The sequence below is a fragment of the Massilia agrisoli genome, assembly GCF_020831365.1.
Taxonomy (GTDB): domain Bacteria; phylum Pseudomonadota; class Gammaproteobacteria; order Burkholderiales; family Burkholderiaceae_D; genus Telluria_A; species Telluria_A agrisoli.
The window spans coordinates 55,529-112,083 of sequence record NZ_JAJHPV010000012.1; the positions used below are offsets into that span (position 1 = coordinate 55,529).

The following is a 56,555-nucleotide window of genomic DNA, read 5'->3' on the forward strand; positions in this document are numbered from 1 at the left end:
CCTCACCATCATCGGCTGGGTGGCGATGTGGCGGCCAGTCCAGGTGTTCCTGTATGACTGGTGGCCGTTGAAGGGGCGTATCAGGGTGCTGGAAAACCTGCGCTTTGCCCGTGTCAGCGTGGTGCAGGGCTGACGTCAGCGCCGCCTTCTTCGCGGCCGGGGATCGAACCACGGTCACGCGTGTCTAGCTTGAATGGACCCCGTGACCACAGCTGGGGTGCACCAAAAGCCAGGCGGGAGAGTCAAAGGGCGCGACGAACAGAGGAGCACAATGCAAGGGTTTGATTTCGGCAGCTATCCAATCGGCGTCAATTTCCTCATCTTCAGCGCTGCTGCGGGCATGGTGTGGATTGCCGGTGCCCGGCTCGCACGCTACGCCGACCAGATCGCCCGCGCGACCGGCATCGGCAGCGGCATTATCGGGCTGGTATTGCTTGGCGGTATAACCTCGCTGCCCGAGATTGCCGTGGGCGTGTTTGCGGCCTATTCCGGCACCCCTGCCCTGGCGGTCAATAACCTGCTCGGGGGTATCGCGATGCAAAAGGCGATTCTTGCCGGGGTCGACGGATTCATCGGCAGGGAAGCATTGACTGTCATCGCCGCAACACCCGGCTTGCTGCTGCAGGGGGCATTCAGCACGCTGTTGCTGGTGATCGTTGCCGTTGCCATCGTTACCAAGGACTACCTGGTCGGCGGCGCGGGGCTATGGTCCTGGGCCCTCCTGCTGGCATATGGCTTCTCGGTCTGGAAGATATCTGTGGCCAGCTCACGGCTCCCATGGCAGTTGCGTGAGGGCCTCAAGCCTGCCGAGGAGCCGGCCGCCCCGGTAATCGAGGAAGGCGCGCGAGGCGGGCGCTCGCTGCGCGGCGTCGCCCGCGGCACCATCGTGGCCGCGCTCGTTATCCTGGCCGCGGGTTTCGCGCTTAGTTCCACCGCCGACGCAATCGCCGACCAGTCGGGCCTCGGCGCGAATTTCATTGGCGCCGCATTGCTCGCGCTGGCCACGTCACTGCCCGAACTGAGCACCGTTATCGCTGCAATGCGGTTGCGCCGCTATGAGATGGCGATTGCAGACATCATGGGTACCAGCATGTTCAACGTGATGCTGATATTCCTTGTCGACGCAGTCTACCGCGGGCCACCGGTACTCAGCCTGGCGGGCGACTTTTCCCTGCTCGCCGCGCTGTTGTGCATCCTGATGGCGATGATTTACCTGATCGGCCTGGTCGAACGCAACAACCGCACGATTGCCCGCTTTGGCGTCGATTCGCTCGTCATTCTCGCGGTGTACGCCGGGGGCATGATGCTGTTGTTCCAGCTGCGCTGATGGCAGCCTCGCTAGCCGTGAGCATGCCGCGGCCGGTGAGTCAGCCGCGGGGTCAGGTGCGCAATCTTGTCCCACGCCCCATAGTGGGTCTTGATCCGCCCGGGCGGATACGACAACAGCACCAGTGCGGCGCCGAGGAGCAGCGAGGCCCCCGTGGCCATGCCTGAATATCCCTCAAGTACCCAGGGCGCCAGCATCAGCCATGCCCCGAAGCCGATGTTGGCAAAGCGCAGTGGCCGCGCCATCTCTCCCCACGCCATGATGCTGAAGGTGATGACCAGCGATCCGATAATGTGGTCGTTGTCGGCGGCCTGCCCTGCCGTACCGAACAGCACCCGCGTAAACATCAGTACCACGCCTGCCAGGGTGCACAGCGCAAGGGTCCACGGAACGCTGACCCCGGTCAGCAGCATTTCGCGCAATATGGTCCGGGCCGGCGCCGCAAAGTTGTCGGAGTAATCGGCGTTTCCGCCTTCCATCGTGTCACCGCGCAGCAGCACATACCACCATGGCCGCCCTTGCAGCCGGCGCGCTTTCAGGAACTGCAGGGTCGCCAGGATTTCGTCGAACGAATACGGGATCTGCAGCAGCATGGCCAGCGCGCCCACCAGGCACAAGGTGCACCATGTGCCGATTACCACCGGTTGGATGATGATGAAGAACACGCTGACCGCACCAAGGGGCACGATCAGGATGCCAAACAGCAGTACCAGCCACGGCATGGTGCGTCATCGGCGCTTGTCGCCAATGACGCCGGTGACGATCTCAAGCGCGTACACCGTTGCGCCGAGCCCGGCGTCGGATACCGGCCACGCTTCCGATACAGATGAGGTGATAATGCGCTCAGTGCCTGTGCCAAAGAACGGGTCCCATGCGGCATCGATATGGCCCAGCTGATACGCCGCCAGGTAGCGCGAGATGAACAGCCCGACGAACGCCAGCGCGATGATCGGCAGTCGGTTGGTCCAGCCCGACGGGCTGTAATCCCAGCCGGGCGGCGCGTCCGGTCCGCTGACCCTGGCGACCGGGCTGATGCCTGGCGCAGGCGGCACCGCCACCGCAAATATGATCAGCAGCGAGCCCACAATGGTGTCGCTGGCGTACGCGGCCGCGCTCGGGGTCCACAGCACGATCGGAGCGTACAGCAGCCACAGTCCGAGCGCGGCCGTTGCCCAGCGCGCCCAGCCGGCGTCGCGTGACAGCGACAGTGTGGCGAACAGTACCACCAGCGCGCCGGTCAGCATCTCGCTGGCCGTCATCCAGGTGGCGGAATAGGCGAGGCCGCGCCCGTTAGGGGCCAGTAGCGCGCCCTGCTCCATCCACTGCTGCGCGAGGCCGAGCGCGAACGGACTGGCGATCAGCCACAGGCCCAGTGCAATGTTCGCGAAATGGCACCACAGGGTGCGCTGGTGTTCAGTTCGGTCGAGGCGCTGGTACTCGGCCAGCACGCGGGCGCCGCCGTGGCCCGTGTCGGGCGCGGCTTCCATCCACAGCGGCAGCGGGATCTTGTTGCGCTGGTACCAGCCTGCCGGGTCGGCGCGCAGCCGCGCGATCATGGCCTGGAGCCCGCGCCGAAGGGTATGCTGCGGCCGCCATCCGAGCATGGATTCTGCGCGGGAAATGTCGAGCTCGTAGTGGTCGTCGGCAAGTTGAACCATGAATGGCCGGATGAATGGCTGCACGCCGCGGTCAATTGCGTCGGGCACCACCGCCTCGGCCTTGGTTTCCAGCCAGGCGCCGGCCGCGGCCACGGTTTTCGGGATCGAACGCGTCTCCCATTGCTCGCCGTGCAGGAGCCAGGCGATCAGGTTTTGTAGTGCCTCGTAGCTTTCGGTGGCCGGTTCGCCGACCAGCAAGGTTGTCTCCGGCGGCAACTGCCGGCGCCGGTCGAGCGCGGCCCGGAATGCGTCAGCCACGTCGTCGATATGTACGAATGCCTGGCCGTGAGAGGCGTCGCCCGGGAATATACGGCTGAGCATCTGGCGCTCGAAGATGCGCTGGATCTGGTTGGCCAGCGATGGCACCTCGCAGTCGTCGGTGTAGACGCCGGCAAGCCGCAGCGTCAGCGCAGGGATCTTGCCGTGCTCGAGCGCCACGATGCGTTCCGCCGCCACCTTCGATTCCGGATACGGCCAGGCCGGCGCTAGCGGCGAGGTTTCGCTGATGGGATGGCCCGGCGCCCCCGGCGCATGGACCAGCATGGTGCTGGCATAGACAAACTGTTCGACCTCGAACCCCTGGAGTGCCCGCAGCAGGTTCTGCGTCCCTTCGACGTTGACCGACTCATACAGGGGATTGGGTTCGCCGGAAAAGTCGTAAAACGCGGCAAGGTGGATCACGGACGCCAGCCTGCCCTCGTATCGCTCGCGCAAGGCGGCGAAGGCCGCGGCGAGTCCCTCCTCGGACGTGATGTCGGCATTGATGCAGGCGTCGCCCTTGCATTCGCGCTCGAAGCCAACCACCGTGTAGGCGTCGGCCAGCCGGGCCGCGATGGCGCGCCCGATCCGCCCTTCCGATCCGGTAACCAATACGACAGGTTTATCTGAAGCCATGCATCGCCTCCCGCGGCACGCTACCCGTTCCTTTCAGTATAGCGCCGCAAATGCGTGTGACATTGATGGCGGCGTGGATACCGGATGCAACTTTTTCGGCGCCGCGATGACAGTATCCGCGTGGAACCGGCATACAGGCAGTCCGGCCTGCTACCATCAAGGCCTCCAGACTTGAACAAGGATACGCCGGATGCGCACTGAAAAAGAAAAGATGCTGGCAGAAGAGCCCTACAACTCGCTCGACCCGCAGTTGGTCGAGGAGCGCCTCCGGGCACGCGAACTGTGCCAGCAGTTGAATGCCCTCTCCCCGCGCGCTCCAGAGGCGCAGCGGCAGGAACTTGTGTCCAGCTTGTTCGGCGCGTCGACCAATGCGTATGTCACCCCGCCGTTCGCCTGCGACTACGGCACCAATATCGAATTGGGCAACGGTGTCTACTTCAATTTCAACTGCGTCGTGCTGGATGTGGCCAAGGTCGTCATCGGGAACAATGTGATGTTCGGCCCGGCAGTGCAAATCTACACCGCCACCCATCCGATGGATCGTGTCGAGCGGCGCAGCGGGGTCGAATCCGGCAAGGCGATTCGCATCGGCAACGACGTCTGGATCGGGGGCGCGGCGGTCATTTGCCCAGGCGTCAGCATCGGTGACGGCGCCGTGATTGGCGCAGGCAGCGTGGTGGTGAGGGATATTCCAGCGGGCGTTTTTGCGGCAGGAAATCCCTGCAAAGTGATTCGGAGCTTATAGCACCGCCGCTACGACTGCAGTTTCCCAATCATGTGGTCGAGCACCCTGGTGTGCTCGTGCTGCGGGCTGAACAAGATAACCTCGGCATCTTCGTCAACCCTGACACTGTGTCCCGGCGGCCAATAGAAAATGTCGTTTGCGCGAACCGCTTCTTGTGACCCGTCCGCATAGCTGACGGTCACCGCCCCCTTGATGACGTAGCCCCAGTGCGGCGACTGGCACAGGTCGCCTTCAAGTCCGCGCAGCAAGGGGGCGATGTCCATTCCTGCCGGCAGCGAGAAAAACTCGCCGCTGATCTTGCCGTAGCCAGTGGCGTCGCCGAAGTCGGTCAGCTGGCGCGCTGCGACGCCTGGCCCGCCGATTTTGACCGGGATTTCTTGTTTGGCGATATGCATGGTGCCCGTCCTTTCCTGCGCATGCGGCGGCCAGATGGCGCCAGTGGCATGGCAATTCCCAGTCTAGGTCACCCACGCTGGAAAACAATCATGCATTCTGCTGGCTCGGGCCCGCTGCCCGCGCGGCGCCCCGTAGTCGCCCTCTTACAAGTTGCCAGCATGCGTGCCGATACGCTACGGCTGAGCTTAAGGCAATAATCGGGAACCACCACCAACGAGGCAAGGCGAATGAGCGATCAACTGCGCGATGAAGCACTGCTGGCCCTGGGCCGCCAGTTGCAGGCCTCCGGCTACCGCTTCACCACGATCACGCAGGCGAACCACCGCAGGGTCAACGACAGGCCGGAAAACGCCTGGGCGCGCAAGCTTGCCGATGTGCTCGGCTGGAGCCGGCCTTTCCGCGACGGCACGCTCGATGCCGGCACCGTCGGGTTGATGCGCGCCGCCGGCATCCTGGCCGCGCATGGAGATGGCTGGAAAAGCACCTTGCGCGCCTCCACCATCGGCGACCAGTTGTTCTTCCATTCAGCCTACCCGACATCAAGCGACGATGCGGTCTTTTTCGGCCCCGACACCTACCGCTTCGTGCGCGCCCTCGACGCCTGCCTGGCCGTGCCGGGCAACCCGGTCATGCGCGCGGTCGATATCGGCTGCGGCAGCGGACCCGGCGCCCTCGCCGTGGCGCGCCGCTTCCCCGCAGCGCAGGTCATCGGCGCGGACATCAACGAAAGCGCCCTGCGGCTCACGCGCATCAACAGCCAGCTGGCCGGCGCCGGCAATGTCGTTACCAAACACAGCAACCTGCTCGCTGGCCTCGACGGCGAGTTCGACCTGATCATTTCCAACCCGCCCTATGTACAGGACCCTGACGAGCTGCCTTACCGCCACGGCGGCGGCGAGTTTGGCGCGGGCTTGTCGCTGGCCATTGTCGATGCGGCGATCGAGCGGCTCGCAACAGGCGGCGCCCTGCTGCTGTACACCGGAGTCGCCATCGTTGACGGCGCCGACCTGTTCCAGCGCCAAGCCGGCGCCCGGCTCGACCGCGCAGGCTTCAACTGGGCCTACGAGGAGATCGACCCCGACATTTTCGGGTCCGAACTGTCGAGCGAGGCGTATGCCACGGCCGACCGCCTCGCCGCGGTCCTGTTGCGCGCCGAACGTCCGCAGCATTGAGCGATTCTCTCGCGGGTGCTTTTCAGCTATGATTTCGAGATGACAAGCACTACCCCAGACGATACTCCAGCGCAAGCACCTGTCCCATCGGCGGACGAGGACGCGGCCGTACGCGTGCTGCGCCAGTTCCGCATCGTATTTAACACCGTGAAAGCCCACTTTCGCCAGGTAGAGCGCGATACCGGCGTCGGCGGCGCACAGCTGTGGGCGCTGAGCGAGATCCGTGCGACGCCGGGCATCGGCGTCAATGACCTCGCGCGTGCCCTCGACGTGCATCAGTCGACCGCCAGCAACCTGGTCAAAAGCCTGCTCGACCGCGGCCTGGTGAAGGCCGACCGCAGCGGCCGCGATCGCCGCATCGTGCTGCTGTCGCTGCTGCCGGCCGGCGCCGCCGTGCTCGATTCGGCCCCCGCCCCGTTCGCCGGTGTCTTGCCGGGTGCGCTCGCCGGCCTCGACCTGGCCACGCTGAACCGCCTGGAGACCGACCTGGCCACCGTGATCTCGCTGTTGCGCGCCGATCCGGCCGGCGCCAAGGTCCCGCTGTCCGAACTGTAAAGCCTGCTAGCGCGCGGCGGCGTGGCCCTTGTCGGGCGCCGCGCGCGACGCCAGCACCTTGTCGATCCGCAAACCGTCGAGGTCGACGATCTCGAACTGCCAGCCGCCCCAGGCGCAGGTTTCCCCCGTCGTCGGTATATCGCCCAGCAACAGCAGCATCATCCCGCTGAGCGTGTTGTAGCGGCCTCGGCTTTCCTCCGGCAATTCGCCAAGGTCGAGGCAGTCCTTCAGTTCCGGAATCGGGATCAGGCCGTCGAGCAGCCACGAGCCGTCGTCGCGCCGCACCGCCCAGGCGTCCTCGCCATGGTGGGTCTTGAACTCGCCGGTAATCGATTCAAGCACATCCTGCAGTGTGACAATGCCTTGCACCTGCCCGTACTCATCGACGATGAAAGCCAGCTGCATGCCGGACGACTGGAAGTTCTCCAGCAATTCCATGCCGGTCAGCGACTCCGGCAGGTAGACCGGTTGCTCCAGGTTGCCGGCCAGCTCGGGGCGTTCGCCGCGCAGCACCTGCGCCAGCATCTGGCGCGCCGTGGCCACGCCCAGGATCTCGTCCCATCCGCCCCGAACCACCGGGAAGCGTGAGTGCGGGCTCGCCTCCAGCCGCCTGAGGTTGCTGTCGATATCGTCATTCACGTCAAGGCACACCACCTCGCCGCGCGGCACCATGAACGACGAGATCTGGCGGTCGTCGAGGCGGAACAGGTTGCGCACCATGCGGTGCTCCTTGTGCTCGATGATGCCCGCTTCGGAACCTTCTTCGAGGATCATGTGCAGGTCGTCCTCCGTCATCGGCTTCTGGCTCGAATCCTGTACGCCCAGCAGCCGCAGGATCAGCTGCGTGGACGAGGCCAGCAGCACGACGAAAGGCTTGGCGACGATGGCCAGCACCTGCATCGGGCGCGCCACGGCGCGGGCCAGCGGTTCGGGGTTGATCTGTCCGAGCCGCTTCGGCACCAGTTCGCCGAGGACGATCGTAAAGTAGGTAATTGCGATGACCACCAGTGCGCTTGCCGTGTAGGACGACGCGGCCGCCGGCATGCCCAGCGATTGAAGCCAGGCCGCCAGCGGCGCCGCCAGCGTCGCCTCGCCCACCACCCCATTCAGGATGCCGATCGAGGTAATGCCGATTTGCACGGTCGACAGGAATTTGGTCGGCTCATCGCCCAGGTCGATGGCCACCTGGGCGCCGCCGTCCCCCGCGTTTGCCAGCTTCATCAGCCGTCCCTTGCGTGCGGTGACCAGGGCGATTTCCGACATGGCAAACAGGCCGTTCAGAATGATCAGGCCGAACAGGAGCGCAATTTCCATGGCAAATTCCAAGGGTGGGCCTGGGCCCGTGAATGGCGATTGTACCAACAGTCTCCCGCAGCCTCGTGCGCGGCGCGCATAAAAAAGCCCCCGGCATAGCCGGGGGCAGGAGGCCCGGTAACACACCTCATCGCAGTGTCGTAGCAATCAAAGCGCTTGAATTGCCCACCAGCACATTGTGCCTCAAACACATATTGGTGGCAATCATATTTGTCCAAATGTATAATACCGTGATGATTTTCTTACACTATTTAGTGCGGAGCCAGGGTAAAGACAGCGCGCACAACGTGCGCTTTCGATGCCGTATGGCGCCGCCGCCTTGCCGATGACCCTGACCGGCCCGGGCCCAATTCCTGAAGAAACGCAGCGTTTCATCCTGCTCGCGATCCCGTCCGTTCCCTACCTCGAGGCACTGCTGCTGCTACGCGGCGCACCCCAACTGTCGTGGGACGCCGAACAGGTGGCGCGCCGCCTGTACCTGAACGAGAAAGGGGCGCAAGGCCTGCTGGACCAACTGTACGCGGCCGGCGTCGTCAGCGCGGACGGAAGCAGCTTCTGCTATGCTCCGCAAAGCGAACAAATGCGTTCGATGATCGACGGCCTCGCGGAAATCTATTCCCGCAACCTGATCGGGGTCAGCAACCTGATCCACTCGAAGGCGAATACAAAAGCGCAGCAGTTTGCCGACGCCTTCGTGTTCCGAAAACCACCGGAGAACAACTGATGGCGACAAGCCCCCGTTCCAGGCGCATGCGCGTACTGGCCTCTAGCACCGGCCATGCCGCTCTGCTTGCCGCACTTTTCGCAAGCCAGCTGCCGGCCAGCGCCGCGCCAGTGAAACAGCGCACGAAGGCGCAATCCGACACTGTCGATTTCGCCAAACTGGCCCAGCACCGCCCGCGCAAGTGCGCCCCTGACGTCGCGGCGGTGGCCGGGCCGGCCGGCTGGAAGGAGGCAGCGCCCCAGTGTGTCTGGCAGGGCCGGCTGCAGATGCGGCGCTGGCAGGCCAACGCCGTCCAGGGCGCCTGCGTATCGCGCGCGGCCGGCTGGCTGGCGTGGCAGCGCCCGCGGGTCGGCGTGGCGCCGGTGTCGCCTGGCGCGGCCTGGCACAGCGGATGGAAGTCGCACTACCTGGCCGGTCCGGCCGAAGGTGAAATACAGCGTATCGCCACTGTCGAAATGCGCGAGCCTGGCGTCTGGACGGCAACCGAATGGACATGGTCGCCCTCCCCGCGTCCGGCCACCCGCGCCTGGCAAGAGGGGCGCTGGCGGCTGATTGCGCAGGTAGCGTCGACAGTGCGCGCCGCCGAAGGCGCGCCAGCGGGGCCGCTGCGCCAGGCATGGGAAAAGAACCTCAAGGGCCGGCCCGGCGAAATCGCGCCGGACGGCTGGCGCTGGAGCAGCGAAGGCAAATGCCTGCGCATGGCGCCGATGGCGCCGGCCAGCGTCCCATTGCCGCTGCCGCATGCGCGCGAAGACGCCCGCCTCGAACAGCGCGCCGCGATGCAGATCCAGCTGGCGCGGCGCTACCCTGGCGCCACCTTCCTGATGCCGTTCCGGCTGCTCGATGCACCGGCCGCGGCGCCGCGCTCCGGCGCCAAGTATGCAGCCATCTGGACCGAGCGCACCAACGTCACTGGCCAGCTGTGGATTCCGCAAAAGTCGGGCGAACCGGCCGTGCGCGCCCAGGTCAGCACCTCGCTGCCGGCGCGCTACGACACGCCGTCCGGGCTGGCCGCCAGCAGCGGTGCGCTGCGCGCCATCGAGGGCGAACTGAGCGGCATTGCCGATACCTGGAGTGCCGACCATGAGCGATAGGATCTTTGAACTGGCGCCCTGGCTGTTTTCGCCACTGGCCATCATCGGCGCCGGCCTGCTGCTGGCCCAGCTGATCGGCCTCGGGCTGGCGTCGCGCGGGCTACCCAAGTTGTACGGCGCCGTGATCGCCGGCCTGCTGGTCGGGGTGAGCGGGCTGGGGCTGGTCGACTCGTTCCTGCTGTCGCAATTCCAGGAGCTGTTCAACGCTGCCACTGCGCTGGTGCTGTTCGAGGTCGGCCGCAAGATGGACCTGCAGTGGCTATGGCGCAGCGGGCGCGAAGGCATGAGCCTGGTGCTTGCCAGCGTCCTGCGCGGCGCCGTCAGCTTCGCCTGCCTGCTCGCCTTCGGCCTTCCCGGCGGCGACGCCGCGTTCATCGCGGTGGTGCTGATCGCCGCCAGCCCGATCATCTTCGCGTCGATGGCGGGCGACTCCAACGCCAGCGGCGTCGCCACCTTTGCGGGGGCCAACATGGTCGGCATCGGCAACGTCATCGCGCTGCTCGCACTGGGGCCGGCGTTCGCCTGGATCAAGATGCAGGACCCGGCGTCCGGCGGCTTCGGCGCCGAGCTGGGCGGGCAACTGACCAAGCTGGCGCTGGGCGCCGTTATCGCCGGGGTTTGCTATGGCCTGTATGCGGTCGCTACCCGCGTCACCCGCGCCCCTGCACGCCAGCGCCCTGCCATGCTGCTGGCCGCGCTGCTGATGGACCTGGGACTGTGCTCGGTCACCGCGTCGAGCGCGTTGTTGTCGCTGCTGCTGATGGGCCTCATGCTGCGCAACGCAGAAAAGCGCGACAACGTGTTCCAGGCACAGCTCAAAACCGGGCAGGACATCGGTTATGCGCTGCTGTTCATGATGTCGGCGGCCCTGGTCGAGATCCAGCAGCTGATAAACCCGGCCGTGCTGGGACTGGCGCTGCTGATTTTTGCGCTGCGCATCGGCATCACGCGGGTCGCCCTGATCGGCAGCAGCGCGTGGAGCGCGCGCAAGAAAAACGCCATGGCGGTGTCGATGTGCTCCCTGGTCAGTTTCGGCACCCTGATGGTCGATAACTCCCTCGGCATCTACACCGGCCTTGGGCCGGCGGGGGCGCAGGTGATCGCGTCGCTGCTGGCACTGAATGTCCTGATCGCCCCTGCCCTCACCTGGTGGGGACTGAAGATCGCGGGCGAAACGCACGAGGAGGAAGACTAAATGACCGATAAGGCCGAACAGATCATCTCGCTGGAGGAAGCGCAGGCACGGGCCGTATCGGGCACCGGGCCGGCATTCCTGCCGCCGTTCGCCAACTCGCGCATGGGGTCGATGGGCATCGAGCTGGAGCTGATGGTGCTCGACCGCCTGACTTACGACCTGCTGCCGGCAGCCCCCGATATCCTGCGCCTGCTCGACCAGCGCAAGAAGGAATGGGTCGCGACGCCCGAAATCACCACCTCGATGCTGGAAGTGGCGACCTCGATCCTCGACGGCTACGACCAGGCCGCCGCGCAGGTCGAGGAGATCCGCGCGGCCGTGCGCAGCGCCGCCTTCCAGGTGGGCGCGGCCATTTCGGGCGGCGGCGCCCACCCGTTCCAGAAATGGGCCGAGCAGCGCATCTACCCGAAGGAGCGCTACCGGGCCTCGGCCAAGAAGTTTGGCTACCTGGCCAAGCTGTTTACCGTCTTCGGCATGCACGTGCATATCGGCGTGCCTGACGGGGACGAAGCGATCCGCATCGCGGCCTGGCTGACCCAGCGCGCACCGCTGTTTATCGCGCTGTCGGCCAACTCGCCGTGCTGGCAGGGAGAGGATTCGGGCTTTTGCAGCGCGCGCAGCAATGTGGTGGGCGCCTTCCCGATGAGCGGCACGATGCCGTCCGAGATCCGCAGCTGGAGCGGGTTCGAGGAATATTTCGACCGCCTGGCGGGGCACGGCATCGTCGGCTCGATCAAGGACTTCTACTGGGACGTGCGGCCGAAGCCCGAATACGGCACCGTCGAACTGCGCGTGCTCGACACGCCGCTGCGCCCGGCCCACGCGGCCGCGCTGGCAAGCTACGCGCGCGAGCTATGCATCGAAGCCCACGGCCGGCCCGGCGCCTGGCCATCGGACAGCAGCCGCGAGCTGTATGCGTGGAACCGCTTCAACGCCGCCAAGGAAGGCGTCAGCGCGATCTGGATCGATCCGGAGAACGGCGCGCGCCTGCCGGTGTCGGAGGTCGTCGAGAACGACCTGCAGCGCCTGGCGGGCGTGTCGCTCGATCCCGGCTTTGGCACCGCGTGCGAGGTAATCCGCGAGCTGATGGCCAAAGGCGGCCAGGCGCGCTGGCTGACCGCGCACATGGACGCCGGCTCCGGCGTCAACGATATAGCGCGGGTGGCCAGCGAAATGTTCGACCTGCCCGATGAACGGGTGGGCAAGCTTAAGCCTTGACTGTCACCGCCGCGGCGAGGTCGTCGAGGATCGGGCAGTCGGGCCGGTCGTCGCCGTGGCAGGCGCTGGCGAGGTTTTCCAGCGTGCGCCGCATCGCCTGCATGTCGGCGATCTTGCGGTCCAGCTCCGCGATGTGCTCCCTGGCCAGCATGCGCACATCGTGGCTGGCGCGGTGCTTGTCCTGCCACAGGGCCAGCAGCGCGCGGATCTGCTCCAGCGAAAAGCCAAGCTCGCGCCCGCGATGGATAAACTGCAGCATCTGCACCTCGCGCACCGAGTACACGCGGTAACCCGAGCCGGTGCGTTTCGCCTCGCCCGTCAGGCCGATCGCCTCGTAGTGGCGGATCATCTTGGCCGATACGCCCGAGGCCTTCGCCGCTTCACCGATATTCATGCCGCCCCCTTCCAGCGCCGCAGCAGCAGCGCGTTACTCACCACGGATACACTCGAAAACGCCATCGCCGCACCGGCGATCATCGGGTTGAGCAGGCCGAATGCGGCCAGCGGCACCCCGACAGCGTTGAACACAAAGGCCCAGAACAGGTTCTGGCGGATCTTGGCGTAGGTGCGGCGCGAAATGTCGATCGCATCGGCCAGCAGGCGCGGATCGCCGCGCATCAGCGTCACGCCAGCCGTGTGCATCGCCACGTCGGTGCCGCCGCCCATCGCGATGCCGATATCGGCCGCCGCCAGCGCGGGCGCGTCGTTGATACCGTCGCCCACCATCGCCACCCGCCTTCCTTTCGCCCGCAGCTGCGCGATGACGTCCGCCTTCCCTTCCGGGAGCACCTGCGCATGGACTTCGTCGATGCCCAGCTGGCCGGCGATGTGGCTGGCGCTGCCGTGGTTGTCGCCGGTGAGCATCACGGTGCGGATATTGGCCGCCTTCAGGGCGCGCACCGCTTCCGCGCTTTCGGGCTTGAGCGCGTCACCGAAGGCCAGCATGCCGACCAGTTTCGCCTCTGGCCTGGTTTGCGCCAGCCAGGACACGGTTTCGCCGGCCTGTTCGTGGCGCGCTGCCGCCTCCGCCAGGCCATCCACGGCGACGCCGAAGCGTTCCAGCAGGCGGCCGTTGCCAAGCGCATAGCTTGCGCCTGCCACCGTTGCCGTCACCCCGTGGCCAGGCACCGCCTGCACGTCGCTGGCCGCGGCGATGGCCATGCCGTTCGCCGCATCGCCCACCGCGCGCGCCAGCGGGTGTTCGCTGCCGCGCTGCACGGCAGCCGACAAGGCCAGCAGAGTGTCGTGGTCGCCGTCTGCCGCGAGGTGCGCGGTCAGGCGCGGCTTGCCCGCGGTGAGCGTGCCGGTCTTGTCGAACGCGACGATTTCGACGCCGTGCAGCAGTTCAAGCGCCTCGGCGTCCTTGATCAGGATGCCGCGGCGCGCGGCCACGCCGGTGCCGGCCATGATGGCCGTTGGCGTCGCCAGGCCAAGCGCGCATGGGCAGGCGATCACCAGCACCGCGACGGCGTTGAGCAGCGCGCCGCTCCAGTCGCCGTTGTACAGCCACCAGCCGATAAACGCAGCCAGCGCAATGACCACGACAGCCGGCACGAACACCGCGCTGACCTTGTCCACCAGCCGCTGCACCGGCGCCTTGGCCGCCTGCGCGTCTTCCACCGCGCGGATGATGCGCGCCAGGGTCGATTCGGCGCCCAGCGCCGTGGCGCGCGCCACCACCAGCCCTTCGCCGTTGACCGCGCCGCCGATCACCGTGTCGCCGCTGCCTTTCGTCACCGGCATGCTTTCGCCTGTCAGCATCGATTCGTCCGCGTGGGTGGCGCCCTCGATGATGACGCCGTCCATCGGCACCCGCTCGCCGGGCCGGATGACCACTTCGTCGCCGATGCGCAGCGCCTCGACCGCGATGTCGCGCTCGGCGCCGTCCTTACGCACACGCGCGGTGGCCGGACGCAGCGCCTGCAGCGCGCGGATCGCTTCGGTGGTCTGGCGCTTGGCGCGCGCTTCCAGCCACTTGCCGAGGCGGACCAGGGTGATGACGACTGCGGCCGCCTCGAAATACAGGTGCCCGGCGCCATTCAGCCATTCGAACACGCTCAGGCCGTAAGCCGCCGAGGTGCCGAGGGCGACCAGCAGGTCCATGTTGCCGGTGCGGGCCAGCAGCGCCTTCCAGGCGGCGCGGTAGAACCGCGCGCCGATCCAGAACTGCACCGGGGTCGCCAGCATCAGCTGCACCCAGCCAGGCAGCATCAGGTGCGCGCCGAACAGTTCCGCGGCCATCGGCACCACCAGCGGCAAGGTCAGCGCGATGGCGATGCCGATTTGCCAGGCGTCGCGCGCGACCGGATCCGGACCGGCGGCCGCAGCCTGTCCGCCGGCAGCCGGGGTGGCGGTATAGCCGGCGCGGGCGACCGCCTCCACCAGCGCCGCGGTATCGGCCGCGCCGGCGGTGCGCACGACCGCGCGCTCGGTGGCGAGGTTGACGCTGGCGTCGAGTACGCCCGGCACCGCGCGCAGGGCCTTCTCGACCCGTCCGGCGCACGACGCGCAGGTCATGCCGCCGATCGCCAGGCTGGTCTCCATGCTCGGCACCGCATAGCCGGCGGCTTTGACGGCGTCCGCCACCTGGGCGGCGCTGAGGCCGCCATCGGCGCTCAGGCGCGCCGATTCATTGGCAAGGTTGACCGACACCGAATGCACGCCCGGCAGCGCGGCCAGGGCGCGCTCCACCCGGCCGACGCACGATGCGCAGCTCATGCCTTCGATCGGCACGTTCATTTCCCTGATGGTCGTTGTGTTCATTTCTTTCTCCAATTGATTCTTGACACCAGCATCGACCTTCCCATCATTGTAAGGTCAAGGGAAATTTTTTGTGGCCAAGGCTTGACCTTCCCACGGTGGCAAGGTGCATCATGCTGTCTTCACCAATCTTCCTGGAGCACGAGATGATCAAACTGAGCATTCCAGACATGAGCTGTGGCCATTGCACGGGGGTTATCAATAAAACCGTCAAGGAGCTGGATGCGGGAGCGGCCGTGGAATTTGACCTTACTTCCCGCACAGCAACAATTAACACCAGTGCCGACCCGGCGGAGGTGTGCGATGCGCTGGAAGCGGCCGGCTATCCTGCTGCTCTCGTGCAACACTAACGACAGCCGAAGTCGTGTTACACTGCGCCACCATGAAAGCCCTGAAGTCATTTCTCGTCTGGATCTTGCTGCTCGCACTCCCCCTGCAGGGATTTGCCGCGGCATCCATGTCCATGTGCGAGCCGGGGCCGATGAAGGTGGCAGCGGCCGATGGCCATCGCGCCGGCCCGGGCATGTCCAGTGCCATGGGCTGCGACCATCACAAGGCGCAGCAGTCCGATGACACCAAGACGGGCGGCATGGCCAAGTGCAGCACCTGCGCCTCCTGTTCGGTGGGCGCCGCGATCTTCACCCCGCTTGCGCCCCTTGGCCAGTTCAGTTCCCACGGCGCCGAGCGCATACCCTACGTTGCCGCCCATGATACCGGCTGCATTCATGGGACGCTCGAGCGCCCGCCTCACACCTTCTCCTGACATCTGCCGGCGGCAATGCGCCCGCCTTTGCTATTGAACAGATCCCCCTGCGCGGCGACGCGCATGCCGGGACGTCGCAACTGACGAGAGAATTTCATGAATAAACTGATCCGCTTCGCCCTGCCGGCCATGCTGGCCCTGGGCGCCCAGTTGCCTGCCGCCGCACTCGCGCAGGACAAGGCACTGCTGGCGCCGGCCGATGCCGCCGCCCCGGCCGCACCGCTCGCCTATGACTCGGCGTTTGCCGGCTACCGCTCGGACAAGGACAACCCCGCCGTGGGCTGGAAAGAAAGCAACGAGCGTGTGACCCAGCCGCATGACGAGCATGCCGGACACGACATGGGCGCGATGAAGCACGGCCACCACGGCCACGCAGCCACGCCTGCCCCGGCGCCGGCGCCGGCGGCTTCCCCTGCCCCGGCCCCCAAGGCGAACGATCCGCACCACGGCCACCAACACAAGGAATGAGCATGCCCAAATTGATGACATCGCGTACCGTGGCCGCTGCCGCGGTGGCGGTATTCCTGTCCGGCTGCGCGTCGTTCAGCGCCGATGGCGGCTACGGCGAGGTGCAGAAGCTGGCGCAGGCGCGCAACGCCACCCCGGTTCCCGCGGCGAAGCCGGTTGCCGGCGACGCCACGGCGGAACGCCAGCTGGCCGAGCTGCTGGCAAAGCCGCTCACCGTCGAGAGCGCCGTCCAGATTGCCTTGAATAACAACCGCGGCCTGCAGGCGTCCTACGCCGAGCTGGGCGTGGCCGAGTCCGACCTGGTCCAGGCAGGGCGCGTCGCCAACCCGGTGTTCAGTTTCGGCCGCGTCAAGGGCCATGAAGGCATCGAGCTGGAGCGCACCCTGTCGCTGCCGCTGATGGGCCTGCTTACCATGCCGATCACGCTGCCGCTGGAAAAGCGCCGCTTCGAGCAAGCCCAGATGCGCACCGCCGGCGAACTGCTGCGCGTGGCCGACGAAACCCGCCGCGCTTACTACAGCGCGGTGGCGGCCGAGCAAAGCGCCGCCTACATGGAGCAGGTCAAGGAATCTGCCGACGCCAGCGCCGAACTGGCGCGCCGCATGGCTGCGGCCGGCAACTGGAGCAAGCTGCAGCAGTCGCGCGAGCAGGCTTTCTATGCTGACGCGGTGGCGCAGCTGGCCCGCGCGCGGCAGGCAAAAGTAGCCGAGCGCGAACGCCTGACCCGCCTGATGGGCTTGTGGGGCAAGCAGGCGCAGTTCCAGCTGCCGGACCGCCTGCCCGAGCTGCCAGCGGCGCCCCGCGAGCTGACGGACGCCGAAGCGCAGGCAATGAGCAACCGGCTCGACATGCTGATGGCGCAGAAGGAACTGGCCGGCCTGGCGTCGTCGCTGGGCCTGACGCGCGCCACCCGCTTCGTCAACCTGCTCGACCTGTCCTACCTGCACAACACGACGCCGGACGGCGAGCGTGAAAAGGGTTACGAGATCGAGTTCCAGATCCCGCTGTTCGACTGGGGTACCTCGCGCGTGACCAAGGCCGAATCGCTGTACATGCAGGCCGTGCACCGGGCCGCGGCGTCGGCCATCGACGCCCGTTCCGAGGTGCGCGAGTCTTACCTCGCCTACCGCACCGCGTATGACCTGGCGCGCCACTACCGCGACGAGATCGTGCCGCTCAAGAAGCGCATCTCCGACGAGCAGCTGCTGCGCTACAACGGCATGCTGATCGGCGTATTCGAACTGCTGGCCGACGCGCGCGACCAGATCATGAGCGTCAACGCCGCCATCGAAGCGCAGCGCGACTACTGGGTGGCCGATTCGGCCCTGCACGCTGCGATGACCGGCACCGGCGGCAACGCCCCGGCCGCCCGCGCCAGCGCCGCGCCAGCCGCTTCCGCTGCGCCACAACATTAAGCTGGAAAGGTAGAGAACATGGTTTCACGTAGAGATTTCTTCCGCAACGCGGGCGTTGCCGCGGTCAGTACCGCCGTCGTCAGCCGGGTCGGAGCGGCATCGCTCCCCGAGGCGGTCATCATGGAAAGCGCCGCCACCCAGGCGCCGCTGGCCCCGCCCAACGGCCGTCCGTACAATCCGGTCGTCACCCTGAATGGCTGGACGCTTCCGTGGCGCATGAAGGACGGCGTCAAGGAATTCCACCTGGTGGCCGAGCCGGTGGTGCGCGAGATTGCGCCCGGCATGAAAGCCAACCTGTGGGGCTACAACGGCCAGTCGCCAGGCCCCACCATCGAGGTGGTCGAGGGCGACCGCGTGCGCATCTTTGTCACCAACAAGCTGCCGGAGCACACCAGTATCCACTGGCACGGCCAACGCCTGCCGAATGGCATGGATGGCGTGACCGGCATCACCCAGCCGGCTATTCCGGTGGGAAAAACCTTCGTGTATGAATTCGTGGCGCGCCGTCCCGGCACCTTCATGTACCACCCGCACGCGGACGAAATGACGCAAATGGCGATGGGCATGATGGGCTTCTGGGTCACCCACCCGAAGAATCCCGCGTTCCAGAAGGTCGACCGCGATTTCTGCTTCCTGCTGAACGCCTATGACATCGACCCGGGCAGCTTCACGCCGAAGGTCAACACGATGCTCGACTTTAACCTGTGGACGTTCAACAGCCGCGCCTTCCCCGGGATCGATCCGATGGTGGTCGGGCTGAACGACAAGGTGCGCATCCGGGTCGGCAACCTGACCATGACCAATCACCCGATCCACCTGCACGGCCACGAGTTTGTGGTGACCGGCACCGATGGCGGCTGGACGCCGCCGGCGTCGCGCTGGCCGGAAGTCACCACCGACATCGCGGTAGGCCAGATGCGCGCGATCGAGTTCGTGGCCAATGAACCTGGCGACTGGGCTTTCCATTGCCACAAGTCGCACCATACGATGAACGCGATGGGCCACGACGTGCCGACCCTGATCGGGGTCGAGCAGCGCGATGTGCTTGGCAAGATCAACAAGCTGGTTCCCGACTATATGATCATGGGCGACAAGGGCATGGCCGACATGGGCGAGATGGAAATGCCGCTGCCGGACAATACCCTGCCAATGATGACCGGCACCGGCCCCTTCGGCGGCGTCGGCATGGGCGGCATGTTTACCACGGTCAAGGTGCGCAAAGGATTGGCGCGCAACGACTACAAGGACCCGGGCTGGTACAAGCATCCCGCCGGTACCGTGGCGTATGAGTGGAAGGATGGAACGGCGGCGTTGCCGGAACCGGTGCGGGCGCCGGACACCAAGGCCATGGCGGCCAAGCCGGGCGAAAAGGTCCTGAAAGTCGTCAAACCGGTCAACCACAGCGGGCACTAAGCCGTTTTAGACGTATTGAACAAGTAAAGGAGTACTGATGAAATTTTCAACCCTGGTTTTCGCCGCAGCAGTGGCCCTTCCCTTCGCTGGCGCCGCAATGGCCCAGCCAGCGCCGGCCGCCGCCGCTGCCGCCGCGCCGGTGGCCCTGGTCGCCGGTGAGGTGAAAAAAATTAACAAGGAAACGGGCAAGATGACCATCAAGCACGGCCCACTGGTCAGCCTGGACATGCCGGCAATGACGATGGTGTTCCGGGTCAAGGACCCGGCCATGCTGGATCAGGTAAAAGTTGGTGACAAGATCAACTTTGCCGTCGAGCGCGCCAACGGCGCGATGACGGTGACCCAGCTCGAAGCCGCCAAGTAATCACCGCCACCACCAGCCGCTGGCGCCGCCGCGCTACGGCTTGCCAAGGGTAAGCTGGATCAGCTTGCCTTTGGCAGTTTCATCTTCATTCAGCGTCAGCAGGATACGGCCCTGCGGATCTTCCACCAGCGAGGTCACCTGGCCTGACAGGCTGGTATCGCCCGCCCCCCTGTTGTAGCCCGGCAGCATGGCCGAGATATTGGTCCAGTGGTCGCCGCCATCGTTCGACCACGCCAGGTAAGGCCTTGCGTTCGCCTTGTCGAAACCACCCACCACCAGCACGTTCGGCTTGCCCTTGAGCGCGAGGAAACGCTGCACGTACGGATACATGGCAGCGCCCTCGATCGGGTGCCGGATCACGAACTTGAACGAGCGGCCGCCGTCGTCGCTGCGCAGCAGGCCGCCTTCGACGCCGGCAAACACGCGCGCGGTGCCGTCGATCGAGTCGATAAACTGGATGTTGCGGTTTTCCAGTTCCGGCACCGTGATCGCCAGTTCTTCCTGCGACACCAGGCGCGATCCGTCGGCGCTCAGCTGGTAGGCGCGGATGAAGGCATCGTCGAGCGGGCATTCGCCCCCCACCAGCAGGCGGCTGCCGACCACGTGGAACGACTGGTGGTAGCAGGTCATCGAGTCGAACTGGCCCAGCAGCACGCGCCAGGTCGCCGCTTTATTGTCCGACACGAACAGGTTGAGGCCCGCGCCAGGATTGCTGAACAGGCGGGTGCCAACCATTTTCAGCTCGTCCATCCACAACGTGTAGCAGTACTGCTCGTAGCACGCGCGCAAGGACTGGTCTTGTGCCGCGAAGGCGGCCCCGGCGGCGTCCAGCGCGCACAGCGCGTGCTCCTGCTTGCCGCTTGCCGCGTCTTCGTACCAGGGCTGGAACAGCCACAAGCTGTCGCCCAGCGGCCTGAGCGTGGGCGCGCGTTGCGGGGCCATGTCGTTGAAGGGGGCCAGCCCGCACGGGCCGAGCGCCACGGTGCTCCATTGCGAGGCCGCCGTCACGGGCAAGCCGGTGCGCACGACCGCCGTGCCTTCGGTGGCCGAGTTGGACATGCCGATGTAGGCGCTGCCCTTGTAGAAAGCGATGTTTTGCATGCCGCGCGTGTGGCTCGCCAGCACGTCGATGCGGGTTACCGGATCGGCCACGAAGTTGGCCTCTCCGCCGCAGCCGGCCAGTAAAGCGCACGCGATAACAGTAGCTGTTGAAAAATTGTTCCTGCGAATCATGGCCACTCCAGCTCATCAATAAGATGGCGCTATTCTCGGGCGTTCGGCAGGTGGTTTCCATTGTTGTTGTGTCGGCGGAGTGTCGCGAAAATGTAAGCTTTTACGGCCACCCCGCCACCGATGACGTCGCGACGGCCGGGTTACAAGTCGATCTTGCCGTGCTCGGCCGGATCGACCTTGGGCGGCTCGCCGGTGATGGCGGCCTTGGCCATCGCAAACAGCGACACCATCCTGCTCGATGCGGTGTCCCAGAACTCGGCGCTGTGCGGCACCACGCGCACCAGCGCCACGTGGACATCGTCCGGGCCGTTCGGGAACCAGGCTTCGACAAACGGATTCCACAGCTCGTGGATCTTGGCGCGGTCCACTACCCGCTCGGCGCGGCCGCTGACGGACACGTACAGGCCGTCTTTCGGCTCGGCAAAACTGACGTTCACTTCGGGCGTAGCGGCAATGTCTTCCCACAGCCCGGTATTGATCGAGGTGAAAAACCACAGGTTGCCGGACTTGTCCATGTCCTGGTTGGTCATCGGCGTCGCCACCAGGTGGCCATGCTTGTCGGTTGTCGTAAACATCGCGAAACGGACCGACGCGATCTTGTCAGATAACTCCTTGACGTTATGGGCAGAATTGGTTGGGTACATAGACACTCCTTCAAGTTTGGCATGGACAAGCCGCTATCCTGACCCTTTACCACCTTTTCATCTGTGTGCGTCCTAACTTAGGTCAACGATTCCTCAAGACAGGTTTGCCATTTCGTCAAATTTGAATAATAATGAGAACAATTCGCATTTCACTCTCAACCTTTAAAGATGATGAACCACACTCTCCGCCCAACCCGCACCGCCGCAGCCGTCCACCTTGCCCTCGCCTCCCTCCTGTGCGGCAACGCATTTGCCCAGTCGTCCGAGCAAACCTTGCAAGAGGTTAAAATCGTTGGCGCCAGCGAAGCGGGCTATAACGTCGTGTCGACCTCGACCGCGATGAAAACCGACACCCTGCTGCGCGACACGCCACAGGCGATCACGGTGCTCAGCAAGGAGCTGCTGCGCGACCAGGCAGTCCAGAGCATGACCGACGTGGTGCGCTATGTGCCGGGTATCAATCCTTCCCAGGGCGAAGGCAACCGCGACGCCGCCATCTTCCGCGGCAACAACTCGACCAGCGACTTCTACATCGACGGCATCCGCGACGACGTCCAGTACTTCCGCGACTTCTACAACATCGACAGCGTCGAAGCGATCCGCGGTTCGAATGCCATGATCTTCGGCCGCGGCGGTTCGGGCGGCGTGATCAACCGGGTCAGCAAGCAGCCGCAATGGGCCGCCGTCCGCCAGGGTTCGGTCACCCTCGGCTCGTGGGACAACCGCCGCGCCACCGCCGACCTCGGCCAGGCGATCAACGACAGCATGGCCTTCCGCGTCAACGCGATGGTCGAGGATTCGGGCAGCTTCCGCGACGGCGTCAAGGTCGAACGCAAGGGCGTCAACCCTACCCTGGCCATTCGCGCGGGCAAGAACACCAGCGTCGTGCTTGGCTACGAGCACTTCCAGGACGAGCGTACTGCCGACCGCGGCATCAGCTCGCAAAACGGCCGCCCGTTCGAGACCGACGAATCGACCTTCTTCGGCAATGCCGAACTGAGCCCGACCTGGTCGCGCGTCAACGCATTCACCGCCGTCATCGACCACGACTTCGGCAATGGCGTCTCGCTGCGCAACCGCACCCGCGCCGCCGACTATGACAAGTTCTACCAGAACGTGTTTGCATCCGGCCCGGTACTGCCGGCAGGCACGGTAGCGATTGGCGCGTACAGCAACGCCACCCAGCGCGACAACCTGTTCAACCAGACCGACCTGAGCTACGCGATGACTACCGGCAGCGTCAAGCACAAGCTGCTAGTGGGCGCCGAGTTCGGCCGCCAGGAGACCAACAACCTGCGCCTGACCGGTTACAACCCGGACGGCAGCACGGCGCGCTCGGTTGCGGCGGCCAATCCGGTGTTCACCGGCCCGATCGTGTTCGCGCCATCGGCAACGGACGCCCACAACCACGGCGTTGCCAAGGTGGCGTCGGCCTACCTGCAAGACCAGCTTGAGTTCAGCCCGCAGTGGCAAGCGGTGCTGGGCCTGCGCTACGACCGTTTCAGCGTCGACTTCCGCAACAACCGCAACGGCGCCACCTTGGCACAGACCGATTCGCCGGTCTCGCCACGTGTTGGCCTGGTCTACAAGCCGGTCGACGCCGTGTCGCTGTACGGCAGCTACAGCATCGCCTACGTGCCGCGCGCCGGCGAGCAGCTGAGCTCGCTTAGCGCGTCCAACCAGGCCTTCGATCCGGAAGAATTCACCAACGTCGAGCTGGGCGCCAAGTGGGACATCCGCCCGAACTTGTCGGCTACCGCGGCTGTCTACAAGCTTGACCGCACCAATGTCGTGATCCCTGGCCCGACCAGCACCGATCCGAGCCAGCTGGTGGACGGACAGACCACCAAAGGCGTCGAGCTGGGCCTGTCGGGCAAACTGACGCGCGCATGGAGCGTCATGGGTGGTTACGCCTACCAGGATGCGGAACTGACCGCAACCCAGTCGGCCACTGCGCGTGACGGCGCGCGCCTGGCGCAAGTGCCTAAGCACAGCGCTTCCCTGTGGAACCGCTACGAGTTCACGCCAGCCTGGGCGGCCGGCCTGGGCGTCATTTACCGTGACGAAATCTTCACCACCACCTCGAACGCGGTGACGCTGCCGTCGTTCACCCGGGTCGACGCGGCGCTGTTCTACACCTTGAACCCGAACTACCGTGTCCAGGTCAACGTCGAGAACCTGTTCGACAAGAAGTACTACGGCTCGGCGCATAGCGATACCAACATTTCGCCGGGCTCGCCGCGCGCAGTGCGCGTGGCGCTGAACGCCAGCTTCTAAAGCGGTATCTGGCAGGCCAGCGGCGCCCTCGGGCGCCGTTTTGCGTTTACCCGCCGCATTGCTACGGATGAGGCCGAAAAACCCGGGATAGGTTCGGTCCTTCACATTGAGGCGGGTCATCCGCCCCATCGCGCCCCGGCCGATACTTGAATTCCGGGCGGCGGGCATTTCAAGACGGAGGAAACGTGACATTACCGGGCGACGCGACAGACCAGCAATCGGACCAGCATGGCAATTTCCTCGACAGCCTGAACCAGTTCACCAGGCAGCACCGGGCCGGCCACTGGTCGGGCACCTTCGCCGATTTCATGGAAAAGGTGTTGCCGGCGGCGCCGCACCATGTGGCGCGCAGCTCGCACCAGTACGTGTGGGACATGATCCGCAGCACCTGCGTTGACGCCGGCGAAGGCAAGTTCCGCTGCCGCCTGTTCGAGGACGACCTGTTCGGCATCGACGAGGCGATCGAGCGCGTGGTCGACTATTTCAAGGCCGCGGCGGCCGGCTCGGAGGTCGGGCGGCGCCTGCTGTTGCTGCTCGGCCCCCCGTCGGGCGGCAAGTCCAGCCTCGTCATCCTGCTCAAGCGCGGGCTGGAGGAATACAGCCACACCGATGAGGGCGCGCTGTATGCGATCGCAGGCTGCCCGGTGCATGAATCCCCGCTGCACCTGGTGCCGCATACCATGCGCGCCGCCTGCCGCAACACCTATGGCATCGACATTGCCGGCGAGGTCTGTCCGCACTGCCGCGCCCGGCTGGAAGACCAGTTCTCGGGCGACTTCATGCAGATGCCGGTCGAGCGCTTCTTCATCTCCGAATCGGGTCGCAGCGGCATCGGTACCTACGCGCCGCACGATCCCACCACCGCCGACCTGGCCGACCTGGTCGGCTCGGTCGACCTGTCCAAGGTGGCGCAATACGGCGACGAGGGCGATCCGCGCGCCTGGTCATGGTCGGGCGCCGTGTATGCGGCCAGCCGGGGCGTGCTGGAGATGATCGAAATCCTCAAGGTCAAGCGCGAATTCCTCTACCTGCTGCTGACACTGACGCAAGAGAAAAACGTCAAGGTGTCGCGCTTTCCGCTGATCTACCTCGACGAGACCATACTCGCGCACACCAACCTGGCCGAGTTCCGCAAATTTCTGCAAGAGAGCGAAAACGAAGCCCTGCTCGACCGCATGGTGATCATCCAGGTGCCATACACGCTGAATTACAGGGAGGAAGCGCGGATCTACAACAAGCTCATCTCCTCGGCCGCGCCCGCCTTTCGCGACGTCCACCTCGACCCCCACGTACTGCATGCGGCCGCCGTGTTCGCGATCCTGTCGCGCATCCAGGAGGGCGACGACAAGGAAGTCGAACTGGTCAAAAAAGTGCGCATCCACGCCGACGAAGAGGTCGAGGGCGTGAACCGCGCCGATGTCCGCCGTGTCAAAGATAAGGAAAAGGCGCCCGAGGAAGGCCTGGCCGGTGTCTCGCCCCGCTTTGTCATCAATGCGCTGTCGAACGCCATCATCCAGTCCAACCAGAAAAGCCTGTCCACCATGGACGTGCTGCTGGCGCTAAAGGACGGCATTGAAAGCGACGCGCGCATCGACACGAAAAAAAAGCGCCGCTGGGTGGATTACCTGGTACTGACGCGCAAGGATTTTTACAACCGCTGGGTCAAGGAAGACGTGCACAAGGCCCTGTTCGTGTCCTTCGAGCAGGAAGCGCAGGACCTGCTGAACAAGTACCTCGACGAGGTCGAAGCCATGCTGGACAACCGCCAGATCAAGGACCCGATCACCAACGAGGAAAGACGGCCGGACGAGCGCTTTTTACGGGCGGTCGAGGAAAAAATCCATATCTCGGAATCGGGCAAGCAGTCATTTCGCCAGGAAGTCGTGCGCAAGGCGATGGGCGCCTACAAGCGCGGCGTCAAGTTCGGGCTTGAAAGCCACATGCAATTGAACGACGCCGTCCAGCAGTACCTGTTCGAGCAGCGCCGCGACGTGCTGCGGCTGGTCAGTTCCGCCAAGCGCCCCGACGAAGAAATCCGCACCAAGATTTCCGCAGTCGAGAAGCGCCTCGTCGATGAATATGGTTACGACAGCCACAGCGCGCGCGAAGCGCTGAACTACGTGACGACCCTGCTGGCACAGGAGTAGCACCCTTCTCGGGAGGTGGGCGGTGGCGGCAACGATTAACACGGCGTGGTACGACCTGTTCTCGCGCGGCGCGCGCGACTGGCTGCGCCACAACGACAAGGTGCGCGAAGCCGTGCAGCAGCACCTGCCCGAGCTGATCGCCGGCCCCGACTTGATCACCGGTCCGCAGGAGCGCACGGTGCAGGTGCCGGTGCGCCTGCTGGAGCACGCCCGTTTCAAGCTGGCCGACGGCCGCAGCCAGACTGGCGCCGGCCAGGGCGAGGGCCAGCCGGGTGACGTGCTCCAGCATGGCCAGCCCGAACCCGGCGAAGGCGATGCGGGCGAAGGCGGCCAGGAAGATGGCGAGCTCAGGCTGCTGCTGGAATTCTCGATCGATGACGTGATGGACTGGGTGTGGGAAGAACTGAAGCTGCCCGACCTCAAGCCGAAGCCGTCGGCTCGCATCGACGAGCTGGAACTGGTGCGCGAAGGCTGGGACAAGCGCGGGGCCCGCTCGCGGCTGGACCGGCGCCGCACCGTCAAGGAAGCGATCAAGCGCCGCGCGGTACAGGCCGACCCGGTGCCGTTTACCAATGACGATCTACGGTTCCGCCAGGTGGTCACACGGCCCAAGCCGAGCACCAGTGCGGTGATCCTGTTCGTGATCGATGTGTCGGCCAGCATGACCCAGCTTGAGCGCAAGCTGGCCAAGTCATTCTTCTTCTTCGCGCTGCAGGGCATCAGGCGCAAGTACGCCAAGGTGGAAACGCGCTTCATTGCGCACACCACCCACGCCTGGGAATTTTCGGAAAGCGAGTTTTTCCAGGTGTCGGGAATCGGCGGCACCATCGCGTCGAGCGCCTTCAAGCTGGCGCTGGAGCTGATGCGTAGCGACTACAACGCCGCGCAACACAATGTCTACATGTTCTACGCATCCGACGGCGAAAACTTTACCGAGGACCGGACGGCCGCCAGCGAAGCGCTGACGGAGCTGGGCAAGGTGCTGAATTACATGGGCTATGTGGAGACCTTGCCTGGCATACCGCGCTCGCTGGAGACGGAGATGCGGCGCCTGTGCGGTGAGCTGGAGCGGCGCGGCGTACCGATCGGCAGCAGTGTGCTGTCGAGCCCGGACGACGTGTGGCGTGCCCTGCGCAAGTTTTTCACCCAGGAGTCAGGCGCGGGCAAGGAGGCGCCGGCATGAAAGGCACGCAACAGCAGCAGCTGGCCGACTACAGCGCGCGTATCGAGGCGCTGGCCGTTGAGCTGGGGCTGGATTTTTACCCGGTCGATTTCGACCTGGTGCCGGCCAACTTCATGGTCGAAATCGCTGTCTACGGGCTGCCGGTGCGCATGCGCCACTGGTCCTTCGGCGTGCGCTACATCCACCAGCTGGTGCGGCAGCACATGGGGCACTCGCGCATTTTCGAGGTGATGTTCCCCGGCGATCCCTGCCATGCATTCATGCAGGAGCAAAACTCGCTGGCCGAGAACACGCTCGTCACCGCCCATGTGCTGGGCCACGCCGACTTCGCCAAAAACAACCAGCTGTTCACGCGATTCATGGCGATGGCGGGCGGCCATATCCTCGAGCAGAGCGCAGCGCGCGCGCACCGCCTCGAACTCGCGCTGCAGGCCCACGGCCAGCAACGGGTCGAGGCCGTGCTGGACGCCGCGCTCGCGCTGGAGACCCATATCGACGTCAACCAGCCGCTGCACCGTCCCCGCTACCCGGAGTTCGTCGCGCCGCGTGCCGAATCACAGCCGGACAGGTTCCGCGACCGCTTCGGCCGGCTGCCTGGCGAGCATGTCGAGCCGCCCGCCAAAGGGCCGCCGCAACGCACGCCGCTGCCGCCCCAGCCGGAAACGGACCTGCTGTGGTTCATCGCCAACTACGCGCCGGAAATGGAGGACTGGGAGCGCGACATCTTCCTTGCGGTGCGCGAAGAAGCGTTTTACTTCCACCCGATCTTCGCCTGCCAGATCATGAACGAAGGCTGGGCGTCGTACTGGCATGCGCGCCTGCTGCGCGAGGCCACCTTCCTGCCCCACGACACCTACCTGGCCGCGATCAAGTCCCACTCGGATGTCGTGCGGCCCTTTGCCAGTGGCCAGCAACTTGCCTTGTCGCTCAATCCCTACCACCTGGGTTTTTCCTTGTGGGAGCACATCATCGACAAGCACGGCATGGAAAAAGCCCGCCAGATCTGCCGCGAGGAAGACGACTACGGCTTCATCCGCAATTACCTCGACCAGGAACTGGCCGACCAGCTCGACCTGTTTGTCTACGAGGCGCGGCGCGACGGCGATACCCGCATCACCAGCCGCGACATCCATGCCATCCGCGAAGCGATCCTGGCGCCGAAGTACAACTACGGCTCGCCGTCGGTGACCGTGGCGCAGGTGGGGCCGGACGGCAGCCTTGACCTTCGCCACGACTACCTGCATGACGGCCGTGGCCTTGAGCTGGCGCTAGCCGAGCGGGTCATGGACTACGTCGGCCGGGTCTGGCGCCGGCCTGTCTCCCTGCACACCGTCGACTTCCGCGGGGTCGTGCGCGTTTTGCCGGGTAAACGGACCGGCGCCTGACGGGCGCCGCGCATGGATGCCCTGTCGTTGATAGCGCTCAACAAGTTGCTGCATGGACTCACTACCCTAGTCAGGAGAACCTGACCGGAGAGCTCCATGCTGCAAAAACAACCCCTGTGGTCCCGATCCGTTGCCGCCGCGCTTGCCGTATCGCTTGGCATGGCTGCCGTGGGGTGCAGCGGCGACAGGGAAGTCGGCCCGCTGATTGCGGAAGCCCGCAAGTACCGCGACAAGGGCGAGACCCGCGCGGCGGTCATCCAGCTGAAGAACGTGATCCAGCAAGACTCCGGCAACAGCGCCGCCCGCATCTTGCTGGGCGAGGTGTATATCGAGGATGGCGATGCCGTGTCCGCGGAAAAAGAGCTGCGCCGCGCGCTGAGCCTGGGCGGCGACGCCGGCCAGGTCGCGCCCCTGCTCGGCAAGGCGATGCTGATGCAGGGACAATACGACGCCCTGCTCGGTGAAATCCAGCCCGCCGCCGATGCGGCGCGGCGCCCGCTGATCCTGGCCCTGCGCGGCAACGCCCTGCTCGGCCTCGGCAAGCAGGACGACGCACGCGAGGCCTTTGCCGAAGCGCTCAAACTCAAGCCTGCATTGCCCGAGGCCCTGGTGGGCATGGCGCGCCTGGCGATCGGCGCGCGTGACGAAGCGCAGGCGCATTCCTATCTGGCGCAGGCGCTCAAGGCCAGCCCGGCCAATATCGAGGCATTGCGGCTGCGCGGCGATATGCACCGTGCAGCGGGCAAGCCGACGGACGCGATGGCGGACTACCGCGCCATCCTGGCCTTGCGGCCTGCCAACATCCAGGCGCTCGTCGATGTCGGCAACCTGCACATCGACAGCGGCAAGCTGCAGGAAGCGCGCGCCACCCTCGCCCAGGCGCGCCAGGCAGCGCCGGGCGCAGTTGCGGTTTATCACTCGCAGGCAATGCTGGACTACCGCGAAGGCAAGCACAAGGCCGCCCTCGATTCGGTGCAAAAAATTCTCAGCGAAATTCCCGACCACATGCCGAGCCTGCTGCTGGCGGGCGCGATCCAGTCGGCGCTGGGTAACACCCAGCAGGCGGAGCAGCAGCTGCAAAAGTTCCTGGAATCGTATCCGCGCCACCTGTACGCCAGCAAGCTGATGTCCGCCCTTCACCTGCGCAATAACGCGCCAGGCGAGGCCCTTGCGTTGCTGCGCCCGCTGCTGCTTGCCCACCCCGACGATGTCGAGCTGCTGTCGCTGGCCGGCGAAGCCAACCTGCGCGGGCGCCACTTCACCCAGGCCGCCGAGCTGTTTGAAAAGGCCGCCGCGCTGCGGCCCTCGGCACCCGGCCTGCATACCGGCGTCGCACTGAGCCGCCTCGGCAATGGCGACAACGGACGCGCGGTTGCCGAACTCGAACGCGCCGCCTCACTGGACAAGTCCAGCGACCGCGCCGGCCTGCTGCTGGCGATGAGCTACCTGCGCGCCAAGGCGCCCGACAAGGCGATGGCCACGGTGCAGCGCATGGAGAACCAGGCCAACAACCCGCTGGTGCAGAACCTCAAGGGCGGCATCTACCTTGCCAAGCACGACCTGGCCGCCGCCCGCGCCAGCTTTGAAGCGGCGCTCAAGCTGGACCAGTCCTACATGCCTGCGCTGGATAACCTGGCCCAGCTCGATACGCTGGAAGGACGGCCCGCCGACGCCCGCAAGCGCTACCGGGACGCCCTCGCCAAGGCGCCTGGCGACGCCGCCCTGATGGAGGCGCTGGGCCGGCTGGCGGCGGCGGAAGGCAAGCGCGCCGAGGCCATGGGCTGGCTGGAACGGGCCAGCGCCGAGAACCCGGACAACCTGCGCGTGGCGCTGCGGCTGGTCGACTTCTACGCCCGCGCCGGCGAAAAGCAGAAGGCGCTGGTCCTCGCGCAGAAACTGGAGGCCAGCCACCCGTCCAATTCCGACGTGCTTGCCATGCGCGCCCAGGTGTCCTACCTGAACGACGATTTTGCCGCGGCCGCCGAAGCCTACGCCAAGCTGGTTTCGCTGGCGCCGCGCAACGCGGGGCTGCACGCGCGCTATGCAACCGTGCAGATGAAGCTGAAGGATACGGCCGGTGCGCTCGCCTCGCTGAACAAGGCGCTGTCCCTCGATCCCGATCTTGCGGACGCGCAGGTGAACCTGCTCAATGTCCTGATTGGCCAGGGAAAATACAGCGAAGCGCTGACCCTGGCGCGGTCGGTGCAGAACCGCCGGCCCGAATCGGCGCGCGGCCACAAGCTGGAAGGCGACGTGTTCAGCGCCCAGCAGAAGCACCCGGAAGCCTTGAAGGCCTATGCGCGCGCGTTTGACCTGCAACAAAACGGGCCGTTGCTGATCCAGCTGCATGGCGCCCTGCTCAAAAACGGCAAAGCCGCCGAGGCGCAGGCACGCATGTCGGAATGGTTCCGCCAGCGTCCAAACGACATCCCGACCCGGCTGTACTACGCCAGCAGCATGGTGGTGGCGAAGGACTACGAGGCTGCTGTCGGCCACCTGCACGCCGTCCTCAAGGGCGACCCCGACAATGTGATCGCCCTCAATGACCTGGCCTGGGCCTACCAGCGCATGAACCGCAAGGAAGCGCTGCACTATGCGGCACGGGCCCACAAGCTCGCCCCGAACAGCCCGGCGATCATGGACACGCTCGGCTGGATCTATCTCGAAACAGGCAACATCGGCCGCGCGCTGCCGCTGCTGCAGAAAGCCAGCGCGCTGGCCCCTGGCGCCGCCGAGATCCGCTACCACTACGGCATGGTGCTGGCGAAATCGGGCGACAAGGCGGCGGCGCGGCGCGAGCTTGAGCGCGCCCTCGCCGCCAGGGACTTCACCCGCCGCGACGAGGCCAGGGCCCTGCTGGCCACCTTGTGACGGCATGCCGGCGTCGGATATTTTTACAGGCGCGGCGGCGCGTAGCGGCCCGGTGAAATGATGCCATCCGGATCGAGCGCCGCCTTGATCTGCCTGACCGCCGCCCAGAACACGTCCGAGTTCGGATCAAGCTGCGCCATCGACTGGTTGCCCACGCGGTAAGGCACGTAGCCAGCCGCCATGCACAGGTCGAACACGGCCTGGTAGCACGCCTTGGCGCGCGCCACTTCTTCCTCGTCCTCCTTGTCGTAGGCGACGGTGATCACGCCGCCCAGCGACCGTTCGTTGATCATGCTGAAGGTGACGAACAGGTCGAAACAGTATTTCTTGAACAGCGGTTCGACCATGCGGTGCAGTGCCAGCAGGTCGGCGCCGCGCAGCGGCAGGATCGGCGACACCCACAGCAGTCCGCAGTTATCCTGCGCCGGGTTGGCCTGCCTGGGAAAGCCGGACGGCAGGCCGCCACGCCGGCGCCAGTAGGCGCCGGCCAGGAAGCGCCCGTTCGGCACGCCGCGGTTCATCGCGAACAGCGATTCGCCGAGGTCCACCTTGGCCCGCAGGCGCTTGCCCGCCGCGCTGGCGCCAAGCAGCTTCGCCAGCATGGCGCCCATGCGCAACTTGCCTTCGGTCAGGATGGTGGTCTTCGCGGCCGTCCCTTTCAAGGCCTGCTTGAGCGCGTGGCGCGCCGCGGCGACCTGGCGTTCGCTGCCGTAGATCGCGCCCGACACCGTCCAGGCGCCGACGCCGGCGCCCTCGCGCATTGCCGCGCGCACGCCCTCCGGCAGCGGCATTGCATCGCCCACCCGTTCACGCGGATAAACGGCGCCGCCCGATATCACCCGCAAATCATTGCCGATGTGGAGGATGCTGCGCAGCGTGCCGTTCATCCGCAATGGCCTCAGCGCGTCCACCACCGGGCCGATCTCCTCATGCCGGTCCACCGTACAGAAGAAATGGTTGATGCACTCGGCTTTGGGCATCAGCCAGATGCCGATCCGGGTCACGATGCCGAAGTTCGACTGGGTAAACAGGCCGTCCAGGAAAGGTCCCACACCGTAAGGGAAAAGATGGGTCGCCTTGGCGTTGGGATAATGGCCGAAGCCAGTGTTGAGTACCTCGCCCGAGGCCAGCACGACCTGCATGCCCGCCACATGCTGCAGGCGGTTGCCATACGGTGAATGGCCAAACCCGCGCTCGAGGATGTTTCCCATGAAGCTGGTGTCGGGACCGGCCCCGGTGCAGTCGATCCAGAAATCGAGTTTGTGCTCGATCAGGTAGTCCGACAGTTGTTGCTGGGTCACGCCCGGCTCGATCACCGCGTAGGCCAGGGTGGGGTCGACGGTGATGATGCGGTTCATCCGCGACAATTCGACGATCACCTGCCCGTCGGTGACAGGGCAGGCGTCGCTGTAGCCCCAGTTCTTGCCGGTGCTGATCGGATACAGGGGCGTCTGGTGGCGCCGCGCCACCTTCACCAGCTCCGCTACCTGCTCGGCGCTGCCCGGCGTGACCACCGCCAGCGCGCGAGTGCTGCGCGAGGACGTGCTGCGCGAGTAGCGTTCGATGGTGATGTCGTCGTCGCGCACCTGTTCGAAGCCCACCACATCGCGCAGCTCGCGCAGCAGCAGCGCGCGGCGTTCCGTGCGCGCGGCGGCGGGTAATCCCTGTTCGTGTTCGTCAGTGACTGTCATGCCGGTCTCCATTAGTTACGTCCACCCATCAGGCGCGCGGTGATGCCGGGTTCGTCCCAGGTCGGAAAAAAGTAGGGGTAGAACGAACGTTCTTCGCCATGCGCTTCCATCAGGCCGCCCCAGCGCCGGATCTGGTCGCCCATGTAGTCCAGTTCGAGGCGCAGCAGGACGGCCGGCGCGCCCACCCGCGTGCAGGGGCGCTCGCCGCCGAAATCGCGGAAACCCAGCATGCGCTTGTAGAACATCACGTGGCGCGGGTTGACTTCGATGATGTAGTCGGTGAAGCCGTGGATGTTGTGCGAATAAATATAGGAGATGTGGATCAGGGAGGCGAACACGCGCTTGGTGACGCCCTTGTCGATGGCCAGCCGGGATGGCTCGCACAAGCGCCGCCCCTGCTCGCGCAGGCCGTCGAGCTTGTCGCGGAAGTTCTCGTCCGCCGGCAAGCTGAAGTCGCGGTCCAGGCACAGGCTCATTGTTCCGACCACCACGCCGCCGGTTTCCGCATACAAGGTGATCTTGTTCGGTTCGATGTCCTCCTCCGGTTCGACCGCGTAGCCGCGCCAGCCGTACATCTTGCGGATCAGCAGGCTGGCTGCTTCGCGCCGGCCCGCGGAGTTCGCGAGGCGTATATGGAATACCTGGACATCGAGCGGGTGGTCAAGGCGCGCGTCCGTTCCTTGTTCGCCAATACACAGGTCGCGCAGCCCGGTCGGGCATACGAATGTCGCAATTGGCAGCTCATCTTTAAGCATAGTTGGTCGTCCTCCACAGGAACCGTCGCCACCGATTGCCGGGGCGAACGAAAAGTTGTGCCTGTCTGACATGCTCATCCATAAGATAGTTCCCGCGAACTGAGCAGTAACAGAGCAATTTCAATCCTGCAGGCAGCGTCGGATTTTTTTCCACCGCACTTATTGGGTAGTCGACAACGCATCAGCACAAAAGCCAAGTTGTTGATTTGACAGGGAAAAGAGGCGTGGCACGGAAGCTGCATTAGCTATGGCAAGGCGGCAAGTTGTCGCCCCAGCAATCCAGTTTCATCCCCAACAGGAGATTGACATGAAGATCGTACGCAAAACCATGCTGCTGACGGCCATGGCCGCCAGCATCGCCATCGGTGGGATGGGCAGCGCGCGAGCCGATGCGTTCGCCCAGTCCATCCTCGTCATCGATAACTTCCGCCTGCTGCATTCGTCGGGTACGCCATATAGCGTGACCGACTTTGGCATGCTGACCGGAACCAACGATGCGCATGCCACCGCTTCGCTGAACGGCGTGTTCGCGAACGGCGCACAGTCGTTTGGCATTTTGAGCGGCGTCAACCCGGACGTCGCCCATCAAACGGTTGGCAGTCCCAACCCGGCCCTGCCCGAAAATAATTTCGCGCCCTTCGCCAGTGCACCACCGGTGCCAGGCACCTTTGGCTACGCCGACCAGAACCTGAGCGGCAGCTCGATCACCGTCGGCGCCACGCCGGCTGGCGCAACGGCCGCCACCCGTGCCGATGCGTCGCTTGCCGTCAACGGTATCGCATCGGGCAACTCGGATGTCGGTACTTCCACCACCTTCAGCTTCACCCTCGGCGCCGCCGATTCGATGACCATCGCCTTCGACGCCACGCCATTTACCCAGGCCTATGTGTCGGCCGACGGTACGCCCACCACGAACGCCAATGCGCGGCTGTCGTGGAGCATCAACATCGTCGACATGACGACTGGCATGACCGTGTTCGCGTTCGCCCCGAACGAGCTCAACGCGTTCAGCAATGTCAGCCGCACCGACGGCTTCCCCGGCACCACCACCTACAACCCCGGTGAGCTGACCTTCAGCGCGACCACCGGCATGCTCAGCACCGCCAGCACCTACCAGATCACCATCCAGCACAACACGCTGGCCAACGCGCTGCAGGCCACGCAGGCAATACCGGAGCCAGCCACGCTGGCGATCTTCGGTATCGGCCTGCTGGGCATCACAGCGATCGGCCGGCGCCGCAAGCAGGCAGTGGAATAATTCGTGGCCGGTCCGTCATGGTCACGCCAGGGCCTTCAGACCTGCTTGTCAAGCGGTTTGGGCCTGCTGGGGATGTAGGCGCTAAGCCGCCGCAGGGGCTCTGATGCAGCGTTGCTGGAACGCGCATTTGCCGGTCAGCCGCGCAACTGGCCGGCCCCATTTTTTCTAACAGCTAAGCAGTTTTGATTCGTATCAACGGCGGCCGAGGTAGCCAGATTTGGTTGCCCACACGCCATATAATCGGACCATGTGCGGAGCGGGGCATGCGCTTCTGACCGCACGACTAGGAGATCGACAGAATGGAGGACTTCATCAGCCAGCTGCTGTCGAACGTGCGGGGCATCTGGAAATACCGCTGGCATGCGGTCGCCGTCGCCTGGCTGGTGGCCGTGGCCGGCTGGATCAAGGCGTACTCGATGCCGGACGAGTACCAGACGACCGCGCGCGTGTTCGTCGACACCCAGACCATCCTCAAGCCGCTGCTGTCGAACATGACCAGCGTGCCGAACGTCGAACAGCAGGTCGCCATCATGAGCCGCACCCTGCTCAGCCGCCCGAATGTCGAGCGGGTGATGCGCATGGTCGACCTGGATGTGCGCGCCACCACCGCGCGCGAGCACGAGAAGCAGGTCGAAGCCCTGATGTCGAAGATTAAGATCAGCGGCACCGCGGCCTACGACATCTACGCCATCAGCTACCAGGACAACAACCCGAAGCTGGTGCGCGACGTGGTCCAGTCGCTGCTGACCATTTTCGTGGAGGGCAGCTTCAAGGGCAAGCGCGGCGACTCGCAAAAAGCGGTCCAGTTCATCGATGAGCAGATCAAGAACTACGAGGACCGGCTGGTCGCGGCCGAGAACATGGTCAAGGAATTCAAGCTGCGCAACAGCACCCTGCTGCCGCGCCAGGGCGTCGACTACGGCGCGCAGCTGGCGATCGCCGCCGACCACTTAAGTGCCGCCAAGCTCGAACTGCTGGAAGCCGAACAGGCCAGGGCTGCGATCAAGGCCCAGGTCAGCGGCGACGCTTTATTGATGAGCATCGAGCAGCGCCCCGCCTCCCTGCCCAATCCCGAGATCGACACCCGCATCGCCGCGGTGAACAAGAGCCTGGACGCGCTGCGCCTGCAGTACACCGAGCAGCACCCGGACATCCTGTCGGCGCGCCGCCTGCTGGCCCAGCTTGAAGCACGCAAGGTCGAAGAAAACAAGCTGAGGATGAGCGACGGCGACCCGGGCAAGAACTACAGCCCGATGCTGCAGCAGCTGAAGGTGGCGCTGACCGAGGCCGACGCGCGCGTCGCCGCGATGACCGCGCGGGTCAGCGAATACACGGCGCGCCACGCTCGCCTGCTTGCGCAAAGCAATGCGGTGCCCGAAGTCGAGTCGCAACTGGCGCAGCTGAACCGCGATTACGAGATCAACAAGGACAACTACGAGAAGCTGATCGGCCGGCGCGAGGCCGCCAAGCTGTCCGGCGACCTGTCGTCGACTACCGAGATGATGTCGTTCAAGATCATCGACCCGCCGACGATGCCGATCGCGCCGATCGGCCCGAACCGCCTGCTGTTCTACACCATCGCCTTCCTGGCCGCCCTTGGCGCCGGCCCCGGCGTGGCCCTGTTGATCAGCCAGAGCCGCCCTGCCTTCCTGGGGCCAGGCGTGATGCGCGAAGTCACCGGGCTGCCGGTGCTCGGCACGGTCTCGATGAACTGGACCGAGCCGGAAAAGATCAAGCGGCGCCGCGGCCAGTACCTGTTCGGCTCATCGATCGCCGGCCTGGTCGCGGTGTACGCCGTCATGGTGGCCTCCGCTCTCCTGAAAAGCTGACGCGCGCAACGAGGGATAAACATGGAAACTCCAGATACGCACGACCAGGGCGTGGCCCTGGCCGACCCGGACCACAGCGCCGACCCGCGCCGCTATGTCGACATCAACCTCGCGCGCCTGCACCAGATGGGGATGGTGACGCACGATGGCGGGCGCACCAGCGCGGCCGAGGACTTCCGCATCATCAAGCGCCCGCTGCTGCGCAACGCGCTGCATGCCGGCAGCGGCACTGCCAACCGCAACCTGATCGTCGTCACCAGCGCGCTGCCCGGCGAAGGCAAGACCTACTGCGCGATCAACCTGGCCATGAGCATCGCCATGGAGAAGGACCACACGGTGCTGCTGGTCGACGCCGACGTCGCTCGCCCGTCGGTGCTCAAGGTGCTTGGCCTGGGCGCCGCGCCTGGCCTGATGGACATCCTCCTCAGCGAAAAGCTGGGCGTGGCCGATGTCATTTTGAAGACCAATATCGAGACCCTCAGCCTGCTGCCGGCCGGCCGCAACAACAAGCACGCCACCGAACTGCTGGCCAGCCAGACCATGAGCGCCCTTCTGGTCGAGATCAGCAACCGCTATCCGGACCGGATCGTCATCTTCGATTCGCCGCCGCTGCTCCTGACCACCGAGGCCAGCGTGCTGGCCGCGCAAATGGGCCAGGTGGTGATGGTGATCGAAGCCGAAGCGACCACCCAGGGCGCTGTCAAGGAGGCCCTGCGCCGCCTCGACCACTGCCCGCATATCAGCCTTATCTGCAACAAGGCGCGGTCCTTCCCGGGGGGCGACTATTATGGTTACTACGACTGACAAGGTGCGCAATGCGATGACGGTCGACGTCGAGGACTATTTTCACGCCGACGCAGTCGATACACTCGCGCCCCAGGCCGCGTGGGCCCACATGCCGTGCCGGATCGAGCGCAATATCGACGTCGTGCTTGCCCTGCTCGACCAGCACCAGGTGCGCGCCACCTTCTTCACGCTGGGCTGGATCGCGCGCCGCTATCCGGCCATGGTCAGGGCGATCGACGCGGCCGGGCACGAGATCGCCAGCCATGGCTATACGCACCAGAAGGCCTCAAGGCAGTCGCGCGTCCAGTTCAGGCGCGACGCCATCCGCAGCAAGGGGGTGCTCGAAGACCTGGTTGGCGACGCCGTGATCGGCTACCGCGCGCCGGCCTGCTCGGTCGGTCCCGAACACCGCTGGGCGCTGGACACCCTGTACCACGCCGGCTACCGCTACAGCTCCAGCAGCTATCCGCTGCTGCGCCGCCAGCGCGCGGACGCGCCGCGTTTCGCGTGCTTTCCGGCCGGGGCCTCGGGCATCCTCGAGCTGCCCCGCTCCACCGCGCGCGTGCTCGGGTATAACCTGCCGGCCGGCGGCGGCGCCAGCTTCCGCCTGCTCCCCTACCCGCTGTCGCGCGCACTGCTGCGCAGCGTGAACCGGATCGACCGCCAGCCTGCCATCTTCGGTTTCAGCGCGTGGGAAGTCGATGCCGGGCAGCCGCGCATCGCCGGCCTGCCGCCTGGCGCGCGGCTGCTGCACTACCTGAACCTGGGCCGCACCGAGCCGCGCCTGCTGGCCCTGACCCGTGAGTTTCGCTGGGGCCGCATCGATGAGGTATTCCCGATGCTGCCCGGCGTCTCCGAACCCGTCTTCCGAAGCCAGCTGCGGCCGCGCTGGCAAGGCTTTTCCCGCAGCGACGCGGCCGTCCAACCCGTGCGGAGTCGATCATGACAGTGTCTCTTGAACAGCCAAGGCTGGTAGTGCACCTGATCCACCAACTGGATGCAGGCGGCTTTGAAAATGGCCTCATCAACCTGATCAAGCACATGCCGCCGGACCGCTACCGGCACGCGATCGTCTGCCTGAAGGACTATTCGGACTTCGAATCGCAGCTGCAGACCCGCGGCGTCGAGATCATCAGCCTGAACAAGCGCGAGGGCAAGGACTTCGGCCACTACCTGCGCATGTTCAAGGCCCTGCGCGCGCTGCAGCCCGACCTGATCCACACCCGCAACCTGTGCGGCCTCGAAGGCCAGCTGGTGGCCGCGCTGGCCGGGGTCAAGCTGCGCGTGCATGGCGAGCATGGGCGCGACATGTTCGACCTGTATGGCAAGCGCCTCAAGTACCAGCTGCTGCGCCGCCTGCTGAGGCCGCTGATCGGCCATTTCATCGCGGTCAGCGCCGACCTCGAACACTGGCTGATCGACAGCGTCGGCGCGGAGCCTGGGCGCGTGTCGCAGATTGCCAATGGCGTCGACAGCATCCAGTTCCACCCGCGCCTCGGCCCGCCTGCGGCCATCGGACCGGCTGGCTTCATGCAGGACAACGCCTTCGTGATCGGCAGCGTCGGCCGCATGGTCGACGTCAAAAACCACGTCACCCTGGTGGACGCCTTCCTGCGCCTGATCGCCTCGCCACACCCGGCGCACCAGCGCCTGCGGCTGATGATCGTCGGCGACGGGCCGGCGCGCGCCGAGTGCCTCGACATGCTGACCCGGGCCGGCGCCTCGCACCGCGCCTGGCTGCCGGGCGAACGCGGCGACATTCCACAGCTGCTGCGCGCGATGGACCTGTTCGTGCTGCCGTCGCTGGCCGAGGGCAGCTCCAACACCATCCTCGAGGCGATGGCCACCGGCCTGCCGGTGGTCGCCACTGCGGTAGGCGGCAATACGGAGCTGGTACGCCCCGGCTTTACCGGCATCCTGGTGCCGCCCAAGTCGCCCGAACTGATGGCGGCCGCCATCGCCGATTACTGCCGGATTCCGGAGATGGGAGCGCGCCACGGCATGCGCGCGCGCAGCCAGGTCATCGCCCAGCACAGCCTGCCGGCGATGGCGCGCGGCTACATGGCCGTCTACGATTCGCTGACCCAGCCGCCGCCCTGCCCGCACACGCTTGCCAATGGCGCCTGAACCGGGGATGCCCGCATGCGCATCCTGCACGTGCTCGATCATTCGGTTCCGGTCCACACCGCCTACTCGCACCGCACGCTGTCGCTGCTCCGGCAGCAGCGCGCGCTCGGGTGGCACACGGTGCAGCTGACCGGCCCGGCCCAGGGCAAGGTCGAGACCGAGGACCGCAACCGCGACGGCTGGCACTTTATCCGCACCGCGCCCGGACCCGGCTGGCTGCCGCCACTCCTGCTGGCACGGCGCATGGCGCGCCGCATACGCCACGCCATCAGGCTGGCGCGCCCGGACATCCTCCACGCGCACCCGCCGGCCCTCAACGCGGCCGCGGCGCTGTGGGCGGGCTGGCGCAGCGACGTGCCGGTGCTGGTGGAGCTCCAAGGCGGCGCCATCTCCATGCTGGATAACTATGCCGCCCGCGCGGCCGCGGCGGTTGTCGCGGACAGTTTCGCGCTGCGCGGCGAGCTGCTAAGGCGCGGCGTTGCGGAGGGGCGCATCAGCGTCGTGCACCCGGCGATCGAGCAGCCGCGCCCTGCCATCGCTCCCTGGCCTGCCTACCTGCCCGGGCGGGGCGACCCGCTGATTGCCTACGCCGGCCCACTTGAAGAACGCGGCGGCGTACACCTGCTGGTGACTGCGATGGCGCCACTGCTGCGCATGTACCCGGCACTGCGGCTGGTACTTGCTGGCAGCGGCCCGGCGCAGGCAGCGCTGATGGGCCGGGCGACCGCGCTCGGCACCGCGGTCATTTTTGCAGGCAAGCCGGACCGCGACGAGTTCGGCGCGATCTGCGAGGCCGCGGATATCGTTATTTTCCCGGCGCTGCCAACGGTCTCGCTGGCGGCCGCGCGCAAACCGCTGGAAGCGATGGCGCACGGCGCACTGGTGCTGGCCTCGGACACCGCGCCGCACCGCGAACTTGTCGACCACGGTCGCAACGGCGTGCTGTTCGAAGCGGGAAGCGTGGACAGCCTGGCCGATGCGGTGGCCGCACTGCTGGCCGAGCCGGCATGCATGCAGCCGCTGCGTGAACGCGCGCGCAGCTTCGCGGCCTCCGAGCGCAGCTGGGAAGCGGCGGCGCGCAGTTACGGCCCGGTGTACAAGCGGCTGCTGGAAGATGTGGCGTGTTGAACCAGGCCGGCTGCCAAATCCTCGCGCGGCTCGGCGCCAATCACCTCCAGGTAACAGCGCGCGATACGCTGGGCGATGCGGTCCCAGGTCAGCTCGCCAACCAGCACGCGTACTGCGGCGCGCCCCGGGGGCGCGTCGATAAAACCCAGCACGGCGCGCTTGATGCCGGTGGTGTCGCCAGGCGTCACCGTCCTGAGCGCAAACTCGCTGTCGGCAATCGTCAGCTCGCTGCCCGAACTGTTGACCACCGGCGTGCCGGCCGCCAGCGCTTCAAGCGCCGGCATGGGTTGGACCTCGGCTTGCCCCGGCAAGGCGAACACCGCGGCGGCGGCGAAGGCGCTCGCGAGCAGCGGGTCGTCGTGGCGCAGCTTGCCCATGCAGGTCACCCCGCGCACCTGCCTTACCTGCGCCAGGTAGTCCTGGTCGCGCTCCTGTGCCTCGCCGATCAGCACGAACGGCAACGCCATTTCGGACAACGCATGCGCCATGCCCAGCTGGTCCTTGTGCGGCGCGATGGCGCCAACCATCAGCACGAAGGGGCCTTCGATGCCGGTGCGTGCGCGGAACAGCGCGCCGTCGGCGCTGAAGAATTGCGGCGAGATCCCGTTCGGGAACACGCGCACCCGCGCAGGCGACACCAGGAAGGCCTCGCCGATGGCGCGCTTTTCCGCCTCGCCGAGCGCGACGATCAGGGTGGCCAGCTGCAGCGCGCGGCGCGTCTGCGCGTAACTGGTCTCGACATTCCATGCGGTGAGGTTGCCGAGCAGGCGGTCGGCGACGCGCGCCCTGGTGCCGCTGGAGCGGTTCCAGCCGGGCGAGATCAGGGGCGACAGGATCACCGGCACGCCCAGTTCCGACGCCGCCTCGACGATGCGGTGGTTGCCGTGGATGGCCGCGAACACGTGGATCAGGTCATACGCGCCAAGCTTGCCGCGGCACGGGTCGACCAGCTCCACCGAAATTGCTTCGCCGTCGACGCTGTCGAGCCGGTTCAGTGCGCGGATCGTCTCGCGGATCTGGATCTGCAGGCTGCCTTCGCGCTGGAACAGCATCGGGTACGACAGGATTCCGATACGCATATCTCTCTCCGCCTTGAAAGGGTTTGCACTATGAGCAGGCTCAACAGTTCTGCAAGGCTGCCGGTCTATATTCGATGCACCTGATTCAATTCAGTGTAGTGGCCGGCTCCCGTGAAACGTTGACAGGTATCAATCCACAACGCGCCGCCGGCCCTTCCCTTCACCAGCCTGGACCGGGTTACATGCAAGTACCGCTTTCGATCCTGATCTACCGCCGCGTGCTCGCCAGGCCCGACCCGCTGTTCCCCGAACAGCTCGACGCGCTGCGGTTCGAGCAGCAGCTCCGGCTGGTGACGCGCTGGTTCCGCGTGCTGCCCCTGTCCGACGCGGTGCGCCGCCTGCGCGAGCGCACCCTGCCTGGCGGCGCCGCCTGCATCGCCTTCGAGAACGGCTATGCCGACAATGCCTCGGTGGCGCTGCCGATCCTGCAGCGCCACCGCGTGCCGGCCACCTTTTTCGTCGCCAGCGGCTTCCTCGACGGCGGCTGCATGTGGAAGGACGCGGTCATCGACGTGGTGCGCAGCGCCACCGGCGACCGCCTGAACCTGACGTCCAGCGGCTTCGCCACCTACGACCTCGGTTGCCCGGTGCGGCGGCGCGCCGTCATCGACATGCTGATCGATACGCTGGGCCGCCTGCCGCACGGCGAGCGCCTGGAGCGCATCCGCAGCATGGCGCGCAGCTTCGCGCCAACCATGATGACCTCCGACGAGGTGCTGGCCCTGCACCGCTCCGGCATGGAGATCGGCGCGCAGACGGTCAGCCACCCGGTGCTGACATCGATCTCGAACGCGGACGCGCGCGCCGAAATCGCCAACGGACGCGCGCGCCTGCAGGAGATCATCCAGGCGCCGGTGCGCCTGTTCGCCTACCCGAGCGGCAAGCCGGGCCAGGACTTCGAAATGCGCCACGTGCACATGCTGCGCAGCCAGGGCTTTGACGCCGCGGTCACCAGCGCAAGCGGCGCCGCGCGCCACGACACCGACCCGATGCTGCTGCCGCGCTTCACGCCGCCGGAACGTGGCGCGCCCGGCCTGCTGCTGCGCATGGCCTGCAACTTGGTCAGGACGCCGGCTTGATCGCCAGCAGGGTAGTGTTCGGGGTGGCCACATGGGCGCAGAAGCGCAGCGGCGGCAGCGCCCGCAGCAGCCGCAATGCGGCCCGAAGCGCCGGTCCGCGCGCGCTGGCGTCGAGCATGTCGAAGCGGTCAAGGCTGGTCATGCCGTGGCGCGCCAGGTGGTTGCGCAGGCCGTACCACGTGAACCAGTTGACCGCGGGCTGCAGCGCGTAGCCTGCCAGGTCGGGCCGGCTGGTGCAGGCCAGGTCCTCGTAGTGCCGCTTGACGAAGGCCGGATACCACGAATACAGCGGCAGCTTGAATTCGTCCTGCACCGGGCAAAGCATGTTGCTGGTACTGAGGTAGAGCACGCCGCCCGGTTTGAGGATGCGGACGAATTCGGCCAGGCAGCCGCGCCAGTCGGCCACGTGTTCAATCAGCTCGGGCGCGATGCACAGGTCCATCGAGCGGTCGGGCCACGGAAGCGCGGTCGCCGACGCGACCTCGAAGCTGATCCCCAGCCCCGCTTCCCGGGCGCGCTTGCGGGCCAGCGCGATCAGCGCCTTGTTGATGTCGGCGCCATACACCTGGTGCCCGCGCCCCGCCCACAGCCGGCACTGGATGCCCGTGCCGCAGCCCACGTCGGCCACCTGCAGCGCCGCGCTGGTGCGGCCGGTAGCGCGCGCCAGCGCGGCCGCGATGACGCCCAGGCGATCCTGCGCGGCCTGGCGCGCGCCGCGCTCTTCGACCAGCTGCGCCGGATCGCCGTCGCCGCCCTGGCGCCAGCCCGGCTCCCGTGTCACGGGACGACCTCGGCGAACAAATGCGCCAGTTCGTTTGCCAGCATGCGCCGGTCGAACTTGCCGTTGGGGTTGCGCGGCAGCGGGCCCGGACGAATCTCCACCAGCGCCGGCTGCATGTACGAAGGCAGCCGCGCCTTGCAGGCCGCCAGCAGGGTTGCCGAATCCGGAATGCCGTCCTCGTTGGGGGTGGCCACCACCGCGACCGCCTGCCCGAGCACCGGGTGGGCCACGCCCAGCGCGACCGCTTCGCCCACCATCCCCGTCGCGTACAGCACGTCCTCGATCTCGGTGGGGCTGACGCGGTAGCCCGAGGTCTTGATCATCTCGTCGGTGCGGCAGATGAAGTACAGGTAGCCTTCCTCGTCCATCCGCACGGTGTCGCCGGACCAGACCGCCGCGTCGGGGCGCGGCTGGCCGGCGCACGGCGGCAGCGGCCGGAAGCGCCGCGCAGTCTGCACCGGATCGTTCCAGTAACCCAGCGACACCAGCGGGCCCCGGTGCACCAGTTCGCCCGGCTGGCCCGGCCCGCAGGCGCGCCCTTCAGGGTCGAGCACCAGCACCTCGGCGTTCGGGATCGCCTTGCCGATCGAGTCGGGCCGGCTGTCCACCTGCTCCGGCGCCAGGTAGGTGGAGCGGAAAGCCTCTGTCAGCCCGTACATCAGGTAGATGCGGGTGCGCGGCAGCGCCTCGCGCAACGTGGCCAGCGTGGGACGCGGCATGCAGCCACCGGAACTGGTGATGTAGCGCAGCTGGTGCCGGCCGCGCCAGTCGAGGTTGGCCAGCTGGATCCACAGGGTGGGGACGGCGGCCAGCCCGGTGATGCGCTCGCGGTCGATCATCTCTGGTATGTCGCGCGTGAGCACATGGTTCATCAACACCACCGAAGCGCCGCTGGCGAACGCGGTGGTCAGCTGGCTCATGCCGTAGTCGAAACTGAGCGGCAGCACGGCCAGGATGCGGTCGGCCGGGCTGTTGCCAAGGTAGCGCGCGACGCTGTCCGCGCCGGCCACCAGGTTACGGTGCGACAGCACCACGCCTTTCGGCGGCCCGCTGCTGCCGGAGGTGTAGAGCAGCGCGGCCATGTCGGTCTCGATGCAGCGGTGCAGCGCGGCGCCGCCGCCGTGCGCCAGGCATTCGCGCCAGGCGGTGACCGCCAGCCCTTTGTGGCGCGGCGCTTCGGGGTCGGCGACAACGACGTGGCGCAGTTCGGGGCACTCGTCCAGGATGCCGGTAAGGCCATCGAGGCGGGCGCGCGTGGTCACCAGCAGGCGCGCGCTGCTGTCGCGCAGCACATGCGCCACCTGGGCGGGCTTCAGCAGCGGGTTCACGGGCACGAACACCAGGCCCGCCTCGGCGGCGCCAAACATCGCCACCACCGCCTCGTGGCGCTTCTCGATGTAGATCGCCACCCGGTCGAAACGCTCCAGCCCGAGCGCGGCAAACCCGTGGGCTGCCGCCGCCACGCGCTCGGCCAGTTCGCGGTAAGTGAGGCGCAGCCCGCCGTCGACCAATGCCTCGGCGAGCGGGCGGCGGTCCGCGCTCTCCCCGATCAGTTCATGAATCAGTTCAGCCATGTCGTCTCCTCTATGGGCGCCACCAACCCATCATTGTGAAAATTTGCACTGGCCTTATTGATCAACGTCAACTTTTGCACGCTCCGCATGAGCTTGTGCGCACTCAAGATGAGCCGCTTTTCAGGGGTGTCTAATGAATCAGGGGTAGAAGGCGAAACAACGCTTTCCGCAACGCAATTAACGTGGAGCCGCCATGCGACCAACCGACAACGTCATGCATCTCGTTCGCACCTGGCCCGGGCTGGCGGCAGCCTCTCATGCGCGGCGTGCGACAGATGTGCAAGAGAGGCCAGACCCATGAACGCCCCGCTGGTGTCCACCCCGCGCGTGGAAGCGTTTTTCTTCGATGCCGATCCCGGCACCCGATTCAGCCTGTACCACGCGCCCGACCCCCATCGCCCCGAACGCGGCGCCATCCTGTATGTCCACCCGTTCGCCGAAGAACTCAACCGCACGCGCCGCATGGCGCTGCTGCAGGCGCGCCGCTTTGCCGCGCTGGGCTATGCCGTGTTCCAGATCGACCTGTTCGGCTGCGGCGACAGCTGCGGCGACTTTTCCGCGGCGCGCTGGGACATCTGGAAGCGCGACCTCGGCGTGGCGCTCGAGTGGCTGCGCGGACGCAGCGCCGGCCCGGTCCAGCTGTGGGGCCTGCGCCTGGGCGGCCTGCTGGCCCTCGATTTCGCCAGCAGCACGCCGGTCGACGGCATCATCCTGTGGCAGCCCTTCATGCAGGGACGCAGCTGCATCAACCACTTCCTGCGCGAGCAGCTGATCGCACAGGGCGACAATCCCCCACCCGGCTCGCCGCGCAGCACGGCCGCCCTGCGCGCCTACCTTGCGGCCCATGGCAGCATCGAAGTCGGGGGCTATGCGCTGGCGCGCGAACTGGCGCAGGCCGTCGACGCCTGCGACGCCGTCGCGCTGGCCGTGCCGCCTTGCCCGATCCACTGGTTCGCCAGCGGCGCGCCCGCGCCGACGCGGCTGGCCGCCAGCGCCGCGCGGCTGACCCGCCGCTGGGGCGAGCGCGGCGCGACGGTCCAATTCCATGCGGTCGACGGGGTGCCGTTCTGGAACCCGATCGAGGAAGCCGAGTGCCCCGCCCTGCTGGCGGCCACCAGCGCCGTGTTCGGGGCCGAGCCATGAAATTCGACCAGCGCGCGCTGCGCTTTTGCTGCGCCGGCAGCTGCCTGGTCGGCATCATCGACGTGCCGGAACGCCCGATCGAGCGCGGCCTGCTGGTCATCACCGACGCCGCCCAGTACCGGGTTGGCGGCCACCGCCAGTTCGCGCTGCTGTCACGCACGCTGGCTGGCCGCGGCATCCCCGTCATGCGCTTCGACCACCGCGGCTGCGGCGACAGCGAGGGCGAACCGCGCCGCTGCGACAGCATCGATGAAGACATCCGCGCGGCGATCGCCGAGTTCTTCATGCAGATGCCCGACATGAAGGAAATCGTTATCTGGGGCCTTGGCGAGGCCGCCACCGCGGCTGCGCTTTACGCCCATGCCGACCAGCGCGTTCGCGGCCTGATCCTGCTCAATCCGCGCATCGAGGCGCCGGCGCCTGCGATCCGCCCCGCGCGCCAGTATTATCTTGGCCGGCTTGGCGAACTCGGATTCTGGAAAAAGGTCGCCACCGGCAATGTCGATTTCGCCGCCAGCGCGGCCGCGCTGCGCCAGCACCTGCGCGAGGCGGCCGCCGATCATACCGTGGCGCTGCCGCAGCGCGTCCTGGCCGGGCTGTCCTGCTTCGACGGGCAGCTGCTGGTGATCATGGGTGGCGCCGACGACAGCGCGCGCGAGTTCGACCAGCTGATCGGCAAGCACGAGCTCAAGTGCCGGCGCGTCGAGATCCCGCTCGCCAACCACACCTTCGCCAGCCGTGAATGGCGCGATGAAGTCGCGCAGGTCGCCGCGCACTGGATTGTCGTATGGTAGGCCCCACATGATCGACGCCATCCTGCTGCTGGCCGTACTGGGCGCGCCAGACTGCGGCGAGATCAGGCAGTACGCCATCGGCGGCGACTACACCAGTGCGAAGGACCGCCGCAACCTTGCGCTGGTCGAAGCCTTCCACTTCACCCCCGACATCGAAGCGATCCGGCGCACTGCGATCCGGCCCGGTGAAAACATCGCCACCACCCTGGAACACTATCCCAACCACCACCGCGCGCTGGCGGCAATGGCACGGCTGGGGCAGCGCGAGGCGGCCGCAAAGGTCAACGGTGCGGCGTACACGGTTGACTGCTACTTCGAGCGCGCGATGCGTTACCGGCCGGACGACGCCAAGGTAAGGGTGGTGTTCTCCAGCCACCTGCTCGAGACCGGCCGCGCCGACGCCGCCCTGCTCCAGATGCGCGAAGCGGTGCGCATCGATCCGCTCGACCCGGCCTCGCATTACAACCTCGGCATACTGCTGGTGATGCGCGGGGATTTCGCCGAAGCGAAGCTGCATGCGCGCCAGGCCTACGAGCGCGGCTTCCCGCTGCCCGCCCTGAAGAACAAGCTGCTTGAAGCGGGCCACTGGAAGGATGGCGACTAAGGCACCTGCGCCTTGACGCCGTGGTGGTGCATCAGGTCATACAAGGTCGGGCGGCTGACGCCGAGCAGGTGGGCCGCCTTGACGATATTGCCGCCCGAGCGCGCCAGCGCCATCACCATCACCTTGTACTCGGCTGCATCGCGCACCTCGCGCAGGTTGATGGCCGCGTCCGCGTTCTCCTTCACCGGCAGGCCAAGGTCTTCGGCGCTGATCTGCGGGCCATCGGACATGATCACCGAGCGCTTGATGCAGTTCTCCAGCTCGCGCACGTTGCCGGGCCACTGGTAGTCTTCGATCGCCGCCAGCGCCGCGTCGGAAAACGCCATCATCGGGCGGCCCTCATGCTGGCAGAAGCGGTTCCTGAAATGGTGCGCCAGCAGCGCGGCGTCGCCGACCCGCGCGCGCAGCGGCGGTATCTCGAGCACGATCTCGCGCAGCCGGTACATCAGGTCCTCGCGGAAGCGGCCGTCGCGCACCATCGCGGCCAGGTCCTGGTGGGTGGCGCACACGACCCGGACATCGATCGGTATCTCGTTCCTCCCGCCGATGCGCTCGATCACGCGCTCCTGCAGGAAACGCAGCAGCTTGGCCTGCAGCGGCAGCGCCATGTCGCCGATCTCGTCGAGGAAGAACGTGCCGCCGTTGGCCAGCTCGATCTTGCCCAGTGTTTGCTGGCCGGCGCCGGTGAAGGCGCCCTTTTCGTGCCCGAACAACTCGCTCTCGAGCAAGTCGGCGGGAATGGCGGCGCAATTGATGGCGACGAAGCGCCGTTCATGGCGGGCGCTCAGGCGATGCAGGCCGCGGGCGACCAGCTCTTTCCCGCTGCCCGATTCGCCCAGCAGCATCACGGTCGCCGACGACGACGCCACCTTCTCGACGCCGCGGCACAGCTTGAGCATGCCAGGGTCGCGCGTGACGATGCCGGCCAGCGGCGACTCCGCCTCAATCTGCAGCATGCGCCGGTTCTCCTGTTGCATCTCATGCAGCTTGCACGCGCGCGCCACCACCAGCGCCAGGGTCGCGGGGCAGAACGGCTTCTGGTGGAAATCATAGGCGCCGAGCGACACCGCCTTCAGTGCATTGGCGCGCTGCTGGTTCCCCGACAAAATGATCACCTTGGTGTCCGGCGCCGCGGCCAGGATCTGCTGCAGCGTCGCCAGCCCTTCACTCGCCCCATCGGGGTCGGGCGGCAGGCCAAGGTCGAGCGTCACCACCGGCGGCAGGTGGCGGCGCAGCTGGGCCAGGGCCGTTTCGCCGTCGCCGGCGACGATGACCTCGTACTCGTCGAAATTCCAGCGCAACTGCTTTTGCAGGCCAGCGTCATCCTCGACAACCAGCAGCTTGGTCTTGCCCATCGGCGTCCTCCGTCAACATCAAGTGTCGCGTTCCTAGCGGCTGCCTTTGCCGAACAGGACCACCTGTACGGTATCGATCAGGATCAGCAGGTCGAGGAACAGGCTGTTGTTCTTCACGTAGTACAGGTCGTACTGCAGCTTTTCGATGGCGTCTTCCACCGACGCGCCGTATTGGTAGCGCACTTGCGCCAGGCCCGTGATACCGGGCTTGATGCTGTGCCTGACCCCGTAATAGGCGATGTCGCGTTCGAGCTGGCGCACGAAATAGGCGCGCTCCGGCCGCGGGCCGACAAAGCTCATCTCGCCCCGGAAGACATTGAGCATCTGCGGCAGCTCGTCAACACGCAGCTTGCGGATGACACGGCCGACGCGCGTGATGCGCGGATCGTCCTTTGACGCCCAGGTAGGCGTTCCGCCCTGCTCCGCATCCGTGCGCATGCTGCGGAACTTGAGCACCTTGAAGATGCGGCCGTCGAGCCCGACCCGCTCCTGGCGGTAGAACACCGGCCCGCCGTCCTCCAGAAGAATGGCGGCCGCCGTCACCAGCATCACCGGCAGCGTCAGCGCGGTGATCAGGCCGCTGGCCACCAGGTCGAAGCTGCGCTTGGTTGCGGCGCGCACGAAACTCTGGTCGAATCCGCCGCCAAAAATCAGGTAGCTGGGCTGGAGCGAGTCCATGCGGATCTGGCAGGCCTCGCGCTCGAAGAAGGTGGCGGCGTCGATGACGCGCACGCCGCCCAGTGCGCATTCGAGCAGCTGGCGCACCGGGAAGGCGCTGCTGCGGCGGTTGGCCACGGTGACCACGATCTCGCTTGCTTCGTATTTGCGCGCCATCGCCAGCAGCGACTCGCCCATCGGCAGCAGGGAGGAGTCAGGGACGCAGCTTTCTTCGCCCTTGACGGGCACGCAGCCGATGACGTGGAACTGATGAAAGCCGAACTTGTTCGACGCCAGCGCGATGCATTCGTGTGCGAGCTGGCCGCCGCCGACAAACAGCAGGCGCGCCTCCAGCAGCGCCGACTCGGCCGACTTGAACACCACCAGGCGCGTGATCACCACGCCGGTCGCGCCGATGGCAAAAATCAGGATGCTGATGCCGCGGCCGAAATACAGGTCGGGCCGCACCGCGATCAGGGCCGACAGCAGCGCAAACCCGAGGCCGAAGGAAGGCATGATGCGGATCAGCGTGGTGCGCAGGCCCTCGCGCGTGCTGTGCTGGTACATGCCCAGCGCGCTCATGCTGAAAATGATGACCAGCGCGAAGGTGAGCGACGACAGGTACAGGTTATCGGCCCGGAAGTGGCCACGGCCGTCGGAGAACCACAAGGCGGACGCCACGCTGGCCGACGCCAGCAACATCAGCAGCTCGAGGAGCAGCAGGATGAATGCCATCTTGGAAACGTAGTGATTGAAGATCCGTATCACAGCTTCTCCCGGCAAATGGAAGGCGCCCGCCATGCGGCAGCAGGCATTTCTATCATTGCCGAATCTTGCCTTTAGTGCATTGACTATGGACAAGCACGGCCGGACCATGCAGGGAGCGAGGCAAGCGCCAGGTAAATGGACTATAGTGATGCTTCTGTACAAAACCTAAACACTGTCATGAAATTTGATGTCGCTATCGTCGGCAGCGGCCTGGCCGGTCTGTCGGTCGCCCTGCACCTGGCTGAAACCCGCAAGGTTGCAATCATCTCCAAGCGCGCCTTGCTCGATGGCGCCAGCAACTGGGCGCAGGGCGGCATCGCCGCGGTGCTCGATTCGGGCGACAGCCACCAGAAGCACATCGAAGACACCCTGGTTGCGGGCGCCGGCCTGTGCGACGAGGCGGCCACGCGCTACATCGTCGAACATGGGCGCGCCGCCATCGAATGGCTGATCGCCCAGGGTGTGCCGTTCACCCGCGACCCGACCGCTGAACTGGGATTCCACCTCACCCGCGAAGGGGGCCACAGCGAACGCCGCATCATCCATGCGGCCGACGCCACCGGCCACGCGGTGCAGGTCACCCTCGAACAGAAAGTGCGCGCGCACCCGAACATCAGCCTGTTCGAGCAGCACTTCGCGATTGACGTCATCACCTCCGACAAGCTGGCGGCCCAGGGCCTGCCCGCACCCGGCGAGACGCGCTGCCACGGCCTGTACGTGCAGGACGAGAAGACCGGCCGCGTGCTGACGGTCGAAGCCGAGCACACGGTGCTGGCCACTGGCGGCGCCGGCAAGGTCTACCTGTACACCACCAATCCCGACACCGCGACCGGCGACGGCATCGCGATGGCATGGCGCGCAGGCTGCCGCGTATCGAACATGGAGTTCATCCAGTTCCACCCGACCTGCCTGTACCACCCGTTCGCCAAGTCGTTCCTGATCACCGAAGCGATCCGCGGCGAAGGCGGACGCCTGCTGCTGCCGCCGGAAGCCGGCGCCGCAGCCGGCACGCGCTTCATGCCGATGCACGACCAGCGCGGCGAACTGGCCCCGCGTGACGTCGTCGCGCGCGCCATCGACTTTGAAATGAAAAAGCGCGGCCTTGACTACGTCAACCTGGACATCAGCCACCTGCCCGCCGAGTTCCTGGTCGAGCACTTCCCGACCATCTACGCGCGCTGCCTCGAACTTGGCATCGACATCACCAAAGAGCCGATCCCGGTCGTGCCTGCAGTGCACTTCACCTGCGGCGGCATCGTCACCGACCTGGCGGGCCGCACCGACATCCCCGGCCTGTACGCAGTCGGCGAAACTGCCTGCACCGGCCTGCATGGCGCCAACCGCCTGGCCAGCAATTCGCTGCTGGAGTGCCTCGTCATCGGCCGTTCGTGCGCGATGGAGATCGCAGCGATGGCGCCGCTGGAGACGCCTTCGCTGCCCGCATGGGACGAAAGCCGCGTCACCAACGCGGACGAAGAAGTGGTCATCGCCCACAACTGGGACGAACTGCGCCGCTTCATGTGGAACTATGTCGGCATCGTGCGCACGACCAAGCGGCTGCAGCGCGCGCAGCACCGCATCTCCTTGCTCAAAGAAGAGATCGACGAGTATTACCGCAACTTCCGCATCACGCCCGACCTGCTCGAGCTGCGCAACCTGGTCGATGTGGCCGAACTGATCGTCAACAGCGCACTGACCCGGCGCGAAAGCCGCGGCCTGCACTTCAGCCGCGACTACCCGGGCACGCTACCGAAGGCGCTGCCAAGCGTGCTGACGCCACCGCGACGATAGACCTGGATGGCCGCGGCACGGCCAAAGCACATGAACCACAAACTGACACCCTCAACGGCGGCATTGCTGACGATTCCGCCGCTGCTCTGGGCAGGCAACGCCATCGTCGGGCGCCTGCTGCGCGACGCGGTTCCGCCGATGACGCTCAACCTGCTGCGCTGGACCATCGCGCTGGTGATCCTGTTGCCGCTCGGGCGCGCGGCGCTGCAAAGCGGATCGGGCCTGCTGTCCAACTGGCGGCGCTTCTCGATGCTTGGCCTGCTCGGCATCGGCCTGTATAACTCGTTCCAGTACCTGGCGCTGCAAACCTCCACGCCAATTAACGTCACCCTGGTCGCATCGGGCCTGCCGGTCTGGATGCTGCTCGTCGGGTCGCTGTTCTTTGGCGTAAAGGCGCGCGCGCGGCAGCTGGGCGGTGCGGTGCTGTCGATTGCGGGCGTCCTGATCGTCCTGTCGCGCGGCGAGTGGAGCGAGCTGCTCGCGCTGCGCATGGTCGCGGGCGACCTGTACATGATCCTCGCAACAATCGCCTGGTCGTTCTACAGCTGGCTGCTGATGCAGCCGGGCGACCCCGCGCGCATCCGCGCCGACTGGGCCGCCTTCATGCTCGCCCAGGTCATTTACGGGGTGCTGTGGTCGGGCGCCTTCACCGGCATCGAGATCGCCGCCGGCAGCGCGCCCGTCGCGTGGAGCTGGCCGGTGATCGCCGGGCTGCTGTTTGTCGCCATTGGCCCGGCGATCATCGCCCTGCGCTGCTGGGGCGCCGGCGTGCAGCGGGCGGGGCCCAGCGTCTCCGCCTTCTTTGTCAACCTGACGCCGCTGTTCGCCACGCTCCTGTCGTCGGCCTTCCTTGGCGAGACCCCGCAGCTCTACCACGCAGTCGCATTCGCGCTGATCGTCGGCGGCATCGTGGTGTCGGCGCGGCGGTAGCATAATGCAGCCATGGATCACGACACCTTAGCCGTACAGCGCCTGGCCCAGTTCCTCACGCGCCATTCGCGCGTGCTGGTGCTGACTGGCGCGGGGATCAGCACCGGTTCGGGCATTCCCGACTACCGCGACAAGGACGGATCGCGGCGCGGCCCGACGCCGGTGCAGGGCCCGGACTTTCGCAGGTTCGAGGCGACGCGCCGCCGCTACTGGGCGCGCAGCATGGTCGGCTATCCAACCCTCGCGCGCGCAGAGCCCAACGCCGGCCACCGCGCGCTGGCCGACCTGGCAGCCCAAGGCGCCGTCGGCTCCCTGATGACCCAGAATGTCGACGGCTTGCACCAGCGCGCCGGCAGCAGCGATGTGCTTGAACTGCATGGCAACATCCATTCCGTGGTCTGCCTCGACTGCCATGCGCGGTTCAGCCGCGCTTTCGTGCAGTCCCTGCTGGAGGAAGCCAATCCTGGCATGCTGGGCACGACCGCGCGGCCGCTCCCGGACGGCGACGCGCAGCTCGAACCGGAAACCCTGGCCGCCTTCCACGAACCATTCTGCGTCCATTGCAGCGGCACCCTGAAGCCCGACGTCGTGTTCTTTGGCGACGGCGTGCCGGCCGACTGCACCCGCCGTGCGCTTGCCCGGATGGAGGACGCGGACGCCCTGCTCGTGGTCGGCTCGTCCCTGGTGGTATTTTCCGGCTACCGCTTCTGCCGCATGGCAGCCGCCGCAGGTAAGCCCATTGCCGCCGTCAATCTTGGAAAAACCCGCGCGGACGACCTGCTGTCGCTCAAGCTGGAAGCCTCGGCCGAGCAAGTCTTGCCTCTACTGCGAAATTTCCTGAACTAAGACGCCCTCCGCCGAGTCCCATTGACTGGGCTGTTAAACAGGGAGAGCGCCGTGTCGAACAACATCACACCTTACTACCCCACCCATACCCCCCTGCTGGGCAAGTGGCGTGGCCCAGGCCTGCTGGCGGGTGCCGCGCTGCTGGCCTCCTTCCTCTACGTGCGGGCGAAAACCAGCCAGGCGGAACGCGAAAACCCGCCCGAAGGGCAATTTGTCGACGTCGACGGCGTACGCCTGCACTACACGGTACACGGTGACGGGCCGCCGGTCGTAATGCTGCACGGAAATGGCCTCACGCACAACGATTTCGATGCCAGCGGCCTGACCGCACACCTGGCGCGGCATCACAAGGTCTATATCGTCGACCGTCCGGGCTTTGGCTACAGCGACCGCCCGCGAACGACCATCTGGACGCCGAAAGCGCAGGCCGAACTGCTGTACAAGGCGCTGGAAAAGCTGGGAGTCGAAAGGCCCGTTGTACTCGGGCACTCGTGGGGCACCATGGTCGCCGTCGCGATGGGCCTTGCCCATCCGGGATATGTGCGCGGACTGGTGCTGTTATCGGGCTACTACTATCCCAACCTGCGGCTGGACGCCCCGCTGATGGCGCCGCCGGCGATCCCGCTGATCGGCGACGTGCTGCGTTACACGCTGTCCCCGCTGTTAGGGCGGCTGATGTGGCCCGCGATCGCCAGGCACATGTTCCGCCCCGCCCCCATTCCCGACAGCTTCCGACAGTTGCCGGTCTGGATGATGCTGCGCCCCTCGCAACTGAGGGCCGGCGCCGCGGAAAGCGCGCTGATGGTTCCGTCGGCGATGACGCTCAAGAAGCACTATTCCGAGCTGGCGATGCCGGTGTCAATCATTGCAGGCAGCGGGGACCGTGTGGTCGACCCGTCGGACAACTCGGCGCGGCTGCACAACGACGTGCTGAAAAGTACGCTGAAAGTCGAGCCAGGGGTGGGCCACATGGTGCACTACACCCACCCGGAGCTGATTGTGCGGGCCGTGGACGCGATGAACCTGCCCGAACCTGTGCGCCTGGCGCAAGCCCAGCCCAGCCGCGCGTAGCGTTCTGATCAGAGAAGCTAGAATGGCTCCAGCAAATTACTGGAGCCGATTATGCGAGGGTTACTGATTTTATGCGCGGTGCTGCTGGCTGGCTGCGCGGGCAAGCCGGACAACATCACGCCGGTGCAGGACTTCGACAGTGCCAGGTATCTGGGCAAGTGGTACGAAATTGCGCGCATGGACCACTCCTTTGAGCGCGGGCTGACCAACGTCACTGCCGAGTACAGCGTGAACGCCGACGGCACCATCAAGGTGCTCAACCGCGGCTATAACCCGGAGAAAAAGGAATGGAAGGACGCTGAAGGAAAGGCCAAGTTTGTCGAGTCGCCCAATGTCGGCTACCTGAAGGTGTCGTTCTTCGGGCCGTTTTACGGGTCGTACGTCGTCTACGACCTCGACCGCGAGAACTACAGCTACTCGCTGATCAGCGGACCCGACAAGGACTACATGTGGCTGCTGTCACGCACGCCGACCATGGATGCGGCAACAAAAAAGCGCCTGCTCGATAAGGCGCAGGCGCTTGGGTTCGATACGTCGAAGCTGATACATGTGACGCACGAGGCGAGGTAATGCGGGCAAATCGGCGGATGCGCGCTTTGCGCTTATCCGCCCTACCGTACGCGGCCGGCTGATCGTAGGGCGGATAAGCGCGTCGCGCGCATCCGCCGGTTCGTATGATCAGAGAATCCGCAGCGAATAATCCGTCGCCCGCACATCCTTGGTCAGGCTGCCGATCGAAATCCGGTCGACACCCGTCTCCGCGATCGCGCGCACGCTGTCCATATTCACCCCACCCGACGCCTCGAGCAGCGCGCGGCCGGCATTCAGTTTCACCGCATCGCGCATCATCTGCAGGTCGAAATTATCCAGCAAAACCGACACTGCGCCAGCCGACAGCGCCTCATCGAGCTGCGCCAGGTTTTCCACTTCGATCTGGATCGACACGCCGGCATTGAGCGCTTGCGCCGCCGCGAGCGCGGGGCGCACGCCGCCAGCGGCAGCGATATGGTTTTCCTTGATCAGGATGCCGTCATACAGCGCCATGCGCTGGTTCTTTCCGCCGCCGACACGCACCGCATACTTCTGCGCCTGGCGCAGGCCCGGCAAGGTCTTGCGGGTGTCGAGGATGGCCGCATTGGTGCCCGCGACCAGTTCGACATACTTGCGCGTCGCGCTCGCAACGCCCGACATCAGCTGCAGGAAGTTCAGCGCGCTGCGTTCCGCCGTCAGCAAAGCGCGCGGCGGTCCTTCGATGGTGCAGACCACGCTGTTAGCCGTCATCATGTCGCCTTCA

Annotated in this window: 50 protein-coding genes and 1 pseudogene (2 of these 51 running past the window's edge); 35 read left to right on the top strand and 16 right to left on the bottom strand. The window is 66.1% G+C overall.

Annotated features, from left to right (window positions below; all coding sequences use genetic code 11):
- Positions 1-133, top strand: partial view of a hypothetical protein gene (locus tag LMJ30_RS07635; RefSeq protein WP_229431744.1) — the 3' end only. 410 nt of this gene lie to the left of the window's left edge; 133 of the gene's 543 nt are visible here — the last part of the coding sequence; its start codon lies beyond the left edge, outside the window; it ends in the stop codon at positions 131-133.
- A 138-nt stretch (positions 134-271) separates the two neighbouring features.
- Complete coding sequence (locus tag LMJ30_RS07640; protein ID WP_229431745.1) at positions 272-1,327, top strand: sodium:calcium antiporter; 1,056 nt, start codon at positions 272-274, stop codon at positions 1,325-1,327.
- Positions 1,328-1,338: 11 nt separating this feature from the next.
- Here LMJ30_RS07640 and LMJ30_RS07645 read toward each other — a convergent pair whose 3' ends face one another.
- Both LMJ30_RS07645 and LMJ30_RS07650 read right to left on the bottom strand, forming a co-directional pair.
- The gene (locus LMJ30_RS07645) at positions 1,339-1,920 is read right to left on the bottom strand and encodes an SPW repeat domain-containing protein (protein ID WP_371872990.1); all 582 of its coding nucleotides are present in this window, start codon (positions 1,918-1,920) and stop codon (positions 1,339-1,341) included.
- A pseudogene (locus LMJ30_RS07650) lies at positions 1,909-3,879 on the bottom strand (NAD-dependent epimerase/dehydratase family protein); the annotation flags it as partial. The pseudogene LMJ30_RS07650 and the gene LMJ30_RS07645, both read right to left, overlap by 12 nt.
- A 190-nt stretch (positions 3,880-4,069) precedes the next feature.
- On the opposite strand from LMJ30_RS07650, the gene LMJ30_RS07655 reads away from it, so the two are divergent.
- Entirely contained in the window at positions 4,070-4,624 is a 555-nt protein-coding gene (locus LMJ30_RS07655; RefSeq protein WP_229431748.1) for a sugar O-acetyltransferase, read from the top strand.
- An 8-nt stretch (positions 4,625-4,632) separates the two neighbouring features.
- On the opposite strand, the gene LMJ30_RS07660 is transcribed toward LMJ30_RS07655, so the two are convergent.
- Complete coding sequence (locus tag LMJ30_RS07660) at positions 4,633-5,019, bottom strand: cupin domain-containing protein (protein WP_229431749.1); 387 nt, start codon at positions 5,017-5,019, stop codon at positions 4,633-4,635.
- A 228-nt stretch (positions 5,020-5,247) separates the two neighbouring features.
- Between LMJ30_RS07660 and LMJ30_RS07665 the strand changes: the two genes are divergently transcribed.
- Together LMJ30_RS07665 and LMJ30_RS07670 are read left to right on the top strand one after the other, a co-directional pair.
- Positions 5,248-6,192: a methyltransferase gene (locus LMJ30_RS07665; RefSeq protein WP_229431750.1), complete on the top strand. Its 945-nt coding sequence runs from the start codon at positions 5,248-5,250 to the stop codon at positions 6,190-6,192.
- Positions 6,193-6,231: 39 nt separating this feature from the next.
- Positions 6,232-6,747: a MarR family winged helix-turn-helix transcriptional regulator gene (locus LMJ30_RS07670; protein ID WP_229431751.1), complete on the top strand. Its 516-nt coding sequence runs from the start codon at positions 6,232-6,234 to the stop codon at positions 6,745-6,747.
- 6 nt (positions 6,748-6,753) lie between these two features.
- Here LMJ30_RS07670 and LMJ30_RS07675 read toward each other — a convergent pair whose 3' ends face one another.
- Positions 6,754-8,061, bottom strand: coding sequence for a hemolysin family protein (locus LMJ30_RS07675; protein WP_229431752.1), 1,308 nt, complete (start codon positions 8,059-8,061; stop codon positions 6,754-6,756).
- Positions 8,062-8,359: 298 nt separating this feature from the next.
- Between LMJ30_RS07675 and LMJ30_RS07680 the strand changes: the two genes are divergently transcribed.
- The 4 genes from LMJ30_RS07680 to LMJ30_RS07695 are packed head-to-tail and all read left to right on the top strand — an operon-like array spanning position 8,360 to position 12,292.
- The gene (locus LMJ30_RS07680; RefSeq protein ID WP_229431753.1) at positions 8,360-8,785 is read left to right on the top strand and encodes a hypothetical protein; all 426 of its coding nucleotides are present in this window, start codon (positions 8,360-8,362) and stop codon (positions 8,783-8,785) included.
- Positions 8,785-9,879, top strand: coding sequence for a hypothetical protein (locus tag LMJ30_RS07685; protein ID WP_229431754.1), 1,095 nt, complete (start codon positions 8,785-8,787; stop codon positions 9,877-9,879). Before LMJ30_RS07680 ends, LMJ30_RS07685 begins: the two co-directional genes overlap by 1 nt.
- On the top strand, positions 9,869-11,074 hold the full coding sequence (locus tag LMJ30_RS07690; protein ID WP_229431755.1) for a cation:proton antiporter domain-containing protein: 1,206 nt from the start codon (positions 9,869-9,871) through the stop codon (positions 11,072-11,074). The genes LMJ30_RS07685 and LMJ30_RS07690 overlap by 11 nt, the downstream gene beginning before the upstream one ends.
- Positions 11,075-12,292, top strand: coding sequence for a YbdK family carboxylate-amine ligase (locus LMJ30_RS07695; protein ID WP_229431756.1), 1,218 nt, complete (start codon positions 11,075-11,077; stop codon positions 12,290-12,292).
- Here LMJ30_RS07695 and cueR read toward each other — a convergent pair.
- Both cueR and LMJ30_RS07705 read right to left on the bottom strand, forming a co-directional pair.
- Complete coding sequence (cueR, locus tag LMJ30_RS07700) at positions 12,282-12,686, bottom strand: Cu(I)-responsive transcriptional regulator (RefSeq protein ID WP_229431757.1); 405 nt, start codon at positions 12,684-12,686, stop codon at positions 12,282-12,284. The genes LMJ30_RS07695 and cueR overlap by 11 nt on opposite strands.
- Entirely contained in the window at positions 12,683-15,055 is a 2,373-nt protein-coding gene (locus LMJ30_RS07705) for a heavy metal translocating P-type ATPase (protein WP_229431758.1), read from the bottom strand. The genes cueR and LMJ30_RS07705 overlap by 4 nt, the downstream gene beginning before the upstream one ends.
- A 143-nt stretch (positions 15,056-15,198) precedes the next feature.
- Between LMJ30_RS07705 and LMJ30_RS07710 the strand changes: the two genes are divergently transcribed.
- The 6 genes from LMJ30_RS07710 (at position 15,199) to LMJ30_RS07735 (ending at position 19,475) form a co-directional block, all read left to right on the top strand.
- The gene (locus LMJ30_RS07710; protein WP_229431759.1) at positions 15,199-15,402 is read left to right on the top strand and encodes a heavy-metal-associated domain-containing protein; all 204 of its coding nucleotides are present in this window, start codon (positions 15,199-15,201) and stop codon (positions 15,400-15,402) included.
- 32 nt (positions 15,403-15,434) lie between these two features.
- The gene (locus tag LMJ30_RS07715; RefSeq protein WP_229431760.1) at positions 15,435-15,815 is read left to right on the top strand and encodes a hypothetical protein; all 381 of its coding nucleotides are present in this window, start codon (positions 15,435-15,437) and stop codon (positions 15,813-15,815) included.
- 96 nt (positions 15,816-15,911) lie between these two features.
- A complete protein-coding gene (locus tag LMJ30_RS07720; RefSeq protein ID WP_229431761.1) occupies positions 15,912-16,283 on the top strand; it encodes a hypothetical protein in 372 nt (123 codons plus the stop codon).
- 2 nt (positions 16,284-16,285) lie between these two features.
- The gene (locus tag LMJ30_RS07725) at positions 16,286-17,698 is read left to right on the top strand and encodes a TolC family protein (protein ID WP_229431762.1); all 1,413 of its coding nucleotides are present in this window, start codon (positions 16,286-16,288) and stop codon (positions 17,696-17,698) included.
- 18 nt (positions 17,699-17,716) lie between these two features.
- The gene (locus tag LMJ30_RS07730) at positions 17,717-19,111 is read left to right on the top strand and encodes a multicopper oxidase family protein (RefSeq protein ID WP_229431763.1); all 1,395 of its coding nucleotides are present in this window, start codon (positions 17,717-17,719) and stop codon (positions 19,109-19,111) included.
- Positions 19,112-19,148: 37 nt separating this feature from the next.
- Positions 19,149-19,475, top strand: a complete 327-nt coding sequence (locus tag LMJ30_RS07735; protein WP_229431764.1) for a copper-binding protein — start codon at positions 19,149-19,151, stop codon at positions 19,473-19,475.
- A 33-nt stretch (positions 19,476-19,508) separates the two neighbouring features.
- Here LMJ30_RS07735 and LMJ30_RS07740 read toward each other — a convergent pair whose 3' ends face one another.
- Together LMJ30_RS07740 and LMJ30_RS07745 are read right to left on the bottom strand one after the other, a co-directional pair.
- Complete coding sequence (locus LMJ30_RS07740; RefSeq protein ID WP_229431765.1) at positions 19,509-20,708, bottom strand: beta propeller repeat protein; 1,200 nt, start codon at positions 20,706-20,708, stop codon at positions 19,509-19,511.
- A 140-nt stretch (positions 20,709-20,848) separates the two neighbouring features.
- Complete coding sequence (locus LMJ30_RS07745) at positions 20,849-21,352, bottom strand: pyridoxamine 5'-phosphate oxidase family protein (protein WP_229431766.1); 504 nt, start codon at positions 21,350-21,352, stop codon at positions 20,849-20,851.
- Between the two features lie 171 nt (positions 21,353-21,523).
- On the opposite strand from LMJ30_RS07745, the gene LMJ30_RS07750 reads away from it, so the two are divergent.
- The 5 genes from LMJ30_RS07750 to prsT all read left to right on the top strand — a co-directional run bounded on the left by LMJ30_RS07750 (position 21,524) and on the right by prsT (position 31,215).
- Positions 21,524-23,629 (top strand): TonB-dependent receptor, encoded by a 2,106-nt coding sequence (locus LMJ30_RS07750; RefSeq protein WP_229431767.1) that lies wholly within the window; start codon positions 21,524-21,526, stop codon positions 23,627-23,629.
- A gap of 185 nt (positions 23,630-23,814) precedes the next feature.
- Positions 23,815-25,776 carry a serine protein kinase gene (locus LMJ30_RS07755; protein ID WP_229431768.1) on the top strand — a complete coding sequence of 654 codons (1,962 nt, stop codon included), beginning with the start codon at positions 23,815-23,817 and terminating at the stop codon, positions 25,774-25,776.
- 22 nt (positions 25,777-25,798) lie between these two features.
- Complete coding sequence (locus tag LMJ30_RS07760; RefSeq protein ID WP_229431769.1) at positions 25,799-26,959, top strand: DUF444 family protein; 1,161 nt, start codon at positions 25,799-25,801, stop codon at positions 26,957-26,959.
- The gene (locus LMJ30_RS07765) at positions 26,956-28,344 is read left to right on the top strand and encodes a SpoVR family protein (RefSeq protein ID WP_229431770.1); all 1,389 of its coding nucleotides are present in this window, start codon (positions 26,956-26,958) and stop codon (positions 28,342-28,344) included. The genes LMJ30_RS07760 and LMJ30_RS07765 overlap by 4 nt, the downstream gene beginning before the upstream one ends.
- Positions 28,345-28,440: 96 nt before the next feature.
- Positions 28,441-31,215, top strand: a complete 2,775-nt coding sequence (prsT, locus tag LMJ30_RS07770; RefSeq protein ID WP_229431771.1) for an XrtA/PEP-CTERM system TPR-repeat protein PrsT — start codon at positions 28,441-28,443, stop codon at positions 31,213-31,215.
- 23 nt (positions 31,216-31,238) lie between these two features.
- Here prsT and LMJ30_RS07775 read toward each other — a convergent pair whose 3' ends face one another.
- Positions 31,239-32,906 (bottom strand): FAD-binding oxidoreductase, encoded by a 1,668-nt coding sequence (locus LMJ30_RS07775; RefSeq protein ID WP_229431772.1) that lies wholly within the window; start codon positions 32,904-32,906, stop codon positions 31,239-31,241.
- 11 nt (positions 32,907-32,917) lie between these two features.
- On the bottom strand, positions 32,918-33,661 hold the full coding sequence (locus LMJ30_RS07780) for an N-acyl amino acid synthase FeeM domain-containing protein (RefSeq protein ID WP_229431773.1): 744 nt from the start codon (positions 33,659-33,661) through the stop codon (positions 32,918-32,920).
- A gap of 307 nt (positions 33,662-33,968) precedes the next feature.
- On the opposite strand from LMJ30_RS07780, the gene LMJ30_RS07785 reads away from it, so the two are divergent.
- From LMJ30_RS07785 to LMJ30_RS07810, 6 genes are all read left to right on the top strand, one after another.
- A complete protein-coding gene (locus tag LMJ30_RS07785) occupies positions 33,969-34,919 on the top strand; it encodes an EDSAP-1 family PEP-CTERM protein (RefSeq protein ID WP_229431774.1) in 951 nt (316 codons plus the stop codon).
- A gap of 299 nt (positions 34,920-35,218) precedes the next feature.
- Positions 35,219-36,748, top strand: a complete 1,530-nt coding sequence (locus LMJ30_RS07790) for an XrtA system polysaccharide chain length determinant (RefSeq protein ID WP_229431775.1) — start codon at positions 35,219-35,221, stop codon at positions 36,746-36,748.
- Between the two features lie 21 nt (positions 36,749-36,769).
- The gene (locus LMJ30_RS07795) at positions 36,770-37,552 is read left to right on the top strand and encodes an XrtA-associated tyrosine autokinase (protein WP_229431776.1); all 783 of its coding nucleotides are present in this window, start codon (positions 36,770-36,772) and stop codon (positions 37,550-37,552) included.
- Positions 37,536-38,480: an XrtA system polysaccharide deacetylase gene (locus LMJ30_RS07800; RefSeq protein ID WP_229431777.1), complete on the top strand. Its 945-nt coding sequence runs from the start codon at positions 37,536-37,538 to the stop codon at positions 38,478-38,480. Before LMJ30_RS07795 ends, LMJ30_RS07800 begins: the two co-directional genes overlap by 17 nt.
- The gene (locus tag LMJ30_RS07805; RefSeq protein WP_229431778.1) at positions 38,477-39,661 is read left to right on the top strand and encodes a TIGR03088 family PEP-CTERM/XrtA system glycosyltransferase; all 1,185 of its coding nucleotides are present in this window, start codon (positions 38,477-38,479) and stop codon (positions 39,659-39,661) included. Before LMJ30_RS07800 ends, LMJ30_RS07805 begins: the two co-directional genes overlap by 4 nt.
- Before the next feature lie 15 nt (positions 39,662-39,676).
- The gene (locus tag LMJ30_RS07810) at positions 39,677-40,789 is read left to right on the top strand and encodes a glycosyltransferase family 4 protein (protein WP_229431779.1); all 1,113 of its coding nucleotides are present in this window, start codon (positions 39,677-39,679) and stop codon (positions 40,787-40,789) included.
- Here the strand turns inward: LMJ30_RS07810 and LMJ30_RS07815 are convergent.
- Entirely contained in the window at positions 40,744-41,868 is a 1,125-nt protein-coding gene (locus tag LMJ30_RS07815; protein ID WP_229431780.1) for a glycosyltransferase, read from the bottom strand. The genes LMJ30_RS07810 and LMJ30_RS07815 overlap by 46 nt on opposite strands.
- A 182-nt stretch (positions 41,869-42,050) precedes the next feature.
- Here LMJ30_RS07815 and LMJ30_RS07820 point away from each other — a divergent pair, with 182 nt between their 5' ends.
- A complete protein-coding gene (locus LMJ30_RS07820; RefSeq protein ID WP_229431781.1) occupies positions 42,051-42,947 on the top strand; it encodes a polysaccharide deacetylase family protein in 897 nt (298 codons plus the stop codon).
- Here LMJ30_RS07820 and LMJ30_RS07825 read toward each other — a convergent pair.
- Positions 42,931-43,728, bottom strand: coding sequence for a class I SAM-dependent methyltransferase (locus LMJ30_RS07825; RefSeq protein ID WP_229431782.1), 798 nt, complete (start codon positions 43,726-43,728; stop codon positions 42,931-42,933). The genes LMJ30_RS07820 and LMJ30_RS07825 overlap by 17 nt on opposite strands.
- On the bottom strand, positions 43,725-45,302 hold the full coding sequence (locus tag LMJ30_RS07830; protein ID WP_229431783.1) for an acyl-CoA ligase (AMP-forming), exosortase A system-associated: 1,578 nt from the start codon (positions 45,300-45,302) through the stop codon (positions 43,725-43,727). Before LMJ30_RS07830 ends, LMJ30_RS07825 begins: the two co-directional genes overlap by 4 nt.
- Before the next feature lie 297 nt (positions 45,303-45,599).
- Here LMJ30_RS07830 and LMJ30_RS07835 point away from each other — a divergent pair, with 297 nt between their 5' ends.
- Genes LMJ30_RS07835 through LMJ30_RS07845 form a run of 3 tightly spaced genes read left to right on the top strand, consistent with a single transcriptional unit; the run spans position 45,600 to position 47,843 of the window.
- Positions 45,600-46,445: a hydrolase 2, exosortase A system-associated gene (locus tag LMJ30_RS07835; protein ID WP_229431784.1), complete on the top strand. Its 846-nt coding sequence runs from the start codon at positions 45,600-45,602 to the stop codon at positions 46,443-46,445.
- Positions 46,442-47,239 (top strand): hydrolase 1, exosortase A system-associated, encoded by a 798-nt coding sequence (locus LMJ30_RS07840; RefSeq protein WP_229431785.1) that lies wholly within the window; start codon positions 46,442-46,444, stop codon positions 47,237-47,239. The genes LMJ30_RS07835 and LMJ30_RS07840 overlap by 4 nt, the downstream gene beginning before the upstream one ends.
- Positions 47,240-47,246: 7 nt before the next feature.
- Entirely contained in the window at positions 47,247-47,843 is a 597-nt protein-coding gene (locus tag LMJ30_RS07845; protein WP_229431786.1) for a tetratricopeptide repeat protein, read from the top strand.
- Here LMJ30_RS07845 and prsR read toward each other — a convergent pair.
- Both prsR and LMJ30_RS07855 read right to left on the bottom strand, forming a co-directional pair.
- The gene (prsR, locus tag LMJ30_RS07850; protein ID WP_229431787.1) at positions 47,840-49,198 is read right to left on the bottom strand and encodes a PEP-CTERM-box response regulator transcription factor; all 1,359 of its coding nucleotides are present in this window, start codon (positions 49,196-49,198) and stop codon (positions 47,840-47,842) included. The two genes, LMJ30_RS07845 and prsR, sit on opposite strands and share 4 nt — an antisense overlap.
- Before the next feature lie 33 nt (positions 49,199-49,231).
- Positions 49,232-50,590, bottom strand: a complete 1,359-nt coding sequence (locus LMJ30_RS07855; protein ID WP_229431788.1) for a TIGR03013 family XrtA/PEP-CTERM system glycosyltransferase — start codon at positions 50,588-50,590, stop codon at positions 49,232-49,234.
- A gap of 210 nt (positions 50,591-50,800) precedes the next feature.
- Between LMJ30_RS07855 and nadB the strand changes: the two genes are divergently transcribed.
- The 5 genes from nadB to LMJ30_RS07880 are packed head-to-tail and all read left to right on the top strand — an operon-like array spanning position 50,801 to position 55,831.
- Positions 50,801-52,414, top strand: a complete 1,614-nt coding sequence (nadB, locus tag LMJ30_RS07860; RefSeq protein ID WP_229431789.1) for an L-aspartate oxidase — start codon at positions 50,801-50,803, stop codon at positions 52,412-52,414.
- Positions 52,415-52,444: 30 nt separating this feature from the next.
- Positions 52,445-53,344, top strand: coding sequence for a DMT family transporter (locus LMJ30_RS07865; RefSeq protein ID WP_229431790.1), 900 nt, complete (start codon positions 52,445-52,447; stop codon positions 53,342-53,344).
- Between the two features lie 12 nt (positions 53,345-53,356).
- Positions 53,357-54,190, top strand: coding sequence for an NAD-dependent protein deacetylase (locus tag LMJ30_RS07870; RefSeq protein WP_229431791.1), 834 nt, complete (start codon positions 53,357-53,359; stop codon positions 54,188-54,190).
- A 51-nt stretch (positions 54,191-54,241) separates the two neighbouring features.
- A complete protein-coding gene (locus tag LMJ30_RS07875) occupies positions 54,242-55,261 on the top strand; it encodes an alpha/beta fold hydrolase (protein ID WP_229431792.1) in 1,020 nt (339 codons plus the stop codon).
- A 51-nt stretch (positions 55,262-55,312) separates the two neighbouring features.
- The gene (locus LMJ30_RS07880) at positions 55,313-55,831 is read left to right on the top strand and encodes a lipocalin family protein (RefSeq protein WP_229431793.1); all 519 of its coding nucleotides are present in this window, start codon (positions 55,313-55,315) and stop codon (positions 55,829-55,831) included.
- A gap of 108 nt (positions 55,832-55,939) precedes the next feature.
- On the opposite strand, the gene nadC is transcribed toward LMJ30_RS07880, so the two are convergent.
- Positions 55,940-56,555, bottom strand: partial view of a carboxylating nicotinate-nucleotide diphosphorylase gene (gene nadC / locus LMJ30_RS07885; protein WP_229431794.1) — the 3' portion only. The gene runs 248 nt beyond the window's last position; 616 of the gene's 864 nt are visible here — the last part of the coding sequence; the start codon falls outside the window, past its right edge; the stop codon is at positions 55,940-55,942.

Coding starts and splice junctions, on each gene's coding strand:
- LMJ30_RS07640 (WP_229431745.1), top strand. CDS start 272: ATGCAAGGGTTTGATTTCGGCAGCTATCCAATCGGCGTCAATTTCCTC.
- LMJ30_RS07645 (WP_371872990.1), bottom strand. CDS start 1,920: ATGCTGCTGCAGATCCCGTATTCGTTCGACGAAATCCTGGCGACCCTG.
- LMJ30_RS07655 (WP_229431748.1), top strand. CDS start 4,070: ATGCGCACTGAAAAAGAAAAGATGCTGGCAGAAGAGCCCTACAACTCG.
- LMJ30_RS07660 (WP_229431749.1), bottom strand. CDS start 5,019: ATGCATATCGCCAAACAAGAAATCCCGGTCAAAATCGGCGGGCCAGGC.
- LMJ30_RS07665 (WP_229431750.1), top strand. CDS start 5,248: ATGAGCGATCAACTGCGCGATGAAGCACTGCTGGCCCTGGGCCGCCAG.
- LMJ30_RS07670 (WP_229431751.1), top strand. CDS start 6,232: ATGACAAGCACTACCCCAGACGATACTCCAGCGCAAGCACCTGTCCCA.
- LMJ30_RS07675 (WP_229431752.1), bottom strand. CDS start 8,061: ATGGAAATTGCGCTCCTGTTCGGCCTGATCATTCTGAACGGCCTGTTT.
- LMJ30_RS07680 (WP_229431753.1), top strand. CDS start 8,360: ATGCCGTATGGCGCCGCCGCCTTGCCGATGACCCTGACCGGCCCGGGC.
- LMJ30_RS07685 (WP_229431754.1), top strand. CDS start 8,785: ATGGCGACAAGCCCCCGTTCCAGGCGCATGCGCGTACTGGCCTCTAGC.
- LMJ30_RS07690 (WP_229431755.1), top strand. CDS start 9,869: ATGAGCGATAGGATCTTTGAACTGGCGCCCTGGCTGTTTTCGCCACTG.
- LMJ30_RS07695 (WP_229431756.1), top strand. CDS start 11,075: ATGACCGATAAGGCCGAACAGATCATCTCGCTGGAGGAAGCGCAGGCA.
- cueR (WP_229431757.1), bottom strand. CDS start 12,686: ATGAATATCGGTGAAGCGGCGAAGGCCTCGGGCGTATCGGCCAAGATG.
- LMJ30_RS07705 (WP_229431758.1), bottom strand. CDS start 15,055: ATGAACACAACGACCATCAGGGAAATGAACGTGCCGATCGAAGGCATG.
- LMJ30_RS07710 (WP_229431759.1), top strand. CDS start 15,199: ATGATCAAACTGAGCATTCCAGACATGAGCTGTGGCCATTGCACGGGG.
- LMJ30_RS07715 (WP_229431760.1), top strand. CDS start 15,435: ATGAAAGCCCTGAAGTCATTTCTCGTCTGGATCTTGCTGCTCGCACTC.
- LMJ30_RS07720 (WP_229431761.1), top strand. CDS start 15,912: ATGAATAAACTGATCCGCTTCGCCCTGCCGGCCATGCTGGCCCTGGGC.
- LMJ30_RS07725 (WP_229431762.1), top strand. CDS start 16,286: ATGCCCAAATTGATGACATCGCGTACCGTGGCCGCTGCCGCGGTGGCG.
- LMJ30_RS07730 (WP_229431763.1), top strand. CDS start 17,717: ATGGTTTCACGTAGAGATTTCTTCCGCAACGCGGGCGTTGCCGCGGTC.
- LMJ30_RS07735 (WP_229431764.1), top strand. CDS start 19,149: ATGAAATTTTCAACCCTGGTTTTCGCCGCAGCAGTGGCCCTTCCCTTC.
- LMJ30_RS07740 (WP_229431765.1), bottom strand. CDS start 20,708: ATGATTCGCAGGAACAATTTTTCAACAGCTACTGTTATCGCGTGCGCT.
- LMJ30_RS07745 (WP_229431766.1), bottom strand. CDS start 21,352: ATGTACCCAACCAATTCTGCCCATAACGTCAAGGAGTTATCTGACAAG.
- LMJ30_RS07750 (WP_229431767.1), top strand. CDS start 21,524: ATGAACCACACTCTCCGCCCAACCCGCACCGCCGCAGCCGTCCACCTT.
- LMJ30_RS07765 (WP_229431770.1), top strand. CDS start 26,956: ATGAAAGGCACGCAACAGCAGCAGCTGGCCGACTACAGCGCGCGTATC.
- prsT (WP_229431771.1), top strand. CDS start 28,441: ATGCTGCAAAAACAACCCCTGTGGTCCCGATCCGTTGCCGCCGCGCTT.
- LMJ30_RS07775 (WP_229431772.1), bottom strand. CDS start 32,906: ATGACAGTCACTGACGAACACGAACAGGGATTACCCGCCGCCGCGCGC.
- LMJ30_RS07780 (WP_229431773.1), bottom strand. CDS start 33,661: ATGCTTAAAGATGAGCTGCCAATTGCGACATTCGTATGCCCGACCGGG.
- LMJ30_RS07785 (WP_229431774.1), top strand. CDS start 33,969: ATGAAGATCGTACGCAAAACCATGCTGCTGACGGCCATGGCCGCCAGC.
- LMJ30_RS07790 (WP_229431775.1), top strand. CDS start 35,219: ATGGAGGACTTCATCAGCCAGCTGCTGTCGAACGTGCGGGGCATCTGG.
- LMJ30_RS07795 (WP_229431776.1), top strand. CDS start 36,770: ATGGAAACTCCAGATACGCACGACCAGGGCGTGGCCCTGGCCGACCCG.
- LMJ30_RS07800 (WP_229431777.1), top strand. CDS start 37,536: ATGGTTACTACGACTGACAAGGTGCGCAATGCGATGACGGTCGACGTC.
- LMJ30_RS07805 (WP_229431778.1), top strand. CDS start 38,477: ATGACAGTGTCTCTTGAACAGCCAAGGCTGGTAGTGCACCTGATCCAC.
- LMJ30_RS07810 (WP_229431779.1), top strand. CDS start 39,677: ATGCGCATCCTGCACGTGCTCGATCATTCGGTTCCGGTCCACACCGCC.
- LMJ30_RS07815 (WP_229431780.1), bottom strand. CDS start 41,868: ATGCGTATCGGAATCCTGTCGTACCCGATGCTGTTCCAGCGCGAAGGC.
- LMJ30_RS07820 (WP_229431781.1), top strand. CDS start 42,051: ATGCAAGTACCGCTTTCGATCCTGATCTACCGCCGCGTGCTCGCCAGG.
- LMJ30_RS07830 (WP_229431783.1), bottom strand. CDS start 45,302: ATGGCTGAACTGATTCATGAACTGATCGGGGAGAGCGCGGACCGCCGC.
- LMJ30_RS07835 (WP_229431784.1), top strand. CDS start 45,600: ATGAACGCCCCGCTGGTGTCCACCCCGCGCGTGGAAGCGTTTTTCTTC.
- LMJ30_RS07840 (WP_229431785.1), top strand. CDS start 46,442: ATGAAATTCGACCAGCGCGCGCTGCGCTTTTGCTGCGCCGGCAGCTGC.
- LMJ30_RS07845 (WP_229431786.1), top strand. CDS start 47,247: ATGATCGACGCCATCCTGCTGCTGGCCGTACTGGGCGCGCCAGACTGC.
- prsR (WP_229431787.1), bottom strand. CDS start 49,198: ATGGGCAAGACCAAGCTGCTGGTTGTCGAGGATGACGCTGGCCTGCAA.
- LMJ30_RS07855 (WP_229431788.1), bottom strand. CDS start 50,590: ATGGCATTCATCCTGCTGCTCCTCGAGCTGCTGATGTTGCTGGCGTCG.
- nadB (WP_229431789.1), top strand. CDS start 50,801: ATGAAATTTGATGTCGCTATCGTCGGCAGCGGCCTGGCCGGTCTGTCG.
- LMJ30_RS07865 (WP_229431790.1), top strand. CDS start 52,445: ATGAACCACAAACTGACACCCTCAACGGCGGCATTGCTGACGATTCCG.
- LMJ30_RS07870 (WP_229431791.1), top strand. CDS start 53,357: ATGGATCACGACACCTTAGCCGTACAGCGCCTGGCCCAGTTCCTCACG.
- LMJ30_RS07880 (WP_229431793.1), top strand. CDS start 55,313: ATGCGAGGGTTACTGATTTTATGCGCGGTGCTGCTGGCTGGCTGCGCG.